Here is a 54832-nt window from a genome sequence, read left to right as displayed (position 1 = left end):
GGGCTTCGCCGTGCTGCAATTGCGCAAGCATCTTGCCGTCGCTGCCGTACAGGGCGGCGGCGCGCAGCGGGGTGTAGCTGTCGAGTTCCTTGAGCAGGGCCTTGGCGGCCTCCGGCGAATCGCTGGCCTGTTGCGCCAGTTGCGGGTTGGACACCAGCCGGCCAATGGTCTGCAGGGCCTGCGGGGCCATGCTCTCCTGGGAAATCCAGTAGGCGGCGCTGATAAAAGTCAGGTTGGCCACCAGCAGGATAGTGATCAGCAGCACCAGCAGGGCGGCCAGCAACTTCTGGCCGACCGGCAGGTTCTCCAGGCGTTCGCGCAAAGTCATGTGAAAGGCGTAGTCCCGGTCTGTAGGTGAAGGGGCAGGGTAGCGCCGTGCTCAGTCGCTGGGCAATCCGCGCGTGTTCAGGTGTTCGACCAGGCGCCGGTACAGCCGTTCCAGGTGCGGCAGCTGCCGGCCGTGGCGGCTGGCGGTGCGGCAGGCATGGCCGAGCAGGTAGTGGATTTCGGTGCGCCGGCCGTGGCGAACATCCTGGTACATGGAAGAGTAGTTGGCCGCCGTGGCATGGATCACCCGTTCCACTTCATCGACCAGGCCCTCGGCCGCTTGCGGCTGGCCGCAGTATTGCAGCAGCTCGGCAAGTTCGGCGCACAGGGTCGCGACTTCGCACTGATGCGCCTGCAGGCCGCCATTGCGACAGTCATGCAGCACGGTCAGCGGGTTGATCGCACAATTGAGCGCCAGTTTGCGCCACAGGCGGGTGAGGATGTCCGGGGTCCACTGGTGGGGAATGCCGGCGTCGTCCAGGTCATCGAGCCAGTCCGGGGCGCCGGGGTTGGCCGGATCGCCTAGCCAGTTGAAGCCGTGCCCGGCGAAATTCACCTGCCAGTCCTGCTCGCGGAACGCGCCTTCGGTGCTCGAGGCGGACACGCAGCGGGCGTGGGGTACGCGGTTGGCCACCGCTTCCTGGCTGCCCAGGCCGTTCTGCAGCAGGATCAGCTCGGCATCTTTAGCCAGGCGCGGCGCCAGTTGCGCCACCGCCTGTTCGGCGTCGTAGGCCTTGCAGGCCACCAGCAAGCGGTGGATCGGCGTGTGGTCGTCGGCCAGTTGTGCGGGGATCGCCTGTAACTGCGCCTTGCCCTGTTCAACCAGGGTCAGGCCGCCTGCGGCTTCATAGGCCTGCAGCCGCGCCTTGTCGCGCAGGATCAGCCGGACCGGTTTGCCGGCGCGGGCCAGCCGGCAGGCCCAGAGGCTGCCCAGACTGCCGGCGCCGAGAATATGCCAGGTGCTGCTCATCAGCGTTTCGCAACCGTTATAATGATCCGGTATTTTAACCGTCAAACCCTGCGCGCTCCATCGCGCTCTTTCAGCAGAGCCGCGAGGGTGCCTTTATTTTTTGGAGAAAAGGTATGCCGTCGTTCGACGTGGTATCGGAACTGGACAAGCACGAAGTCACCAACGCCGTGGAAAACGCGGTCAAGGACCTGGACCGTCGCTATGACCTCAAGGGCAAGGGCAGCTTCGAGTTCAAGGAAAAGGAACTGACCGTCAACCTGACCGCCGAGGCCGAGTTCCAGCTCGAAGCGATGATCGAGATCCTCAAGCTGGCCCTGGTCAAGCGCAAGATCGACGTGCAGTGCCTGGAAGTGAAGGACGCCTTCGCTTCGGGCAAGGTCATGAAGCAGGAAGCGGTGCTCAAAGAGGGTATCGATAAAGAACTGGCGAAGAAGATCGTCGCCCACATCAAGGACGCCAAGCTCAAGGTCCAGGCCGCCATCCAGGGCGAGCAGGTGCGCGTCACCGGCAAGAAGCGCGACGACCTGCAAGAAGCGATCGCCGCCCTGCGCGCCAAAGAGTTCGGCATGCCCCTGCAGTTCAACAATTTCCGCGACTGAAATCACGGCGCCCGGAACCTTGGCGCCTTTTTGGCGTCCGAGGGCCGAGGTGCCGCTGAAACGTTTGCGGCAGGTCTTTTTCAGCTCTTTGCCGCTCGGCATCAGGAGAACATACGATGGATTTCAACGCTGAGGTCGACCAGCTGGTCAAGGCTTCGCAAACCTGGCTTCCGCTGATCATGGAATACGGCAGCCGCCTGTTGCTGGCGCTGCTGACCCTGGCCATCGGCTGGTGGCTGATCAACAAAGTCACTTTCCGCCTGGGCAAACTGCTGGCCCTGCGCAATGCCGACCAGGCCCTGCAAGGCTTCATCAGCAGCCTGGCCAACATCATCCTGAAGATCCTGCTGATTGTCAGCGTGGCCTCGATGATCGGCATCGAAACCACCTCCTTCGTCGCCGCCATCGGTGCCGCAGGCCTGGCTATCGGCCTGGCGCTGCAGGGCAGCCTGGCCAACTTCGCCGGTGGCGTATTGATTTTGCTGTTCCGCCCGTTCCGCATCGGTGACTGGATCGAAGCCCAGGGGGTTGCGGGTACCGTCGACAGCATCCAGATCTTCCACACTGTGCTGCGCACCGGCGACAACAAGACCGTGATCCTGCCTAATGGCAGCCTGTCCAACGGCATCATCACCAACACCAACCGCCAGCCGACGCGCAAGGTGGTGTTCGATGTGGGCGTGGACTACGACGCCGACCTGCAAAAGGCCCGCAACGTGCTGCTGGAACTGGCCCAGGACCCGCGGGTGCACCAGGACCCGGCGCCACAGGCAGTGATTTCGACCCTGGGCGACAGCTCGATCACGGTATCGCTGCGCATCTGGGTCAACACCGCCGACTACTGGGACGTGCTGTTCATGCTCAACGAGCATGCCCGTGACCGCCTCAAGGCCGAAGGCATCGACATTCCCTTTCCGCAGCGGGTGATCCGCGTGGTGCAGGAAGCGGCGGTGCAGTAACGACCGAGGCCATCGCGGGGCAAGCCCGCTCCTGCACAATGCTGCAGGAGCGGGCTTGCCCCGCGATGCTTTCAGCAGTCATTACACTTGTTCACGTCTTCGCGCTACCTGCGCCCGGTGCTTTCTGGCATATAGGCTCGCTTACTTCTGTTTGCCCGGTCTTATCATGCTTACCCCCCTGATCAACATCACGCCGTTGCGGGCGTTTTGTTTCGCCATGACCCTGGCGCTGTTCGAACTGCTCACTTACCTCGCCAGTGACGTGGTAATGCCGGCGATGCCGGTGGTGGTCGGTGACCTGAACGCCAGCCCCGAATTCATTCCCCACGCTCTGAACCTCTACCTGCTTGGCGGCGTTGTCCTGCAATGGCTGATCGGCCCGCTGGCCGACCGTTACGGGCGGCGACCGCTGCTGCTGGGTGGCTGCGCGTTCTTCTGCCTGGCCTGCATCGCTACCTTCTGGGTGCAGGGCATCGAGTTGTTCAACCTGCTGCGCCTGCTGCAGGGCATCGGCCTGGGCTTTGTCGTGACCGTCAGCTACCCGGCGCTCAACGAGGCGTTCAGCGAGGCCGACGCGGTGCGGATGATGGCCTTGCTGGCCAATATTGCCTTGCTCTCGCCGCTGCTCGGGCCATTGGTCGGCACCCTGTTGCTGGAGTGGGTGTCCTGGCGCTGGCTGTTCGTGCTGTTCGGCGCGGCGGCGGTGCTGGCCTGGTTTGCCCTGTACCGGTTCATGCCGGAAACCCTTGGCGTCGAGCGCCGCGACGGCTCACGCCTGGCGTTCCAGCCGATCCACCTGCTGCCGTTGCTGGCAGGCTACGGGCAACTGCTGAGCAACCGCCGCTTTGTCGCCGGCAGCGCTGCCCTGGGTCTGGTCGGCCTGCCGCTGATCGGCTGGATCGGCCTGTCGCCGGTGCTGCTGATCCATGACGAGGGCCTGAGCACCCTGGATTACGCCCTGTGGCAATTGCCAGTGTTCGGCGGGTTGATCCTCGGCAACCTGATCATCAACCGCATCGCCGACCGCTACGCGCTGACTACCCTGGTACGGCGGGCGCTGTGGCCGTTCCTGATCGGTTTGCTGGGCATGATGCTCGGCACCTGGCTGCTGCCTTCGGTGCTGAGCCTGGTGGCCGGCCTGTCGGTGTACGCCCTGGGCCTGGGCATCGCCAACGCGGTGCTGTACCGCATGACGCTGTTTTCCAGCGAGCAGAGCAAGGGCCTGGTGTCGGCGATGCTGGGGATGATCACCATTGCCCTGCTGGGCCTTGGCGGGGCGTTGCTGGCGATGCTCGGCGCGGGTGCCAGCCTGGTGCACTTCGCCCTGGCGGCGGGCGCTGCGGGGATTCTTGCGCTATGGCCGCTGAGGGTCGTTCTGAGCGCTTCCAGCAACCTGCCAGAGGCTATCCCGGAGTAATCCCGGCGATAGCCTCAGCGCGGTTCAGGGGCGTTCTGCAACCTGGTGCTCGACCGGCTCTGGCTTGCCGCGCTCCTGGCGCCATTGCAGGGCGATCAGGATCAGGGTCGGCACGCCAAGCAGGGCGGTGATCAGGAAGAAGTCGTGGTAGCCGAACTTCTCGACCATGACCCCTGAATAGCCGCCGATCAGCCGCGGCAACAGCAGCATGATCGAGCTGAGCAGGGCGTACTGGGTCGCCGAGAACTTCAGGTTGGTCAGGCTCGACAGGTAGGCGACAAACGCCGAGGTGGCCAGGCCCGAGCTGAAGTTGTCCAGCGAGATGGTGACGATCAGCATCTGCAGGTTGGCGCCCATGTCGGCGAGCATCAGGAACAGGATGTTGGTCGCCGCCGACGCCACGCCGCCGATGAACAGGATCGGCAAGATGCCGAAGCGCACAATCAGCAGGCCGCCGAAACCGGCACCCACCAGGGTCATGATCAGGCCGAAGATCTTGCTGACGCTGGCGATCTGGTCCTTGGTGAAGCCCTGGTCGATATAGAACACGTTGGCCATCACGCCCATCACCGTGTCGGACATCCGGTAGGTGGCGATCAACCCGAGCAGCAGCAGGGCCTGCCAGCGATAGCGGGTGATGAAGTCGTTGACCGGCGTCAGCACCGGTGCCAGGCCGCGGCGGCCCATGGACGACAGGCACAGGGCGGTGAGGGTGATATAGAGGATTGCGCGCAGGAAGGCGCGGTCTTCGAGCAGCAAGTCGAGCAGGCTCACGCCTTCGAACAGCACGCTGGCGAAATCGGTGTTGTACAGCTGGGTGAAGGTAGCCGGTACCGATACCAGCAGGATGATCAGCACGAACACCGACACCAGCTGGTGGGCCAGGCCGTAGCGCGCCGCCGACAGCTGGGTGCGCAGTGGCACCGGCGGTTCGCGCATCAGCAGGGTGGTGATCAGCGCCGGCAGCATCATCACGCCGAACAGCACGTAGGTGCCGGTCCAGGCCTTGTGCAGGTAGCTGAAGCCGGTTGAGCCGAAGCCTTCGGCGAAAAACAAGGCACCGGCGGTAGCCAGCAGCGCGGCAACCCGGTAGCCGGCCATGTAGCTGGCGGCCAGCGCGGCCTGGCGCTGGTCATCGGCGATTTCCAGGCGGTAGGCGTCGACAGCAATGTCCTGGGTGGCCGAGGCAAAGGCCACCAGCACCGCCAGGGCAATCAGCCAGGACAGGTGCTTTTGCGGGTCGCAAAAGCCCATTCCGATCAGGCCGATAACCACCAGGATTTGCGACAGCACCAGCCAGGAGCGGCGGCGCCCGAGTTTGCCGAGCAACGGCAGGCGCCATTGGTCGAGCAGCGGCGACCACACCCATTTGAAGGCATAGGCCAGGCCGATCAGGCTGGCATAGCCGATGGTTTCACGGGCCACGCCGGCCTCGCGCAGCCATACCGACAGGGTCGAAAACACCAGCATGTAAGGCAGACCGGCGGCAAAGCCGAGCAACAACAGCACCAGTGTCGACGGGCTGGCATAGGCAGCGAGCGCAGCGCGCCAGGTTTTACGGGGCATGGGCCAACATCTGCCTCAAGTTTACGAAAACAAAGCGCGCACTCTAACCGCTGTGCTCCATCGGGCGCCAGCCATGGCGCAACATATCCACACGATTATTGTGCAAGGTGATGCCTTCTGCGCGCAGCCGGGCCCGCTGTTCATCGCCTGAAGGGGTGCCCAGGGCCAGGCTCAGGCGTCCGCCGGCGCCCAGCACCCGGTGCCAGGGCAACTGGGTATCGCTGGGCAACTGGCTGAGGGTACGCCCGACCCAGCGCGCCGCGCGGCCTAAACCTGCCAGTTGCGCCAGTTCGCCGTAGCTGATCACCTTGCCCGCGGGCACCTGGCCAAGCACCAGGTAGAGTGCCATTCGTCGGGCTTCGGCGCTTTCGGTCGGATCGCCGGGAATCCCGTTCATCGCGGGATTCGCTTATTGCGCGCTGCACGCGCAGGTTTGTTCGAGCAAATAAGAATTGAACTCATCGACATGGGGCAGGTCAGTCCTTGCTCTGATGGCGGGTATCTGGATAATGCCCGACTTTTTTCGCGAACCCGAGTCCGTTGCCGCTTATGTTTCCTAGAGCCTTGTTGTGCGTTGCCCTCGCTGCTGCCTGTTCCCCCGCCCTTGCCGACACCGTGTGGATGAAAAACGGTGACAAGCTGAGCGGCAAGATCAAGGTTTTCGATGGCGGCAAACTGTTGCTCGAAACGCCTTATGGCGGCTCCATCGCCCTGGACTGGAAGCAGGTGCAGACCCTGGAAAGCGACCAGGAGTTGCTGGTCAAGCAAGACGCCTACAGCGGCGAAAAAGCCAAGTCGCTGCAGGCTGCCGAAGACGGCAAGGTCGTTCTGGCCAACGGCGAGGCCCCCAAGACTGTCGAACTGGCCAGCATCCAGCAGATCATGAAGCCAAAGCCTGTGGTCGAGGACCTGTCGTGGAAGGGCAATGTCGACCTGGCCATGGACTATAAGCGCGCCGAAACCGACAGCGACGACTACGACATCGACTTCAAGACCACCGCCCGTCACGGCCGCTGGCGCCATCAGGCCGAAGGCGAATACAACCGCGAAAGCAAGGACGAGGTCACCACCACCAATAACTGGAGCGCCGAATACGCGCTGGACCGCTTCATCACCGAGAAGTGGTTCTGGCAGGGCCGTCTGGAATACAAGCGTGACCATATCGAAGACCTCGCCCGCCAGCGCACCGTGGGTACCGGCCCGGGCTACCAGTTCTGGGATGACGAACTGGGCGCGTTCTCGCTCGGTTCGCTGGTCAACCGTACCGACTATGAATACGCCGACGGCGGCAAGGACAACTTCTACTCGCTGGCCATGAAGTGGGACTACAACCGCTACCTGATTGGCAAGCGCGTCGAGTTCTTCACCAACGGCGAAGTCGGCAAACCGCTGGGCGGCGTCGCCGAGTACGCCCTGGATGCCGAGGTCGGCCTGCGCTACAAGGTTACCGAGTGGGCCTCGCTCAACCTCAAGGCCGAGAAAGACATCATCAGCGGCACCCGCGACAGCGACCTGGACAAGACCCGCTATACCGCAGGTTTCGGTGTGGCCTGGTAAGCACGCTGGCAACACCGAGCGATAATGATTATTTTGTCGGTTAACTAGCCTGGGCGTGCGCGCATGCACGCTCGGCATTACGACGATTATCGAGCGGGGAGTCATACAGTGAGCGCTAAAGCCGCAACACAGGCACGGGAGCTGCTGCTCAAAGAGTACCGCGGGGTGCTGTCGACCCATTCCAAATCGATGCCGGGCTTTCCGTTCGGATCGGTGGTGCCCTATTGCCTGGATGCCGACGGCAATCCGCTGATCCTGATCAGCCGCATTGCCCAGCACACCCACAACCTGCAAAAAGACCCCAAGTGCTCGTTGCTGGTGGGCGAGCGCGACGCCGAGGACGTCCAGGCGGTGGGCCGCCTGACCGTGCTGGCCGAGGCGCAACAGCTGGTCGAGGCCGAGGCGGTCGAAGCCGCTGCCGAGCGCTATTACCGTTACTTCCCCGAATCGGCCAACTACCATAAAGCCCACGATTTCGACTTCTGGGTGCTCAAACCGGTGCGCCATCGCTACATCGGCGGCTTCGGCGCAATCCACTGGATCGATCACCTGAACCTGGCCAACCCCTTTGCCGGCAAGGCCGAACAGAGCATGATCGAGCACATGAACAGCGATCACGCCAACGCCATCGAGCACTACGTCCAGCTCAGCGGCCTGCCCCAGGGCGCGGCGGCGCAGATGGTCGGCATCGACAGCGAGGGCATGCACCTGCGCATTGGCCAGGCCCTGCACTGGTTGCCGTTCGCAGCGCCTTGCAATACGCCGATACAAGTGCGCGAAGCCCTGGTTTTTCTGGCCCGCGCCGATCAATGGCCTCAACGGCAAGCCGCCGAGGCTTGAAATGGCGAGGGATCGCATCCATTAAAGGTCTACTGCAAGGACATCTTGCGCAGAGGAACCGTTGATGCGTGCTTTTCTATTGCTGTTTCTGATTTTTCCGGTGCTGGAGCTGTATGTGTTTTTCAAGGTCAGCACCGCGATCGGCTTCTTTCCCGCGCTGCTGCTGATCATCGCTGGCTCCGCCCTGGGCGTGCTGGTGGTGCGGGTGGCGGGCCTGGCCACCGCCCTGCGTGCCCGCGAGAGCCTGCAGCGCGGCGAGCTGCCGGCCGAGGACATGTTCCACGGCCTGATGCTGGCGCTCGGTGGCGGCCTGCTGCTGTTACCCGGCTTCATCAGTGACGTGATCGGCCTGGTCTGCCTGCTGCCGTTCACCCGTCGCTTGCTCGGGCGCAAGATGCGCGAGCGCGCCGAGGCCCAGGCCATGCGCCAGCGCGCCTTTGGCGATGATCCGTTCATGGCGCGGCCGGGCCAGCCCGGTGGCCACCAGCCAACGGTGATCGAAGGTGAAGTGGTCGGCCGTGAAGATCCTGCTCAGCCTAACCTGCGCAATCCACGGGACTTGTAAAGGTTACCTGTGCTTTGCCAACGGCCCCTATCGGGGCCGTTTTGCTTTGTGCAGCGCCGATCGCTAAAAATTTTCACAGCCAAGCCTTGTAATTGCTCTTGGCGACCTCATGTATGGGTCACCGCAAGGTTTCTGGTGATTTGCACCAGACATTACATGTGTGGTCCGCCCCGCGGGCTACGAGCGGCTACGCCGCAAGCATCAACCCGCCGGTGTCGATACCGGCCGATGAAAACCACAATTAGGAGAGATCGACAATGAAGCTTCGTCCTCTGCATGACCGCGTCGTTATCCGTCGCAGCGAAGAAGAATCGAAAACCGCTGGCGGTATCGTTCTGCCAGGTTCGGCCGCTGAAAAACCTAACCGTGGCGAAGTCGTCGCTGTAGGTACCGGTCGCATCCTGGACAACGGTGAAGTGCGTGCGCTGGCCGTGAAAGTGGGTGACAAGGTGGTTTTCGGCCCTTACTCGGGCAGCAACACTGTGAAAGTTGACGGCGAAGACCTGCTGGTGATGGCTGAGAACGAAATTCTCGCTGTCATCGAAGGCTGATTCCGCTGGTTTCCCGTTACTCCAAAGTATTCAAGGATTAAACGATCATGGCTGCTAAAGACGTAAAATTCGGCGACTCCGCCCGTAAGAAAATGCTCGTTGGTGTCAACGTTCTGGCTGACGCTGTAAAAGCCACCCTGGGCCCGAAAGGCCGTAACGTTGTTCTGGCCAAGAGCTTCGGCGCTCCAACCATCACCAAAGACGGTGTGTCGGTTGCCAAAGAAATCGAGCTCAAAGACGCCTTTGAAAACATGGGCGCCCAGCTGCTGAAAGACGTTGCCTCCAAGGCCAACGACGAAGCTGGTGACGGCACCACCACCGCTACCGTTCTGGCTCAGGCCATCGTCAGCGAAGGCCTGAAAGCCGTTGCTGCCGGCATGAACCCGATGGACCTCAAGCGGGGTATCGACAAAGCCACCATCGCCATCGTCAAAGAGCTGAAGTCCCTGTCCAAGCCATGCGCCGACTCCAAGGCCATCGCTCAGGTCGGCACCATCTCGGCCAACTCCGACAACTCCATCGGTGACATCATCGCCGAAGCCATGGAAAAAGTCGGTAAAGAAGGCGTGATTACCGTCGAAGAAGGCTCGGGCCTGGAAAACGAACTGTCGGTCGTAGAAGGCATGCAGTTCGACCGCGGCTACCTGTCCCCTTACTTCGTCAACAAGCCAGACACCATGGTCGCCGAGCTGGATGGCCCGCTGCTGCTGCTGGTTGACAAGAAAATCTCCAACATCCGCGAACTGCTGCCAGTTCTGGAAGCCGTTGCCAAGGCCGGCCGTCCGCTGCTGATCGTGGCTGAAGACGTCGAAGGCGAAGCGCTGGCCACCCTGGTGGTCAACAACATGCGCGGCATCGTCAAGGTTGCTGCGGTCAAGGCCCCTGGCTTCGGCGACCGCCGCAAGGCCATGCTGCAGGACATCGCCGTCCTGACCGGCGGTACCGTGATCTCCGAAGAAATCGGCCTGAGCCTGGAATCCGCTACCCTGGAGCACCTGGGTAACGCCAAGCGTGTGACCCTGTCCAAGGAAAACACCATCATCGTCGACGGCGCTGGTGTTCAAGGCGATATCGAAGCGCGCATCACCCAGATCCGCGCTCAGGTTGCCGAGACTTCCTCGGACTACGACCGTGAAAAACTGCAAGAGCGTCTGGCCAAGCTGGCTGGCGGTGTTGCCGTGATCAAGGTTGGTGCTGGCACCGAAGTCGAAATGAAAGAGAAGAAAGCCCGCGTTGAAGACGCCCTGCACGCTACCCGTGCAGCCGTCGAAGAAGGCGTGGTGCCTGGCGGTGGTGTTGCCCTGGTTCGCGCTCTGCAAGCCATCGAAGGCCTGAAAGGCGACAACGAAGAGCAGAACGTTGGTATCCAGCTGCTGCGTCGCGCTGTTGAAGCGCCGCTGCGCCAGATCGTTGCCAACGCCGGCGACGAGCCAAGCGTGGTTGTCGACAAGGTCAAGCAAGGTTCTGGCAACTTCGGTTACAACGCTGCGACCGGCGAGTACGGCGACATGATCGAAATGGGTATCCTCGATCCTGCCAAGGTTACCCGTTCGGCCCTGCAAGCTGCAGCTTCGATCGGTGGTCTGATGATCACTACCGAAGCCATGATTGCTGACGCTCCAGTTGAAGCTGGCGCTGGCGGCGGCATGCCGGACATGGGCGGCATGGGTGGTATGGGTGGCATGGGCGGCATGATGTAAGCCAGCCTTACCCGCTCGATAAAAAGCCCCGCCTTGTGCGGGGCTTTTTTATGCCTGCCTTTTTACTTTGCAGCAACCAGCGCGTCCTGCTTGACCTCAACCGGCCGGCGATACAGCACCCAGTAGTAACAGCCAAGGCTGATCAGCCAGCAAAACACTGCCGTCCATACGTTGTGCGAAAAGAAGTGCGCGCCCTGCAGCATGCGCCCCACCGAAAACAGCGTACCCAGGCCAAAGGCGAATACCAGCGCGGCCCTGGCCAGGCGCGGGCGCCGATCACGCAAAACAAAAAACAGTGCAAACAGGGTAAAGCCGGTTGCCGCATGGCCGCCTGGCCAGCAGCGTCCGGGCTTGTCGGTAGCCGGGCGCGGGCTGAGCAGCTCGCTGTAGGTTTCCTTGCCACCAAACTCGCTCAGGCTCCACGGGCACTGCACCGCAGTTACTGCCTTGACCGGGGTGACAAAGCTGGTCGACAAACCCATGGCCAGCACCAGGCAACCCAGTTCCCGCCGCCAGCTGAACAGCCGCGACCAGAAGAAACTCGCGGCGAAGGCCACAATCGCCAGCAAACCGAGGGCAATTACCGCCTGTTTGGCCCGGTCGTGCAGGATATCTTCGAGAAAATAGCTGTGCCGGCCGATGAACTGCCCGGCTACCGGATCGAACGCCAGCTTGGCCAGGTCCATGTCCAGCGAGGTCAGCTCCAGCAGGATCAATATGATTGCGGTAATGGCGGGAATGCCCAGGGCAATCCAGAAATTCAGCGGACGGGAGTAGGCGGGTAGTGACATGGCAAGTCCAGGCAGGTCAAAGGGGAGTCCGACCGGCAATTCTCGGGCAGCCGCCATCACCTGTCCGTGAAGGCTCGGTGAAAAAAACGTTAACCTGCAATAAAGTCGCGCCGACCTAGCCTGGCGCCGCTGATGGCCTTAAGCTGCGCCTGCCAAGCAGGCAAAAGCGTCGGACCGGAGACACCCCAATGCGAATTCTACTGGTTGAAGACAACCGCGATATCCTGGCCAACCTGGCCGACTACCTGGGCCTGAAGGGCTACACGGTGGACTGTGCCCAGGATGGCCTGTCCGGCCTGCACCTGGCCGCTACCGAGCATTACGACCTGATCGTGCTCGACATCATGCTGCCCGGCATCGACGGCTACACCCTGTGCAAGCGTCTGCGTGAAGATGCCCGGCGTGATACCCCGGTGATCATGCTCACCGCCCGTGACCAGCTCGATGACCGCTTGCAGGGTTTTCGTTCTGGCGCTGACGATTACCTGCTCAAGCCGTTCGCGCTGTCGGAGCTGGCCGCGCGCATCGAGGCAGTACTGCGCCGGGCCCAGGGCGGCGGTCGCCGGACCTTGCAGATCAGCGACCTGATCTACGACCTGGACACCCTCGAGGTGACCCGCGAAGGCAAGCTGCTCAAACTCAACCCGGTGGGCCTCAAGCTGCTGGCTGTGCTGATGCAGAAGAGCCCGCACGTACTGCGCCGCGAAGTGCTCGAAGAGGCGCTGTGGGGCGATGACTGCCCGGACAGCGACAGCCTGCGCAGCCATGTTCACCAGTTGCGCCAGGTGATCGACAAACCCTTCGAAAAGCCCCTGCTGCATACCGTCCACGGCGTCGGCTATCGTCTGGCCGAGGGCCGTGATGGAGTTTAGACAGAGCCTTGCCCAGCGCATCATCATTGCTTTTGCCCTGATGAGCGCACTGGTGGCCGGGGCGTTTGCCTTTGGCATTGTTGCTACCGTGCACCTGGTCGAAGAGCGGCTGATTTCCGCGGTACTGGGCGGCGATCTGCAGCGCTTGCTGCGCATGGACAGCGTCGGCGACTGGAGCCACCGGCCACGGCCGGACCAACTGTTCTATTTCAGCGGCGGGCGCGACGAATTCGAACTGCCCAAGGATTTGCGCCATCTCGAACGAGGCTTTCACGAAGTGTTTCGCGAAGACTTGTCCTACCACGCGATGGTCGAAATCGTTGATGGCCGGCGCTATGTCCTGCTCCAGGACCAGAGCGATTTCGAAGAACGCGAGCGGGTGCTGTTCGCCGTCGTGGTGGTCGGCTTCGTGTTGAGCCTGGCGCTGGCAGTGTTCCTCGGCTGGGTCCTGGCCCGCCGGGTTATGGCGCCGGTGATCCGCCTGGCGCGCCAGGTTCGTCACCGCGACCAGTTGCTCGGCCTGGCACCACCTTTGGCACCAGATTACGCCGCGGATGAAGTCGGCCAGCTGGCGGTGGCCTTCGACGACACCCTTGGGCGTCTGCGCGATGCCCTGACCCGTGAACGCCTGTTTACCAGCGACGTCAGCCACGAGCTGCGTACGCCGCTGATGGTGCTGGCCAGCTCCTGCGAGCTATTGCTGGTCAACCCCAACATGGAGCCCCGGGCGCGCTCCCAGGTCGAACGTATCGCCCGCGCCACTGAAGAGATGCAGGAACTGGTGAAAACCTTCCTGATGCTTGCCCGTGCCCAGCGCGACGAAGGCGCAGTGGCCTCGCAGGCAACCATGAAGGAAGTCGCCGATGACCTGATTGGCGTCTGGCGCGACACCATCGAGCAGAAAGGCCTGACCTTGCTGTACGACCCCAAGGCCGCAACCTCGACCTTGTACAACGCCACCTTTCTGCAGGCGGTGATGGGCAACCTGCTGCGCAACGCCGCGCACTACACCGACCAAGGCTTTATCCGCCTGACCCTGGAGCCTGCCGGGTTTCTGGTCGAGGACAGTGGCGTGGGGATTCCCGAAGAGCAGCGCGAAGCCATGTTCCGGCCGTTCGTGCGCGGCGACGAACGGCGTGGCGAAGGCCTGGGCCTGGGTTTGTCGCTGGTGCAGCGGATCTGTGACGATCAGGGCTGGTCGGTCAGCCTTAGCGCTATGGTGCCCCATGGCTGCCGCTTCCATGTCGACCTGAGCCTGGCACCCGAGCGGCCGCTCGAGGGGTAACAGGGCATTGGCCGGTGTGAAAGTTTGTAATTTGTTGAAACCTTTACCGTGAAAACTAACAAATTTTTCACACCAGCATGACCTGACGCCAACGCTTGCCTGCCTAAGGTGAGTGCATTGGAGTCAGGAGATGCACAATGCGTAGCCCTATCAAACTCGAGTTTTCGGAAAAGTACGACCAGCAGCACGCCCAGGAATACTTCCTCAAGCACCAGGATGGCCTGGCGCGGCGGATGTCCCACCAGCGTGACGAGCAACTGGCCCGTCGCGCCCTGGCGCTGGCTGGCGAGCCCGGGCTGGTCCTCGACCTGCCGTGCGGCGCCGGGCGTTTCTGGCCGTTGCTGGCAGAAAAACCCAACCGGGTGATCATCGGCGCCGACAACTCCGAAGCCATGCTCGAAACTGCACGCGCCTCGCAGCCGGCCCATGTGGTGGAACGGGTACGTACCTTGCAGACATCTGCCTTCGCCATCGATTTACCGGATAACTCGGTCGACAGTATTTTTTGCATGCGGCTGATGCATCACATCGGTGAAGCCGCCCATCGCAAGACATTACTCTCGGAATTTCAACGAGTTACCCGCGACAGCGTGATCGTTTCGCTGTGGGTGGATGGCAACTTCAAAGCCTGGCGGCGCAAAAAGCTCGAGCAACGGCGTTACGCCGAAAGCGGGCAGGGCAGTTACCAGAATCGTTTTGTGTTACCAGCTGCTACGGTTGAAGAAGAATTCGAAGCCGCAGGGTTCCGCATTCAGGAACGATTGGACTTCTTGCCGTTCTATGCCATGTGGCGAGTCTATCTATTGCGTAAGGGGTGAGCGGGGCATGGGGTTTGAGCGCACAGCAGCAACGACGAACAAGGATCAGTTCGATCATTTCTGGCAGCAGCAGGGTGAATGGGTCGAGGAGCCCAATCAGCGTCGCGGCGGCGAGAGTGGTGTACAACGCCTGAGCGACGACACGGGCCATACGTTCTATGCCAAGCGTCAGATCGGCCATATCTACCGCAGCCTTTTGCACCCCTTCGGCCGGCCCACCGTGCTCCGTGAGTACGAGGCCCTGAACAGTTTCGAGCAGCTTGGCGTGCGGGTGCCGCATATCGTCTATTGCGGCGTCGAGCGCGATGCCGAGCACCAGTGGCGCGCGTTGCTGGTCAGCGAGGCGCTGGAAGGTTTCGAGGACATCGACAGCTGGTTCGCTGCCGGCGCCCGTGAGCGCTATCACCCGGCATTGCACGAGCGGGTCCTGCTGGACCTGGCGCAGAACCTGGTGCGTATGCACCGTGGTCACTGGCAGCATGGTTGCCTGTATGGCAAGCACGTGTTCGTCAAGGTCGTCGGCGAGGGCGCCGAAGCCAGGGCCGAGGTGGCGTTGCTGGACCTGGAAAAATGCCGCCGGCGCATCAGTTGCCAGCGCGCTGCCGCCAATGACCTTAAACAATTGCGCCGCCATTCGTCTTTCACTGACGCAGAGTGGCAAAAACTGCTCTATTTTTACCAGATGGCGTTTGGCAGCGCTGTCAAAGGTTTAGAGTAATGAAACTAGAAATAGCTCGAGGTGTGTTCCTGCTGATGGCGCTGGGCGTGGCAACTGTCGCCGTGGCCGCGTGGGAAGAGCCACGCCCGCAAATAGTCAGCAAGGTCGACGCCGGTGCGCAATGTCTGTTGCCCCGGGTGGTCAAGCCCCAGGTCGATGCCAAACCCGATCACGATCTGCTGTTGTTGCTGTTCGGGTTGAGCCAGGGCGTACGCGCCAGCGGCTGAAACCTTGCAAGGCGTTCAGGCAAAGGCCTCGTCATCGACGAGGCCTTTTGCATTTCATACCGTTTGCGTGGCGGCTTGCGGCGCATCGGCCTTGGCCAGCAGGGTATAGATGCACGGCAGCACGAACAGGGTGAACAAGGTGCCCACCGACATGCCGGTGGCGATCACCGTGCCGATGTCGAAGCGGCTGACCGCGCCGGCGCCGGTGGCAAGGATCAGCGGCACCATGCCAAATACCATCGCCGCAGTGGTCATCAGCACCGGGCGCAGGCGGATGGCTGCGGCTTCTTCCACCGCTTCGCGGGCGCTCAGGCCTTTTTGCTGGCGCAACTGGTTGGCGAACTCGACGATCAGGATGCCGTGCTTGCTGATCAGCCCGATCAGGGTCACCAGGCCCACCTGGGTATAGATGTTCATGCTCGAGATCCCCAGGAACAGGGGAATCAACGCCCCGCAGATCGACAGCGGCACAGTCACCAGGATCACCAGCGGGTCGCGCAAGCTTTCGAATTGCGCCGCCAGTACCAGGAAGATGATCGCCAGCGCCAGGCCGAAGGTTACCCACAGGGCGCTGCCTTCCTGAACGAACTGACGCGCCGCGCCGCCATAGTCAAAGCCGTAGCCCTCCGGCGCTTCCTCACGGGCAATCGTGCGCACGGTATCCAGCGCCTCGCCCATGCTGACCATCGGGAAGCCCTGGATGATCGCCGAGTTCAGTTGCTGGAACTGGTTGAGCTGACGCGGGCGGGCGCGGTCGCTGATGCTGATCAGGGTCGACAGCGCCAGCATCTGCCCCTGCTGGTTCTTCACGTAGTAGTTGTTCAGCCAGTCGGGATTGTCGCGGTAGGGCCGCTCGACCTGGGCAATGACCTTGTAGCTGCGCCCGTCGATAGTGAAGCGGTTGATCTCGGCCTCGCCCAGCAGGGTCGCCAGGGTGCCGCCCAGGGCGTCCATGGACACGCCCATCTGCGCCGCCTTGGCGCGGTCGATATCGACCACCACCTCGGGCTTGTCGAAGGCCAGGTCGATGTCGAGGAAGGCGAACTTGCCCGACGCCTGGGCACGCGCCTTGACCCGTTCGGCCACCTCCAGCAACGAGGCGTAGTCGTTGGCGGTGTTGATCACGAAGGCGAACGGCAAGCCTTCACCGGTGCCCGGTAGCGAGGGCAGGTTGAAGCCGAAGATCTGCAGGCCGCTGATGCCTTCGAGCTTGGCCTGTACCAATGGCAGCAGCTGCATCTGGGTGCGCTCGCGTTCGTTCCACGGCTTGAGCAAAAAGCCGCCGATGCCCGATTGCACGCCGTTGAAGCCGTTGATCTGAAACGACGAATAGTACTCGGGGAAGTCCTTGAAGATCTTGATGAACTCGTCGGTGTAGCTGTTCAGGTAATCGAGGTTGGTTGGCTGCGGGGCGGTGGCCATCATGAAGATGATGCCCTGGTCTTCATCGGGCGCCAGCTCGTTCTTGGTGAACATCAGAAACACCGGAATCAGGCACAGCACGATCAGCGCGAACACCAGCACCACCGGCCGGGTGTTGAGGGTGCCATGGAGGGTTTTCTGGTAGCGCAGTTTGAGCCGTTCGAAGAGTACATCCAGACGGTGGGCCAGGCCGCTGGGGTTCTGCTCGTGCCGCAACAGCAGGGCGCACATCATCGGCGACAGGGTCAGGGCGACGATCCCGGAAATCACCACGGCGCCGGCCAGGGTCAGGGCGAACTCCTTGAACAGCGCGCCGGTGAGCCCCTGCAGAAAGCCGATAGGGGCGTACACCGCCGCCAGGGTGATGGTCATCGACACCACCGGCATGGCAATTTCGCGAGCGCCTTCCAGGGCCGCGTCGTAGGGCGATTTACCTTCTTCGATATGACGGTGGATGTTTTCCACCACGACGATAGCGTCATCGACTACCAGGCCGATGGCCAGGACCATGGCCAACAAGGTGAGCAAGTTCAGCGAATAGCCCATCAACTGCATGAAAAACAGCACGCCGATCATCGACAGCGGGATGGTAATGACCGGGATCAGCACCGAGCGCAAGGCGCCGAGGAACAGGAAGACCACGACGATGACGATCAGCACCGCTTCGACCAGGGTCTTGACCACTTCGTCGATCGAGGCCTGGATGAACAGCGTGGCGTCGTAGGCGATCGAGGATTTCAGGTTCGGCGGTAGCTGGCTTTCAAGCTCGGGCATGAGCTTGCGCACCTCCTTGATCACTTCCAGCGGGTTGGCCCCGGGGGTGGCCTTGATGCCGATGTACACCGACGGCGTGCCGTCGAAGGAGCTCACGGTGTCGTAGTTCTCGGCGCCCATTTCAACCCGCGCCACGTCGCCGAGCAGCACCCGGCTGTCGCCACTGGTCTTGAGCGGGATATTGGCGAAGGCTTCGGCGCTCTTGAGCTCGGTGGTGGCGTTGATACTGGTGACGATGTACTCGCCCTTGAGCTCGCCGGCCGCCGAAAGGAAGTTGTAGCCGCGCACCGCCTGGGTCACGTCGTTGGCGCTCAGGCCGTAGCCGGCAAGCTTTACCGGGTCGATCCACAGGCGCATGGCGAACAGCTGGTTGCCGAGGATCTCGGCTTCGGCCATGCCCGGCAGGGTCGCAAGCTTGGGCTGGATGACCCGCGACAGGTAATCGGTGATCTGCGGGTTGCTCAACTCGCTGCTGTAGAAGCTTACGTACATCAGCGCCGAGGCGTCGGCGGCCTCCTTGCTCAGCACCGGGTCTTCGGCGTCCTGGGGCAGCTTGTTCTTGACCTCGTTGGCCTTGGCCAGCAACTCGGTGAACAGCCGGTCGCTGTCCGAGCCGATGCGCGCATAGATCGAAATCACCGAGAAGTTCTGCCGGCTCACCGAGGTCATGTAGTCGATGCCTTCGGCGCTGGCCAGGCTTTGCTGCAGCGGCTGGGTGATGTAGCCCTGGATGGTTTCGGCGTTGGCCCCGGGGTAGGCGGTGGTCACCGTGATCAGGGCGTTTTCCATTTGCGGGTATTGGCGGATCGGCAACTTGCTCCAGGCCTGGAAGCCCAGCAGCACGATCAGCAGGCTGACCACGCTGGCCAGCACCGGGCGGCGGATGAACGGATCGGTAAAGGCCATGACGGTTCCTTGATCAGTTGCTGCGCGGCGGGCTGTCGGGGGCTTGCAGGGCTTTGTCCGGGCTGATGCTGATCGGCGCGCCCTGGGTGAGTTTCAACTGGCCGGCAGTAACCACCGTTTCGCCGGCCTTGAGCCCCTTGCTGATGATCACCAGGCCATCGCGGCGCTCGCCGGTCTCGACGAAGCGGCGTTCGGCAATCAGGGTTGGCTGGGCGTCGGCGTTGTCTGGCACTTTGCCGTCTTCAGGCTTTTTCGCCGTGGCGACATACACCGAGTTGCCATACAGGGTGTAGGTCACCGCGCTTTCCGGCACCACCACCTGTGGCTGCGGGTCGGGCAGCAAAACCTGCAGGCTGGTGAACATGCCGGGCAGCAGCTTGCCGTCGGGGTTGGCCAGGGTGGCGCGGACCTGCACGTTGCGGGTGCTGTCCTCGACCTTGGGGTTGATCGCGCTGATGCTGCCGGGGAAGTGCTCTTGCGGGTAGGCGGCGACGCTGACCAGCACTTGCTGGCCAATGCTCAGCTTGGGAATCGACTGTTCGGGGACGAAGAAATCGACGTAGAGGCTGCTCAGGTCTTGCAAGGTGGCGATCACCGTGCCGCTGGCCAGGTAGTCGCCAACGTCCACCTGGCGGATGCCGATGGTGCCGCTGAAGGGCGCATTGATGCTCTTTTTTGCCAGCGCCGCCTTGAGTTGATCGACCACTGCCTTGTTGCGCTTGAACTGGGCGCTCAAGCGATCGAACTCACCCTTGGAAATCGCCTGGCTGCCGACCAGCTGGCTGCCGCGGTTGTAGTCGACCTGGGCCAGGCCCAGGTCGGCGAGGGCGGTCCCCAGCAGCGCGGTTTCGACATCGCTGTCCAGTTGCAATAACAACTGGCCCTTGCTGACTTTCTGCCCGGACTCGAACTGCAAGGCCTTGACCGTGCCGGCGATCTCCAGGCTCAGGTCGACCCCTTGCAGCGCCTTGAGGCTGCCCACGGCCGGCAGGCGGTTCTGCCAGGCACGTTCGCTCGCCTCGGTCGCCGCCACGCTGATCGGCGGCTTGGGGGCCGAGAACATCTGGATCTGCTGATAGATGGCAAAGGCCTTGTAGCCCCCCAGGATCAGCACGAGCAGCAAGACAACACCCAACATGATCAGCATGCGGCGGCGCAGCATAGTCCAGTTCCTTGGAGACGAATTGTTGTTCGCTTGGCACGACGACGGGCGATCCTGCCCACGTGCGATGTAGCCGAATATTACTCTGTTGACCGGGCCTGGGAAGCCTGTGTTCCCGGCTATTTTCAGGCCAGGTGCAGGTGGTTGTCCCAGAGCCCGGACGGCAATTGCAGGGGTTGGCCGATCAGTTCGGGCTTGCGGCAATCGTACAGGCGGCAACGGCCTTGGCCTGAGGTCACGACAAAACCGTCGGCCACCGCGCCGACACCGGCGCAATCGGGCATCGGTGCATCAAGGCGTACCTGGGCGCTGTCCAGGTCCCAGATAAACAGCCGGTTGGCCCGTGGCGCGGTCAGGGCCACCAGGCGCAGCTCGTTGTGAATGGCGACGCTGGCGGTGTAGTGGGCCATGGACTGCAATTGCTGCTCGGGCACCGGGAAGGCTTCAAAGGCCTGGCCCGGGCGCTTGATCGCCAGCAGCTCGGCAGTCTCGTGGCTGGCGCCCATGAACTGCTGGCCGGCGACGATGGTGCCGTCGGCGGCAATCGCCAAATGGCGCACGCTGTTCATCTGCTGGCTGAGCACTTCTTTGCTCAGCAGCGTGCCGTCGCGCTGCATCAGCACCAGGCTCGGCTGCATGGCATCGAGGTTCATCTCCACCCGGCTTTCGGCCTCGGTGCGGATGCCGCCGTTGGCCACCACCAGGGTTTCGCCGTCGGGCATCCACGACACCTGGTGCGGGCCGATGCCGTGGGTCGAGATTTCGCCAGCATGGCTCAGGCGCTCGCCGTCGAAACGGTAGACACCGAGTACGCCACGGCCAGGGTCGGTGGTGTCGTTCTCGGTGGCGTAGAGCCATTCGCCGCTCTTGTGGATCACCGCATGGCCGTAGAAATGCCGGTTCGGCTGCGAGGTGATGGTCTGCAGCAAGCGGCCATCGCGCAGGTCGATCAGGTAGCTCTCGGTGCCGGGGCGGCGGGCGACGAACAGGGCAATTGGCTGTTCGGGATGGTTGATGATGTCATGGCAACGCTGGCCCACCTCGGTGGCGAACACCTGGGTGCCGTCCAGGCGGTAGCCGACGGCGTAGTGCTTGCCGTCGCCATCGTCACGCGCCGAGAGCAGCAGCGGCGTGCCGGCCTTGTTGCGAAACAGGGTCCAGCCGCCGAGGGTGAGGGCGCTGAGCACAACGCTACCGAGTTTGAGAGCCTGGCGTCGCAACATGATCAGTCACCGTCGTTGGCGTTGAATCCCAGCTGGATGCCCAGCGCCTTGGCCAGTTCGCCTTCGTGCAGGCGGTGGACGGCGTTGAGGCTGTCGTAAAGGGTGTTCAGCTGCTGGCGGCCGGCTTCGTCGTCGAGCAACTCGCCGAGGGTTTTCTGGTTGCCGGCCAGCAGCTTGGAGGCGTTGGCGTAGGCGGCGTCGATCTTGTCCGCCAAGGCTTGCTGGTCTTTGCCCAGCAGGCCGCGCAGGCCTTTGTTGTCGACCCCGACCCAGACGGTCTGGGCAGCATTGAGGCTGGCTTCCAGGCTTTTCAGCGAGGAGTGGCTGCGCCAGGCCTCAGCCTGCAGCGGCTGCGGGATACCCTTGCTCAGGCGGCCCATGGGCGCGCCGAGTTTCTTCTTCAGGGTATCCAGGGCGGTAACCTGGGCCCGCAGCAGGTCGGCGATGGCCTCGTGGGAATCGGCGTAGCGCTGGTTGGGGAACTTGGTCATCTGCGCGAGCATGCCGTCGGTGCTGTTCCAGCCTTTGAGGATTTCCTCGGCCAGGGCCTTCTGGTGCTCGCCGATGGCCACCAGCAGTGGGCAGTAGCGGGCTTTCTGTTCGGCGTTGGCGGCATCCGGCTTGCTGTCGAAGAGGATGTACTCGTAGGCCGACAGGCCGCGCACGACGACACTGGATTTGCCCAGGGTTTCGGCGTCGAGTGGCTTGTCACCGTTGACCAGTTGCTCGACCTGACGGCCGACCAGGTTCTTCTTGTCGGGCCAGAACTGCACCTGCCAGGCACGGTTGCCTTCGGCCAGCGGGCCGATCAACAGGGGCTGTAACTCGGCCCAGGCTTTTTGCGCATGGAGAAAATCGGCGCGGGCAGTGGCCAGGTCCGCCTTGCCTTCACAGAAGGCCAGGGCGCTGACGGCCAGTTGGCGGTCGGCTTCGACCCAGCGGCTGTAGGTCGGCAGGATCACCTGTTTGGCGATCGCCGCCGAAGTCACCGCTTGCGGGTCTTGCGGCGAGCAGGCGCCGAGGGCGAGGGCGGCAAGGCTGGTGAACAACAGTTTGGGACGGAACATGCCCGGCTCCTTTGCTTAAAGTGAATTCAGGAAAGCCAGCAACGCGGTGCGTTGCCCGGCGTTGAAGCTCAAGACGTACTGTTTGGCCGCTTCGGCTTCGCCACCGTGCCAGAGCACAGCTTCGAGCAGGTTGCGGGCGCGGCCATCGTGAAGAAACTGGGTGTGACCGCTGACGGTCTCGTTCAGGCCGATACCCCACAGCGGCGCGGTGCGCCAGTCCTGGCCGCTGGCGGCGAACTCGCTGCGGTTGTCGGCCAGGCCCGGGCCCATGTCATGCAGCAGCAGGTCGCTGTAGGGGCGGATCAGCTGGTTGGCCAGCTCCGGCTCGGCGGCGTCGCTGGCAGTGGTGAACTGTGGCGTGTGGCAGCCTTGGCAGCCGGCCTGGTGGAACAGGTTCTTGCCGGCCAGCACCTGGGGCGAATCGACGTCCTTGCGCACCGGCACCGCCAGGTTGCGGGTATAGAACAGCACCAGGCGCAGGATGTTGTCGCTGACTTCCTGCTCGCCGTTGGCACCGTTGCCGTTGGCGGCGTTGAGGCAGTCGGTCTGCGCCGGGGTGCAGTCGTCCATTGGCCGCAGGCTGGTGGTCAGGCCCATGTCACCGGAAAACGCGTGAACGTTCTGCTGGTTGAGGTTCGGCTGCCCGGCCTTCCAGCCGAAGCGGCCGACTACGGTCTTGCCCTGGGCATCGTCCCAGACCCGGTTGGCGCGGCCGCGGATGCCATCGCCGTTGCGGTCGTCGGGGTCGGCATTAGCCAGCAGCGCCGCCTCGGGGATGGCCTCGAGCAGACCCAGGCCGATCATCGGCGGGGCGACCCGGGCCGAGAAACGCGTATCGGGGTGCATCGGCCCGTAGCCCAGCTGGGTGATCTGCAGGCGCGGCTTGCGCAGTTCGACCTGGGTGCCGTCCTTGAAGGTGACCAGTTGCGGATCGTACTCGACCCGCACCTTGCCTTCGGGGGCGACGCCCGGCACCGCCATGTCCTGCAACTGACCGCCATACACCGGCTCCGGGACGATGCCCAGTTGCTCGATAACCTTGGTGTACTGCGGCTGATCGGGGATCGACAGGCGCACCAGCATCGACACCGCGTTGGCGGCGTTGGGCCCGGGCGGGTGGCCGCGGCCGTCCTTGATGTGGCAGTTCTGGCAGGCATTGGTATTGAACAGCGGGCCCAGGCCGTCGCGGGCGGTGGTGGTCGACGGGGCCATCACCCAGGGGCTGCGGAAAAAACTGTTGCCGACACTGAAGTCCAGGCGCCGGCTCGGCGGCAGGTTGGCCGAAGGCATGGAATAGGCGTTCTGGTCGCGCTTGTTCACCGTCGCCTTGCCACCGGCCAGCGCTTCACCGGGCTCGGCCTGGGTGAATCGCGGGGCGTCGTCGCAACCGGCCAGAACGGCGACCAGAAGCAGGGGGCTGAGGCGGGGAAGCAACGAGGACATCAATAATCCTGGGGCTTGGGCAAAAAACCGGCGTGCAAGCTTAGCAGGCTCAGGGTAATTGAATAAGAGGGATTTGCGTTTGCTCGATGAAATCTATCGCGGGGCAAGCCGGCTACTACAGTGGACCTGCCTGCACCAATCCTGTGGGAGCGGGCTTGACCCGCGATGATGCGCATAAAGAAGGCGACCCGAAGGTCGCCTCTATCAAGCCGCCGCTGAATCAGAACTCGTGATCAGCGGTGTCCGGTGCCAGGTTGGCGATGCCCAGTTTGCTTGCGGCCTGTTCGATCGCACCGGTCTGCTTGACCAGGGCGGCGATGGCGTCACGCACGATCTGGTTGCCGGCAGCGTTGTCGGCCGCGATCAGCTGGTCGTAGTGCTCGCCTTTGGCGGCATGGTCGACCATCACCTGGATCTTGGCTTCGGTTGCTTGCAGGTCGGCCTTGAGGGTGGTGTCGGTGGCGGCGTCGATCTTGGCCACCAGCGACGACAGGCTCGGGCCGCTCAGCTTGGTGCCGTCGGTGCGGGTGTACTCGCCCAGGTAGACGTTGCGGATGCCCTTGGCGTCATAGAAGTGCGAGTTGTGGGTGTTGTCGCTGAAGCAGTCCTGCTCGTCTTCAGGCGAATTGGCTTCCAGGGAAACCTTCATGCGCTCGCCAGCCAGTTCGCCCAGCGACAGGCTGCCCATGCCGAACAGCATCTTGCGCAGGCCGTCGGCCACTGGCTCGGCTTCGAGGGTGGCACGGTAGTTGGTGGCAACGTTCGGTGCCCAGTTGCCGACCATTTCCTCGAGGTCGTTGACCAGCAGTTGGGTCACGGCTTTGAGGTAGGCACGGCGGCGCTCGTTGTGGCCGCCGGTAGCGCCCTGGCCTTCCAGGTAGTCGGAGGCAGGACGGGCGCCGGCGCCCGGGCCGGTGCCGTTGAGGTCCTGGCCCCAGAGCAGGAATTCGATGGCGTGGTAACCGGTGGCAACGTTGGCTTCGGAGCCGCCCAGCTCGTTCAGGCTGGCGAGCTTCTCCGGGGTGATGTCCTTGACGTCAACCTTGTCTTCGCCGACCTGAACCTGGGTATTGGCGATGATGTTGGCGGTCGCGCCAGGGTTGCCCAGAGCATGCTCGTAGCTCTTGTCGACGTAGTCGATCAGGCCTTCGTCCAGCGGCCAGGCATTCACCTGGCCTTCCCAGTCGTCGATGATGGTGTTGCCGAAGCGGAACACTTCGCTCTGCAGGTATGGCACACGGGCAGCGACCCAGGCGGCTTTGGCGGCGTTCAGGGTTTCGTCGCTGGGCTTGGCAAGGAAGGCGTCGATCGCGGTTTGCAGGGTCTTGGCGGTGCTCAGCGAGTCGCTGTAGACGGCGTGGACCATGTCGGCGTAATGCTTGACCACGGCTTTGGCCGCTGCCTCGTCGACGGCGCCAGCGGCAGCAGGGGCGGTAGCCGAAGTGGTGGCCGGGGCTTGCGGTGCGGCGGCTTTGTCCTTGTCCTTGCTGTCGCCGCAACCGGCGAGAGAGATGGCAATGGCCAACAGACTGGCGGTGGCCAGAGGCATACGAATCATGGCGAATTCCTGCGTCGAGAGGTTGGACAGGCGTACCGGGGGCACGCAAAACTGCAACATAATGCGAAAGATTTGCATTTTGTGTAAAGGGGCAGTCACGTAAATATTCAAATGCGTGTTTCGGCCACTTCGGGCAATGCGTACAGGGGTTAGAGAATCGAAACCTGGTTGCGCTGAGCCTGTTTGAGGAATGCGGTCAGCTCTCGCGCTGGCAAGGGTTTGCTGTAGTGGTAGCCCTGGCCTTCATGACAACCTTGGGCAATGATGTAGGCCTCCTGTTCCGCCGTCTCGACCCCTTCGGCAATGACCTGCATGCCCAGGCTCTTGCCCAGCTGGATGATGGCGCGGACGATGGTGGCGTCGTCGTCGTCATCGAGCAGGTCCTGGACGAAGCTCTTGTCGATCTTGATCTTGTCCAGCGGCAGCGACTTCAGGTAGCTGAGCGACGAGTAGCCGGTGCCGAAGTCGTCAATGGCAATCAGCGCCCCGGAGCGGCGCAGGCTCAGCAGGTGCTGGGCAGCGGTGCTGATGTCTTCCATCAGGCCGGTCTCGGTGACTTCCAGCTCCAGGCTGCGCGGCGGCAGGCGGTAGATCTGCAGCAGGTTGTTGACCACTCGCGGCAACTCGTTGTGGTGCAGTTGCACGGTCGACAGGTTGACCGCCATGCGCAGTTCGCTGAAGCCCTGATCGTGCCAGTCGCGTAGTTGCCGGCAAGCCTGGTCGAGCACCCATTCGCCGATGCTGATGATGTTGCCGTTCTGCTCGGCCAGGGGGATGAACTGGTCCGGCGGGACCATGCCCAGTTCCGGATGCTGCCAGCGCAACAGCGCCTCGACACCGACCACGCGATGGTCGCGGTAGCTGATCTGTGGCTGGTAGACCAGGAACAGCTGGTTGCGCGGCAGCGCTTCGCGCAGGTCTTTTTCCAGCTCGCGGCGCCGGCGCATCTCGCTGTCGACACTGGCGATGTAGAACTGGTAGCGGTTGCGCGAGCGGGCCTTGGCCAGGGTCATGGTCTGCTCGGCCTTTTGCAGCAACTTCTCGGTGCTGTCGCCGTCTTCGGGGAACAGGGTGATGCCGATGGTCGCGCGCAGGCGGATTTCCTGATGGTCGAGGGCGAACGGCGCCTCGAGGTCATCGAGAATGCTCTGGGCCAGCTCCGCCGCTTCGTAGGGCTGCTCGATATCGGCCTGGACCAGGGCGAACTGGTCGCCGCCCAGGCGGGCCAGGGCACCGAGGCGGCCACTGTGGGCGCGCAGGCGGTCGGCCAGGGCCAGCAGCAACTGGTCGCCGGCCTGGTAGCTGAACTGCTCGTTGATGCCCTTGAAGTCGTCAAGGCCCACGCACAGTACCGCCACCCGGCGTTGCAGGCGCCCGGCGTCGACGAGGATCTTGTCCAGTTGCTGCTGCAGTTGCTGGCGGTTCGGCAGGCCGGTGAGAAAGTCGTACTGGGCCATGCGCAACAGGCTGTTCTCGGCTTCATGGCGCAGGTGGGTATTGCGCTCGATCGAGGCCAGCAACTGGTTGGCGGTATTGACCCACAGGCCCAGCTCGTTCTTTTCGTGGCCCTTGATCAGCGGCAACTGGTGCTGGCTGGGACGGTCGGGGTTGATCTGGGTGAGGTGCTCGATGATCTTCGACAGCGGCTTGGTCAGCATCCAGTGATAGACCAGGTACAGCACCAGGCCCATGGCCAGGGCGCGCAGCACGCCAGAAATGAAGATGATCACTGAACTGACCAGGAAGCCCTCGCCGTAGGAGGCGGTGTCGAGGGTGATGCTCAGGTCGCCGTAATATTCGCTATAGGGGCCACGGCCGACCAGCTGGGTGGTGAAGTTGCGCTCCTGGCCGAGAATCAGGTCGGTCAGCCAGCGGCTGGAAACCTCCTGCAGCGGGCGGGATTTTTCCGCCAGCATGGTCTCGTTGGGATGGCCGATGGAGGCCATGCGCACGGACTCGTCCTGGAACAAGCCCTCCATGACCTGCATGCCCATTTCCTTGTCCAGGCTGTACACCGCCTGGGTCGAAGGGTCGCGGAACATGTCGAGGATCCGTTGGGCGTCATTGGCGACGGCCTGGCGGGTCTTGTAGGCATCAAAGACGATCTGCGCACAACTGAGAACTACACCGACGACCAACGCCGAGAGCAGTACTACCCTGAGCAACTTGACCGATAAGCTGTTCTTGAGTTCCAGCTTCAATGGGGTTTCCTTAATCCATGCGCATGGCATCATTTTGCCATCAAACTTGGCAATCCACTATCGGCCGTCAACAGGACTTCTCCAGCTCCTTGACGGTGCATTTTGCACCAGGAGCAGGTTGGTTGGCTGCCGTCACTGTATCGGTTGCCCGGCCTCGCGACTTTAATCCGTGGCAACGAGTTTCCCAACGTTTGATGTTAGCGTGCTCTGCGTGCGCGGCAAGATGCACGGCGCCTGAATAGGATGAAAAATGTTGCAGCGCAGACGCGCATAAAAAAGCCCACCGCTAGGGTGGGCTTTTCGCGCGCTCAATACCTTGTGCAAGGTATTGCTCAGCAGCCGGCTCAGGCAGTGAAGGTTTTGCCTTCGAACTGCTCGGCGACGAACTTCCAGTTGACCAGGTTCCAGAACGCTTCGACGTACTTCGGACGCACGTTACGGTAGTCGATGTAGTAGGCGTGTTCCCAGACGTCGCAGGTCAGCAGCGGGGTGTCGCCGTTGGTCAGCGGGTTGCCGGCGCCGATGGTGCTGGCCAGGGCCAGGGAACCGTCGGATTTTTTCACCAGCCAGCCCCAACCGGAACCGAAGGTGCCGACCGAAGTCTTGGTGAACTCTTCCTTGAACTTGTCGAACGAACCGAACGCGGCGTTGATGGCTTCAGCCAGGGCGCCGGTTGGTTGGCCGCCGGCGTTTGGCGCCAGGCAGTTCCAGTAGAAGGTGTGGTTCCAGACCTGAGCGGCGTTGTTGAAGATACCGCCCGAGGAAGTCTTGACGATCTCTTCCAGGGTCTTGCCTTCGAACTCGGTGCCTGGCACCAGGTTGTTCAGGTTCACGACATAGGTGTTGTGGTGCTTGTCGTGGTGGTATTCCAGGGTTTCCTTGGAAATGTGCGGCTGCAGGGCGTCGTGGGCGTAAGGCAGCGGCGGCAATTCAAAAGCCATGGTGATTCTCCTAATCAGGTCTGTTGCGGTGAGCGCAAGGCCGATCACGGGCGGCCGGTGTGCGTCGGCGAGTTTGTACTCTTTGCGACGCAAGGGCTGGATCATAGCACCGGGCCCGGTGCATAACCACGCAACAAGTGTACGGGAAAGAGGTTCCAGAGCCTTTGCCGGTGCCGGACGAGCGGCACCTCAGGTAAAGATCAGCTGCGCCGCCACGGCAAACATCATCACCGCCACCATCAGGTCGAGCAGCCGCCAGGTGCCTGGGCGCGCCAGCCACGGGGCCAGCCAGGCGGCGCCCAGGGCGAGGGTGAAAAACCACAGCAGCGAGGCGCTGGCGGCGCCGGCCACGTAAGCGCCGGGCACGGTCTGCTGGGCGCCCAGCGAGCCGATCAGCAATACCGTGTCGAGGTACACATGGGGGTTGAGCAGGGTTACCGCCAGGGCGCTGAGCAGCACCGCCCGACGCGAACGCAAGCCCTGGCCTTCGCCCTGTTGCAGGCTTTGTTGCGAGCAGGCGCGCAGCAGCGCCTTGGCGCCGTACCAGATCAGAAACACCGCGCCACCCCAGCGCGCCACCGCCAGCAGGGTCGGGTTTTGCGCCAGCACCGTGGCCAGGCCAAACACGCCCGCGGCCACCAGGATCGCATCGCAGACCACACACAGCGCCGCCACCGGCAGGTGATGTTCGCGGCGCAGGCTCTGTGCCAGGACAAAGGCGTTTTGCGTGCCGATCGCCATGATCAGGCCGAAGGCGACCAACAGGCCGTTCAGGTAGCTTTGCCACATAAGGGGAACTCCACAAGACACCCGCAGGGCGCGGGCGCAAATACAAAGAAGATGCTGGCCATTGTGGGGATTTCCTCTGTATAAGAAAAACAAATAAAGCTGATCTGGCATTAGGAAAAATAATGTTCGATTACAAACTGCTGTCTGCCCTCGCCGCCGTGATTGAACAGGCCGGTTTCGAGCGCGCCGCCCAGGTGCTGGGCTTGTCGCAGTCGGCGATTTCCCAGCGCATCAAGTTGCTCGAGGCGCGCGTTGGCCAGCCGGTGCTGGTGCGCGCCAATCCGCCGAGCCCCACCGATGTCGGCCGGCGCCTGCTCAACCATGTGCAACAGGTGCGCCTGCTTGAGCGCGATCTGCAGAGCCAGGTGCCAGCGCTGGATGCAGAGGGCGTGCCCGAGCGCCTGCGCATCGCCCTCAATGCCGACAGCCTGGCGACCTGGTGGGCAGGCGCTGTGGGCGAATTCTGTGCCGATCAGCAGGTGTTGCTCGACCTGGTGGTCGAAGACCAGGAAGTCGGCCTCAAACGCATGCGCGCCGGCGAAGTGGCAGCCTGCCTGTGCGGCAGCGAGCGGCCGGTGGCCGGCGCACGCAGCCTGTTGCTCGGCGCCATGCGCTACCGGGCGCTGGCCAGCCCGGCGTTCATGGCCCGCTACTTTCCAGCCGGTTTCGCTGCCGCGCGGCTGTCGCGCACGCCGGCGCTGGTGTTCGGGCCGGATGACTTTCTTCAGCACCGTTACCTGGCCTCGTTAGGTATTCAGGACGGTTTCCTCCATCACCTGTGCCCGTCGTCCGAAGGCTTCTTGCGCATGACCGAAGCGGGCCTGGGCTGGGGCCTGGTGCCGGAACTGCAGGTGCGCGATCAGCTGGCCAGCGGGCGCCTGGTAGAAATATCCGCGGATAAACCCATCGACGTGCCCTTGTACTGGCATCATTGGCGCAATGGCGGGCAGTTGCTCGGCCAACTGACGGATCACCTGCGCCTGACGGCCGGGCAGTGGCTGGTGCCCTTGTAGGCATTGGCGGCGTCAGCAGTATCTGAAAAACCTGTTTTAGGCGGAGTGCTACATGCAAATTCTGGTCACCGGCGCGAGCGGCTTCATAGGCGGGCGCTTTGCGCGCTTTGCCCTGGAGCAGGGCTTTGACGTTCGGGTCAACGGCCGCCGCGCCGAAGGCGTCGAGCACCTGGTGCGACGCGGCGCGCAGTTCATCCCGGGTGACCTTGGCGATCCGGACCTGGCCCGACGCCTGTGCCAGGGCGTCGAGGCGGTGGTGCATTGCGCCGGTGCGGTGGGCAACTGGGGGCGTTACCAGGACTTTTACCAAGGCAACGTGGTGGTCACTGAAAACGTTGTCGAGGCTTGCCTGAAGGAGCATGTGCGGCGCTTGGTGCACCTGTCTTCGCCGTCGATCTATTTCAATGGCCGCTCGCAGTTGGGCATTACTGAAGACCAGGTGCCACGGCGCTTTCATGACCATTACGGGGCCACCAAGCACCTGGCCGAACAGAAGGTCTTCGGCGCCCAGGAGTTTGGCCTCGAAGTGCTGGCCCTGCGTCCGCGCTTTGTCACCGGCGCGGGTGATGTGAGCATCTTCCCGCGCTTGCTGCAGATGCAGCGCAAGCGGCGCCTGGCGATCATCGGCAATGGCCTGAACAAGGTCGACTTCACCAGCGTGCAGAACCTCAACGAAGCGCTGATCAGTGCCTTGCTCGCCGATAACGCGGCGCTTGGCCAGGCCTACAACATCAGCAACGGTCATCCCTTGCCGCTGTGGGATGTGGTCAATTATGTGATGCGGCAAATGCACCTGCCGCAAGTCACCCGCTACCGTTCCTACGGCCTGGCCTACAGCCTTGCAGCCTTGAACGAAGGCGCCTGCCTGCTCTGGCCGGGCCGCCCGCAGCCGACCCTGTCACGCTTGGGGATGCAGGTGATGAGCAAGGACTTCACCCTCGACATCAGCCGCGCCCGGCAGTTTCTTGATTACCGCCCCAGCGTCAGCCTGTGGTCGGCACTGGATGAGTTCTGCGGCTGGTGGAAAGCCCAGGACCTTGCGTCCGGCCAGCACTGAACCCGATCACGGCTTTGCGGTCGATCAGTGCGCAGATCAGGCTTTATACTAATGACCATTTGCTATCACCGTGGTTGAAGGGATCCCATGCGTAACAATGCCCCAGATGATTTCGATAACGTACCGACCTTGAGTGCCGGTAGCCGTGACGACGATGATGTTGTCCCGGTTGCCGGCGTGCGTCGTGGCGGTGCGGCGGCTGTGCATGCTCAGCCCAAGGCGGCCAGCAGCGGCCCGTTGTGGGCATTGCTCGGCGCCTCGTTCATTGCCCTGGCGGGCCTTGGCTGGTGGAGCTTTCAGCAGATTTCGCTGATGGAACAGCAACTGGTTGCCACCCAGGAAAGCTTTGCCCGCATCAGTGAAGAAGCGGCGGGGCGCCTGCAGGCAATCAGCGGCAAGGTGGCGGCCAGCGAGAGCAGTGTCAGCACCGACAGCGAAGCCCTGAAGCTGCAGATCAGGCAGTTGCAGGCGAGCCTGACCGAGCAGGGCAAGCAACAGCAGGGTGTAGCCGGGCAGACCGGTGACCTGGGTAAACGCCTGGAGCAAGTGCTGGCGCAGGCCAGCGAACAGCAAGCGGCCAATGCCAAATTGCAGGAGCAGTTGCAGGCCCAGCTCAAGCGTGTGAACGAGGAGCTGGCCGCATTGAAGACGGCCCAGGTGGATGGCGGCAAGCTTGAAGGTGAGCTCAAGAGCCTGAACGCTGATGTGGCAGCCTTGAAGAAGCAGGGCAACCCTTCAGCGGCGATTCAGCGCCTGGAGCAGGACCTGATCGTGCTCAAGAGCGAGCAGGAGAACCGCCCGGCGCCTGCGGCCAGCAGCGGTGCCTCGACGGCGGAGTTTGATGCGTTTCGTGGCCAGGTGACGCGCAATATCAATACCCTGCAAAGCCAGGTGCAGAACCTGCAACAGCAGATCAACGCCCGGCCTTGAGAGCCTCATCGCGTTCAGCACCTACAGCCGCGGATAATCGATGTAACCCACTGGCCCCTTGCCATAGAAGGTCTCCGGATGCGCTTCGTTCAGTGGCGCATCCGCCGCCAGCCGCGCCGGCAGGTCCGGGTTGGCAATGAACGGAATGCCGAAGGCCACCGCATCGGCTTTACCGCTGGCCAGCGCTGTGTTGGCGCTGGCCTTGGTGAAGCGCTCGTTGACGATATACGGGCCGCCAAAGGCTTCTTTGATCAGTGCGCCGATGCTGTCGTCGGCTTCCTTCTCCCGCGAGCAGATGAAGGCGATGCCGCGCTTGCCCAGTTCGCGCGCCACATAAGTGAAAGTCTCGGCGCGGTTGGCGTCGCCCATGTCATGGGAGTCGGCGCGCGGTGCCAGGTGTACACCCACCCGTTGCGCGCCCCAGACTTCGCTCACCGCGTCAGTCACTTCCAGCAACAGCCGAGCACGGTTTTCCAGCGAACCGCCGTACTGGTCATCGCGCTGGTTGGTGCTGCTCTGCAGGAACTGGTCGATCAGGTAGCCGTTGGCCGCGTGCACTTCAACGCCATCGAAACCGGCCGCCTTGGCATTCTCGGCGCCGGTACGGTAAGCCTCGACAATGTCGGCGATTTCTGCGGTTTCCAGTGCCCGCGGGGTCGGGTAATCGGCCAGTGGACGCACCAGGCTGACATGGCCTTTGGGCTGGATGGCGCTCGGCGCGACCGGGGTTTCACCATTGAGGTAGCTGGGGTGAGAGATCCGCCCTACGTGCCACAGCTGCAGGAAAATCCGCCCGCCGGCGCCATGCACGGCCTTGGTCACGTTGGTCCAGCCGCGCACCTGGTCGTTGGACCAGATGCCCGGGGTGTCCGGGTAGCCGACGCCCATGGGCGTCACCGAGGTCGCTTCGCTGAGGATCAGGCCGGCGCTGGCGCGCTGCACGTAGTACTCGGCCATCAGCGCGTTGGGCACCCGGCCTTCATCGGCGCGGCAGCGGGTCAGCGGGGCCATGATGATGCGGTTCGGCAGCACGAGGTCGCCGAGGGTGATCGGATCAAAAAGCGTCGTCATAAATACCTCAAGGCTTATCAGTGAGTGGCAGGTGCCAGTTCGGCTTTTTTGCCGCTCTGGCTGAAGGTGATCAGGGTGACGATCAGCGCCAGTACCGCCAGCGCTGCGGCGGCCAGGGGCACGCGGGTCAGGCCCAGGCCCTGGGCGATGACGGTGCCGCCGACCCAGGCGCCAAGGGCGTTGCCCAGGTTGAAGGCGCCGATGTTCAGGGTCGAGACCAGGTTCGGCGCGGCCTTGCCGAAGGTCACCACGTTGACTTGCAGGGCAGGCACGGCGGCAAAGGCGGCGGTGGCCCAGAGGAACAGGGTGATTTCGGCCGGAATCAGCGCGACGCTGGTCCAGCTCAGCACGGTGGAGACCACCGCCATGCTAGCGAATACGCCGACCAGGGTGGCGCCCAGGCGCTTGTCGGCCAGCTTGCCGCCGACGATATTGCCCAGGGTCAGGCCGACGCCGATCAGCAGCAGGGTCCAGGTCACGCCCCGTGGCGAAACGCCGGTGACGTCGCCAAGCAGCGGCGCGACGTAGGTGAACAAGGCGAACATCGAGGCTGAGAACAGTACAGTCATCGACAGCGACAGCCAGATGCCGGCGCCTTTGAGCGCAGCCAGTTCGGCGCGCATGTCGAGTTTTTCTTCGTCATGGCGAAACGGCAGGAAGCGGATCAGGCCGATCAAGGCAATCACGCCGATCACGGTTACCGCCCAGAAAGTCGAGCGCCAGCCGTATTCCTGACCCAGCGCGGTGCCCAGCGGCACACCCAGCACGTTCGCCAGAGTCAGGCCGGTGAACATCAGGGCCACGGCCGAGGCGCGGCGGTTGGCCGGCACCAGGCTGGCCGCGACCACCGAGCCGATTCCGAAGAAGGCACCGTGGCACAGGGCGGTCACCACCCGGGCGAACATCAGCAGGTTGTAGTCGCTGGCCACCGCACACAGCAGGTTGCCGACGATGAACACGCCCATCAGCGCAATCAGCGCCGCTTTACGCGGCAGGCGCGAGGTGGCCAGGGCCATGAACGGCGCACCGATGGCCACGCCCAGGGCGTAACCGGTGACCAGCCAGCCGGCACCGGGAATCGACACACCCAGGTCTGCCGCCACGTCGGGCAGCAGACCCATGATGACGAACTCGGTGGTACCGATGGCGAAGGCGCTGAGCGCCAGGATTATCAGCGAAAGGGGCATTGCAAGGTCCTTGTCAGAGCTCTTGGCTCATCTGCTGGAGGAAAGCCTGGATGGTTTCCTCGTTGCGTTTGAAAAAATGCCACTGGCCAATCTTCTGGCTGCTGATCAGGCCCGCGCGCTGCAGGGTCGCCAGGTGGGCAGAAACGGTCGACTGCGACAGGCCGCAGCGTTGATCGATCTGCCCGGCACACACACCGTGTTCGGTGCTGTGGTGCTGGTCGGGGAACTGCGCGTCGGGGTCCTTCAGCCAGTTGAGGATTTCTCGCCGTACTGGGTGGGCCAGGGCTTTTATTATTTCGTCGAGATCGAGAGGCATGGTTGGGCTCGTGGTTGTGTAGCGGTATATCGCGATGGGACGAAATATAAATCGGTATTTCGCGATATACAAATATGATGTGGTTCTGAGCTCAGCGTAAATCGCTATATCGGGTTATAACGATATAGGTGCCGGGGTGCTAGAATCCCAGTCCATGAACTACCTCGCACACCTTCACCTTGGCGGTCAGCAGCCCGAGCAATTGCTCGGCAGCCTCTATGGCGATTTCGTCAAAGGGCCGCTGCAGGGGCGCTTTGCCCCGTCGCTGGAAGCAGCGATTCGTTTGCACCGGCAGATCGACGTCTACACCGACAGCCATCCACTGGTGCTGGCGGCCCTGGCGCGTTTTCCGCGGCAGCGGCGGCGTTATGCCGGGATCATCCTCGATGTGTTTTTCGACCACTGCCTGGCCTTGCACTGGCAGGACTACGCTGAGCAGCCATTGGGTCAGTTCACCGACCGGGTCTACCAGGTCCTCGCCGCCGAGCCGGCCTTGCCTGGGCGCCTGGCGCAAATCGCGCCGTACATGGCCGCCGATGACTGGCTGGGGTCTTACCGCGAATTCGCGGCGCTCGAACAAGTGTTTCGCGGCATTGCCCGGCGCCTGTCACGGCCCGAAGGCATGGACGGTGCGATAGAGGAGGTGACGGCGCTGTACCAGCCATTGCTGAATGACTTTCGCAATTTCTACCCAGAGCTTCAGCGCTTTGCCCGGGCCAATACCTAGGCGGCCCTGGCCCGGCGTTGTGGCTGGGCAACCGGTTCGCTGCCGAACAGTGTCTGCTGGATTACCTGCTGCGCCTTGAACGCCAGGGCGGCGCGTTCTTCGCCGGCGCTGGCAATTGGCGCGAGCAGATGGATCTCGACCTCCGCGCAATCATTGGCAAACAGCCGGAACAGGTGCGAGAGCAAATCGTCATTACCGATAAACGGTGCGATCGCATCGCTCTGGCCGTTGCGCAGGTAGCGCAGGGCGACCGGCTGCAACGGGGTTTGCTTATCGATGGCACTGGCCAGCAGGCGCCCATGAAAGGTGCGCAGGCTGCGCCCGTCAGTGGTGGTGCCTTCGGGGAAAATCAACAATGCGCTGCCTTGTTGCAGGTGCTGGCTGATCTGCTGGCGCAGTAGCTGGCTGTCGTTACCACCGCGGCGGATAAATAGAGTGCCGGCCTTGAGCGCCAGCCAGCCGGCAATCGGCCAGGTGCGCACTTCGGCCTTGGACAGGAACGACAGCGGCGCAAGCATGCCCAGCAACGGGATGTCGGTCCAGGACACATGGTTGCTGACCCACAGCATCGGTTGCTGCGGCACCTGGCCCACCACCCGCACCTTGAACGGCAGGGCGTTGCTCAGCCTGGCCATGAACAGCTGCGACCAGCGCTGCCGGCGCTCGGTCGAGGCCGGTACGCGCAGGCGCTCGTAGAGGGTGAACAGCGCGGCCATGGCCAGGCCGAACAGCACCACCAGCAGCACCCGGACCACGCGCCCATAGACGCGCAGGCGCTGCATCAGACCGCCGCCTTGAAGTGCCGGGCATAGCGCGGGCACAGCTCGTCGCGCTTGAGCAGGATGAACACGTCGGCGACCTGGAAGTCTTCGTCCCAGCACGGCTCGCCGCAGATCTTCGCCCCCAGGCGCATATACGCCTTGAGCAGCGGCGGCATCTCGGCGATGACGTTACCCGGCAGGGCCAGGCTTGGCAGCGGATTTTTCGGTTCGGCGCGCAGGTGCTCGGTGCACAGGTAACGTTCGCGCAGGCGTTGCATGATCGCATGGGCCTGCACGCCGCCATCCTGCATGGGGATGCTGGCGCAACCCATCAGGTAGCTGTAGCGGCCCTCGTTGAGCACTTCGGCGAGTTCCGCCCAGAGCACGGCGATGGTGCCGCCGTTGCGGTAGGCCGGGTCGACGCAGGTGCGCCCCAGTTCGAGGATCGGCCCTTGCAGGTGGCCGAGGCCGTGCAGGCTGAATTCCTCTTCGCTGTAGAAGCGCCCCAGGCTGCTGGCAGCCTGATGGTCGAGCAGGCGGGTGGTGGCGACCAGGCGTCCGCTGGTCAAGTCGCGCACGCCGATGTGGCGGCAATGAATGTCGTAGTCATCCATGTCCAGGCCCAGTTCGGCGCCTTTGAGCTTGGCCTTGAATTCACCGCTGAATACGCTGAACCTCAGGGCCTGGGCTTCCTGCAGGGCTGCCGGGCCGACCAGGCGTTCGGCTTGCAGACGGCGTTCAGTGCTGTTGTCGCCAGAGCGAGCGATCCGAGTCATTGCGTGTCTCCATAAGCCAGCCATGGGGTTGCGGCCGGTCGACTTTGTTGTGCAAAGTCAGCCTAGGTAGATGCGGTGTCACCCCCGTGAACAATTGGTGATGCTTGTATGACAGCCCTCAAGGAGCGCTTCGATGGCCTGGCTGCAACGACTCAACGACCGACAGCGACACCCCCAGGCGGCCACGCTGGCCGATACCTATTCCACCTTGCTGGCACGCCTGGGCACGGTCAGCCCGTTCGAGCTGGCGGTGCTCGGTGCACGCGCCATGGCCACCCCGGGCCTGGCGTTTCTGCTCGGCTACCAGGCGGCCCTGCGGGTACTGTGGCCGAGCGCGCCGCCGAGCCTCGGCGCCCTGTGCGCCAGCGAGCGGCGCAGCGTGCGTCCGGCCGACATGCAGGTGCGCCTGGATGACCTGCGCCTGAGCGGCAGCAAGGACTTCGTCACCGCCGGGCTGGATGCCGAATGGCTGCTGGTGGCGGCGCGCTGCGAGCCACAAGGGCAGGCGCCTGAGCTGAGCCTGGCGGTGGTTTATGCCGGCGAGCCCGGGGTGCGCCTCGAACCGCTGCCGGCCTTGCCATTGATGCCGGAGGTCGGCCATGCCCGCCTGCACCTGCAAGGGGCGTTGTGCGAACGGCTGGCGGGCGATGGCTGGGATGCCTACGTCAAACCCTTCCGCTCCTTGGAAGACCTCTACGTGCTCAGTGCCCTGTGCGCCTGGCTGTATGGCGTCGGCCAGGAAACAGGCTGGGCGCAAAACCTGCAACTGCGCCTGATTGGCTTGCTCGGCGCCTGTGCCGAAAGCACCCGCCAATGCGCGGAGGCTTCAGCCAGCCATTTACTGCTGGGCGGCCTGTTCGCGCAGTTCAACGCCATGAAGGAGGAGATCAACCAGGCGCTGCTGGCCAGCCCTGGTGAATGGGCAAGCCTGTGGCAGCGCGACCAGGGCCTGCTGGAAATCGCCAGCGCTGCCCGGGCCAAGCGTTTGGCCAAGGCCTGGGCTGCCGCCGGACTGTCATGAAACGCTGGCAGGCTGGGCAAACCCTGGCCTTGAGTAAGCGGCATGAGCAACGTGGCGTGGTGGATGCTGGCGCTGTTGGCCTTGAGCAAGGCCGTGCCAGCGCAGGAGTTGTGGCCTGTACCTGACTGGACCGTTGCGCCCGCGGCCAACCGTAGCGCCTGGCAGGCGGTGGAGCGTTATGCCTTCGCCCCTCGCGATGATCAGCAGCGCCAGGGCGTACGCACCGACGCGCTGCTGGTGATCGCCGACGGGCGCATTGTCTATGAACGCTATGCCGCGCCCAGCAGCGCTGCAACCGCGCACCTGACCTGGTCGATCAGCAAGAGCGTGCTGGCGACCCTGCTCGGCGTCGCCCACGGCGAAGGCCGCTTTGACCTGCACGATCCGCTGGCGCGTTTCTACCCGCCGATGCGCGCCCATCCCCAGGTGCGCATCGAAGACCTGCTGCACTGGGCCAGCGGCCTGGACTGGCAGGAAGACTACGAGTACGCGCCGCTCAAGTCCTCGGTGGTGGCAATGCTCTACACCCGCGGGCGCGGCGACATGGCCGGCTACACCGCAGCCAGACCCGAAGCGGCCAGCGCCGGGCAGCGTTTTCTTTACTCCAGTGGCGACAGCAATGTGCTGGCGGCGGCCTTGCGCGGCATGCTCGGCGAAGCTGACTATGCGAATTATCCCTGGCACGCCTTGTTCGAGCCCCTGGGCATCAGCAGTGCGGTCTGGGAGCGTGACGCTAAAAACACCCTGGTGGGTTCCTCCTACCTGTACATGAGCGCCCGCGACCTGGCCCGTATCGGCCTGTTGATGCTGCGCGAAGGCCGCTGGCAGTCGCGCCAGCTACTGTCCAGCGACTGGGTGGCGTTCAATCGCCAGCCGTTCCTGCCGGCCACCGCCCAGCCGGGTGAAGCCAACCCGGGTGGGCACTGGTGGCTCAACCAGCCGCTGCCCGGCAGCCCGCGACCCTGGCCGGATGCGCCGGCCGATACCTACGCAGCCCTCGGGCACTGGGGGCAGGCGCTGTATGTGCTGCCGGCGCAGAAGCTGGTGATCGTGCGCTACGCCGATGATCGCGATGCCAGTTATGCCCACAACGAACTGCTCAAGCGGGTACTGGCTGCGGTCGATGAGGTGCGGCCATGAAGCGCGTGTTGCTGGTGCTGGTGCTGCTGGCAGGCGCCTGGGCCTGGTACGAACGCCAGGCGCTGGCAGACTTTCCCGGGATTCTCAGTGCCTATTCGGCCAAGGAGTACTGCTCGTGCCGTTATGTCATGGGTTTCGATCCACAGTACTGTCGCAGCTACGTGCAGCAGTACCTGCCGCTCAGCCGCCTGGACGAAGACGCGCAGCAGCGGCTGATCAGCGCTGCCGGCCTGGGGGTGGAGAATCATGCGCAGTGGCTGGGGCCGCGCGAGGGCTGTCGCTTGCTGCCGTGAAGGCAGCCGGGTAAGGTTGACGACCATTGTGTTACAGGATTTCACATGTTCAGTCTGCCGCGTCTTCTGCTTGCCCTGCTGGTCGTCTTGAGTCTCCCTGCCCAGGCCAACTGGCACCTGGACGGCGAATCGTCGCGCCTGTCGTTCGTCTCTAGCAAGAATGGCGACACCGCCGAGGTGCATCGCTTCCTCGTCCTGCATGGCAAGGTCGATCGCAAGGGCGCCGCCGAGCTGCTGATCGAGATGGACTCCAACAGCAGCAGTGTGCCGCTGCGTGACGAGCGCATGCGCAAGGAGCTGTTCGAGTTCAGCAAATTTCCCGAGGCCAAGGTCAACGCACAGATCGACCTGCGTCCGATCAACGACCTGGCCAATGGCGCCCAGGTCGAACTGCGCCTGCCGGTGACGGTCAGCCTGCATGGCAAGCAGCACAGCTACAGCGCCCTGTTGCTGGCGACCCGCCTGGATGAGCGGCGCTTTCAGGTGGTCACCCTGGAGCCGTTGATGCTGCGCGCCGATGATTTCGATCTGCTCCCAGGCCTTGCCACCCTGCGCAAGCTGGCCGGGCTCAAGTCCATCAGCCCGTCGGTGCCGGTGGCTGCGGTGCTGATCTTTACGGCGCGCTGAGATGGCCGGACCGGTCTTTCCCTGGCGCGATGGCAATCAGTTCGAGCTATTGATCGACGGTCCCGAGTTTTTCCCGCGCATGCTTACCGCAATCGTGCGCGCCGAGCACCAGGTGGACCTAGAGCTGTACCTGGTGGAGGCGGGCGCCTGCGCCGAAACCATGGTCCAGGCCCTGGTGCAGGCCGCCGAGCGCGGTGTGCAAGTGCGTTGCCTGTTCGATGACTACGGCTCGCTGGCTTTTACCCTGAGCCTGCGCCAGCGCTTGCTGGCCGCTGGCGTCGAGCTGCGCTGGTACAACCGCCTGCGCTGGCGCCGGGGCTTGCGCAACCTGTATCGCGACCACCGCAAGCTGCTGCTGGTCGACCAGCATTGGGCGGTGGTGGGTGGCACCGGCGTTACCGACCAGTTCTGGACCCCCAACGAAGACGTCAGCGAGTGGCACGAAGTGATGGTGCAGATGCAAGGCCCGCTGGTGGCCGACTGGCAGATGCTCTTCGACCGCCAGTGGCGGGCCAACCTACGCCGCACCGCCTGGCGGCCGCCAACCCACTTCGGCCTGCCGCGTTTGCCGCCGATCCCGCTCAGTGGCGCCGGCCTGGGCCGCGTGGCCTATGCCGACGCCCGCCAGCACCGGGACATTCTGCAGTCGCTGGTGCGCGCGCTGAACAGCGGCCAGCGGCGCATCTGGCTGGCCACGCCGTACTTCTTGCCGACCTGGAAAGTGCGCCGTTCCCTGCGCCGTGCTGCTTCCCGCGGCGTCGATGTGCGTTTGCTGCTGACCGGGCCGCGTACCGATCACCCGTCGGTGCGCTATGCCGGCCATCGCTATTACCCGCGGCTGCTGCGCGCCGGGGTGAAGATCTTCGAGTACCAGCCGTGCTTCCTGCACCTGAAGATGGTGCTGGTGGATGACTGGGTGAGCATCGGCTCGTGCAACTTCGACCACTGGAACCTGCGCTTCAACCTCGAAGCCAACGTCGAAGCCATCGACCCACCCCTGACCGCCGACGTGGCGGCGAGCTTTGAGCGCGACTTTGCCCAGAGCCTGGCCGTGGACCTTGCCCACTGGCATGCGCGACCGTTGTGGAAGCGGGTGCAGCAACGCTTGTGGGGCTGGCTCGACCGGCTGGTGGTCAACATGCTCGATCGGCGCGATTGAGCCTGAGGCCGGTTGGCGGTCAATGGTGTCCTTGTTCGTCAGCGATGAGGTCCGTACAGGCAACAAAAAAGCGGCAGGGGAATAATCCACCTGCCGCTTTCTTGTACCAGCAAACCTTGAGGCTTACTTCACTTCCACCGCCAGGCTTTCAGCGATCTTGTGCTGCCAGATCGCAGGGCCGGTGATGTGTACCGACTCGCCGTTGCTGTCGACCGCGACGGTGACCGGCATGTCCTTGACCTCGAACTCGTAGATCGCTTCCATGCCCAGTTCGGCAAAGGCCAGGACCTTGGACTTCTTGATCGCCTGGGCCACCAGGTAGGCAGCGCCGCCGACGGCCATCAGGTACACGGCCTTGTTGTCCTTGATCGCTTCGATGGCGGTCGGGCCGCGCTCGGATTTGCCGATCATGCCCAGCAAGCCGGTCTGCTCGAGGATCTGCCGGGTGAACTTGTCCATCCGCGTTGCGGTGGTCGGGCCGGCCGGGCCAACCACTTCGTCACCGACCGGATCAACCGGGCCGACGTAGTAGATGAAGCGACCCTTGAGGTCGACCGGCAGTTCTTCGCCCTTGTTGAGCATCTCGACCATGCGCTTGTGCGCAGCGTCGCGACCGGTGAGCATCTTGCCGTTGAGCAGGATGGTCTCGCCCGGCTTCCAGCTCTGCACGTCTTCCGGGGTCAGGGTGTCGAGGTTGACGCGGCGGGCCGATGGGCCGGCTTCCCAGACGATCTCCGGGTAGGCGTCCAGCGATGGCGCTTCCAGGTCGGCCGGGCCGGAACCGTCGAGCACGAAATGGGCGTGACGGGTGGCGGCGCAGTTGGGGATCATGCACACCGGCAACGAGGCGGCGTGGGTCGGGTAATCCATGATCTTGACGTCGAGCACGGTGGTCAGGCCGCCCAGGCCCTGGGCGCCGATGCCCAGCTGGTTGACCTTGTCGAACAGCTCCAGGCGGATCTCTTCGATGCGGTTCTGCGGGCCACGGGCCTTGAGCTCGTGGATGTCGATGGACTCCATCAAGACTTCCTTGGCCATCACCGCGGCTTTCTCGGCGGTACCGCCGATGCCGATACCGAGCATGCCCGGTGGGCACCAGCCGGCACCCATGGTCGGAACGGTCTTGAGTACCCAGTCGACAATCGAGTCGGACGGGTTGAGCATGGCCATCTTCGACTTGTTCTCGGAGCCGCCGCCCTTGGCCGCTACGTCCACTTCCACGGTGTTGCCCGGGACGATGGAGTAGTGGATGACCGCCGGGGTGTTGTCCTTGGTGTTCTTACGCGCGCCGGCCGGGTCGGCCAGGATGGATGCACGCAGGACGTTTTCCGGCAGGTTATAGGCGCGGCGCACGCCTTCGTTGATCATGTCGTCCAGGCTCATGGTCGCGCCGTCCCAGCGCACATCCATACCGACGCGCACGAACACGGTAACGATACCGGTGTCCTGGCAGATCGGCCGGTGGCCGGTGGCGCACATGCGCGAGTTGATCAGGATCTGGGCGATGGAATCGCGCGCAGCCGGCGACTCTTCACGCAGATAGGCCTCATGCATGGCCTGGATGAAATCAACGGGGTGGTAGTACGAAATGAACTGCAGGGCGTCGGCAACGCTCTGAATCAGGTCGTCTTGCTTGATCACGGTCATGCAGCGCGCTCCTCTTAAAGACGGGAACATTCATTAAGGTATTCCGACGCGGACTGGCCGAGGTGTCGAAACGACCTTCAACAGGCGCCAACGCAAGGCTGTCGGCGCAAAAAAGGCGCGGCAGTATAGCGCGCATCCGCGGTTGGCACACGTACCAAAGGTCCCCACCAAGGTCGGCAGTGGCCGGGCACTGTTCTTGCCTGAATGCCTGCCAGGGCCGATATGTGCAAACATGGCAATTATTCTTCACACACCCTAAAGTGGCGGTTGGCCATGCCTTATTCCTCTGCCCTGGCCAGAGCACGGTGAGCCACCTGTGACCGAAACAGCGCTGCAGAAGCTTCTCCTCAAACGTTTTCTCATGGCGGCCGGCACCTATCTGTTGGTGCTGGCGCTGGTCTGGGTTGCGCTGTTGAATGGCCATCTGCAAGCCTCCCTGGATGTCTTGTTGCTGGGCAGCGGCTTGTTGCTGATGAGCCAGTTGCTGCTCGGCTGGGTGTTTGCCAGTGGCCGCAACCTGCGCTTTGGCGACCCGAGCCTGACCGAATTCCAGGTGTTGCTGGCGATTGCCTGGCAAACCTGGCTGCTGGCCCAGCTTGACCAGGGCCGCGGTACTTTTCTGATGTTTTATCCGTTGATTCTGATGTTCGGCCTGTTTCACCTGAGGGGGCGGGTGTTCGTGCGCTGCGCGCTGCTGGTGCTGTGCAGCTTCTTCGGCCTGATTGCCTGGGAGGCCTGGCAGGTGCCGCATTTCGCCGGTTCGCTGCTGGCGTTGCAGGCCAGTGCCTTGCTGGTGGTGCTGTGCTGGTTGTGCCTGTATGCCCGCTATGTGCAGGCCGCTCGCCAGCGCATGCGCCAACGCCGCTATGCCTTGCAAGCCCATCAGGACACCTTGCGCGGCATGATGCGCCAGCTTGAAGACCTGGTGGCCACCGACGAACTGACCGGGCTGTTCAACCGTCGGCATTTTCTCAGCCTGGCCAGCCGCGAGCTTGCGCGCATGCGCGCAGACAGTAGCCACGGCCTGGCGTTGATCGACCTCGATCATTTCAAGCGAATCAACGATGTCTATGGGCATGCCGCCGGCGACCAGGTGCTGCAAGCCTTCGCCTCGATCGCCAGCGATTGCCTGGGCGACACTGCGGTGCTGGCCCGTTACGGTGGCGAAGAGTTCGTGCTGTTGCTGCCCGATTGCAGCGAAGCGCAGCTGTTCAGCTGTTGTGAACGCTTGCGCAAGGCCTTTGCCCTGGCCCAGCCGCCAGCGGTCGGCTTGCGCGTCGAACCGTTAAGCCTGTCGGCCGGGCTGACCCTGTTGGCGCCTGGCGATGATCTCGACGACGCCTTGCAACGTGCCGATCAGGCCTTGTACCGGGCCAAACACTGTGGGCGCAACCGCTGCCTGGCCGCCTGGGAGGCCGTCGATGCCTGAGTTGCGGGTCGCTGAGCGACAATGGCAGGTGGCCGCGGGCAGCAACCTGCTCGATGCCCTTAATGATGCCGGGCTGGCGGTGCCCTACAGTTGCCGTGCCGGCAGTTGCCACGCCTGCCTGGTGCGCTGCCTGCAAGGCCAGCCCGCAGATGCCCGGCCCGATGCCCTGGCGGCGGACAAACGCCAGCAAGGTTGGCGCCTGGCGTGCCAATGCAGTGTCGAAGAAGATTTGCAGGTGGCCTTGTTCGACCCGCTCGCAGATGGCCTGCCGGCCGAGGTCAGCGGCCTCGACTGGCTGAGCCCGACGGTGCTGCGCCTGCGGCTTGAGCCGCAAAGGGCACTACGCTACCAGGCCGGCCAGCACCTGGTGTTGTGGAGCCCGAACGGGGTCGCCCGGCCTTATTCGCTGGCGAGCCTGCCGGGGGAGGAGGGCTTTCTCGAGTTTCACCTCGATTGCCGGCAACCCGGTGCCTTCTGCGATGCCGCCCGGCAACTGACTATCGGTGCGACGTTGCGCTTGGGCGAGTTGCGCGGCGGCGCCTTGCATTACGATCCGGACTGGCAGGAGCGCCCGTTGTGGCTGCTGGCCGCCGGCACTGGCCTGGCGCCGTTATGGGGGATTGTGCGCGAAGCCTTGCGCCAGGAACACCACGGCCCGATTCGCCTGCTGCACCTGGCCCATGACCCGCAGGAACATTACCTGGCGCCCGCACTGACGGCGCTTGCCAGCCAGCATCCGCAACTGCAGGTCGAGCTGCTGACCCCGCAGCAGTTGCCCCAGGCTCTGGCGGCGCTACGCCTGCCGTCACGCCAGACCGTGACCCTGGCCTGTGGCTCGGCGGCCAGTGTCGAGCAGTTTGCCCGGCGCATGTTTCTCGCCGGCCTGCCGCGCAATCAGTTGCTTGCCGATGTTTTTATTGGCCACGCCTGATTCCGAGCAGGTAAAAAAAGGTTCTTCACAAAATCCCGGGTTGGGATGTTGAGGCTGCGAGTTTATCCATTCAGTGTGGGGCTGCTGCTGGCCCCTTCCGCCTTTACGGCGGCCTACTTTTCTCTTGGGAAGAAGTAGGCAAAACCGCTTGCTCCTGCATACGGCCCTACGCTGCGCTTCGGGTCCCCTCGCTACGGCACCTTCCGGGGCATCGCGGCCTACGACTTGCTTCGCAAGTCTACATCTCGCGTCTTCGGCTGCCGCCGAAGGTGCTGCGCACCGCCCCTACAGGCACCTACGCTCGGCCTCCTGAAGTCGCTTTTTGCGGCGCCTGGAAGTACGTGCATGAACATCAAGATCAAGATCAAGACCAAACAAGTTGGTGCTCGTTTTATCAGCGGGCTTGTCCCGCTCCTGCGTCAGCATGGCTTCGCCAACATCAGCTTTCGCAGATACATCAGTGCAGGCGCCGCCCGTACATGTGTCCACCACGTGTCCGGTCCGTACACCAAGAACAAAAGGGACCCGCCGTAAGGGCGGAAGGGGCCAGCAGCGGCGCCACACCGAATGGATAAGCCCGCAACAACCCAAGAATCACAGCCCCAGGGATTCCGTGAAGAATCAAAAAAAAGCCCCGCAGCACAGGCTACGGGGCTTTGTTCAGCAGGGCCTGAGCATCAGACCAGCGAATCACCGACGTGCAGGATCTTCATGCCGTTGGTACCACCGATGGTGTGGTAGCTGTCGCCTTTGGTCAGGATCGCCCAGTCACCTGGCTCGACCGCGCCGCGCTGCAGCAACTCGTCGACTGCCGCCTGGCTGACTTTCTCCGCCGGCAGGGCTGCCGGATCGAAAGCCACCGGGTACACGCCACGGAACATCGCAGCGCGAGCCAGGGTGGCGCGGTGCGGCGAGAACGCGTAGATCGGCACCGAGGAACGCAGGCGCGACATGATCAGCGGGGTGTAGCCACTTTCGGTGAGGGCGATGATCGCCTTGACGCCGGGGAAGTGGTTGGCGGTGTACATGGCCGCCAGGGCGATGCTTTCGTCGCAGCGCTCGAAGCGGGTGTGCAGACGGTGGCTGGACTTCTGGCTGGTCGGGTGCTTTTCCGCGCCCAGGCAGATGCGCGCCATGGCCTGTACTGCTTCGATCGGGTAGGCGCCGGCGGCGCTTTCGGCCGAGAGCATCACCGCATCGGTGTTGTCCAGCACGGCGTTGGCCACGTCGGACACTTCGGCGCGGGTCGGCATCGGGTTCTGGATCATCGACTCCATCATCTGGGTCGCCACGATCACCGCCTTGTTGTTGCGGCGGGCGTGCTGGATGATCTTCTTCTGGATCGCGATCAGCTCGGCATCGCCGATTTCCACGCCCAGGTCGCCACGGGCAACCATGACCGCGTCACTGGCGGCGATCAGGCCGTCGAGGGTCTCGTCATCGGCGACCGCTTCGGCGCGCTCGATCTTGGCCACCAGCCAGGCGCTACCGCCGGCTTCGTCGCGCAGGCGACGGGCGTATTCCATGTCGCAGGCGTCGCGCGGGAAGGAAACGGCCAGGTAGTCCAGGTCCATTTCGGCTGCCAGCTTGATGTCGGCCTTGTCCTTTTCGGTCAGCGCCGGAGCTGTCAGGCCGCCGCCGCGACGGTTGATGCCTTTATGGTCGGACAGCGGGCCGCCGATCAGCACTTCGCAGTGCAGGGCGTCGGCGGTGGCGCTGGTTACGCGCATGACCACGCGGCCGTCGTCGAGAAGCAGTTCGTCGCCGACGCCGCAGTCCTTGACCAGGTCCGGATAGTCGATGCCGACGATATCCTGGGTGCCTTCGGTCAGCGGATGGGCGGTGGAGAAGGTGAAGCGGTCACCGACCTTGAGTTCGATACGCTTGTTGCTGAACTTGGCGATACGGATCTTCGGCCCTTGCAGGTCACCGAGCAGCGCCACGTGGCGGCCCAGGCGGGCAGCGATATCGCGGATCAGGCGCGCGCGAGCCTTGTGCTCGTCAGGCGTGCCGTGGGAGAAGTTCAGGCGAGCGACATCCAGGCCGGCGAGGATCAGTTGCTCGATCACTTCCGGCGAGTTGCTGGCGGGGCCAAGGGTGGCGACGATTTTGGTACGGCGGATGGTCATGCACAGACTCCTATAGTGAAGCGCAGCGAAAGGCTACTCCGGAAAATCGCTGTAGTCATTGTTCCTTTGCACTACCTGGCGGTTAGCGCGGGTGGCATTTGAACGGCTACAGGGCCCGAGCGCCGCTGGTGTGGGAGCGGGCTTGACCCGCGATGAGGCCAGTGCAGCCAGCCATGTCTACAGATTTTCCGCACAAAGCCGATACACTGCTCAATACAGGAGATCCCCCATGCGAGCCTTGATCGTTTTAGCCCTGGCCACCAGCGTCGTCGGTTGCACCCGCTGGTCGATGGACCATCATTTGAACAACGCCTACCGCGCCTATGACCGGGGCAACTGCGAGAAGGTCATGCTCGAGCTGTCCCAGGTCGAGCGCACCAGCCGCGCCCGACCGTTCATCCAGCCGGAAGTGTCGCTGCTGCGTGGCCAGTGCCTGGAACGGCAGAAATTATTCGTCGATGCGGCGCAGACCTACCAGTTCATTCTTCAGCGCTACCCGCAGAGCGAGTACGCGTTCCGTGCCCGTGCCCGGCTGCAGACCCTCGAACAACTGGGCCACTACCGCAGCGGCGAAGCGGCGATTGCCCGCCCGGCAACCACCACGCCTTGGCGTTAATACTAAAGTCAGCAGGTCTGATTGTGACGCGCGGGTCAGGGTGCGCTAATCTTGTTGCTGAAATGAATGAAAAACAGCAGCCCTAGCGCGGCCCTGCTAAAAGGGTCTTCGACAGCGATCCCGACCATGTTTGACGAGCGCCGCATCGAGCGTCACCAGCTCCCTTATTTTCTCAAAGTCTTCAACCGCTTCACCGACCAGCCCATCGGCTACCTGGGAAATGTGTCCGAAGACGGCCTGATGCTGATCAGCCAGCTGCCGATGCTGGTCGGCCCGGATTTCGAGTTGCAGCTCAAAGTCCCGGGCCGCGATGGCGCAGTGCACCTGATCAACCTCACCGCCAGTTGCCTGTGGAGCCATGAAGACCAGACGCCCGGGCATTACGACTCGGGTTTCATGCTGCTGCAGGCGCCACGTGACTACGAGCAACTGGTGCGTGCCCTGCGTAACTATTTCAGCTTCCATCCGTTGAACGCTTCGGCCTGACGCTGGCCGTGACGGGCTGCTGGCCCTAGACTCTGGGCGACCTTCTGTTCAGGACGACCCCGTGAGCTCCAGCATTTTCTGGCACGACTACGAAACCACCGGTATCAACCCGCGCAACGACCGGCCCTTGCAGGTCGCCGGGGTGCGCACCGACCTTGACCTCAACGAGATCGAGGCGCCGATCAACTTCTATTGCCAGCCCAGCGCCGATATCCTGCCGCATCCCAAGGCTTGCCTGGTCACCGGCATCACTCCGCAGCAACTGGCCGCCAACGGCTTGAGCGAAGCCGAGTTCATGACCCGGGTGCATGCCGAACTGGCCCGCCCCGGCACCTGTGGCGCCGGCTACAACAGCTTGCGGTTCGACGACGAAGTCACCCGCTACAGCCTGTATCGCAACTTTTTTGATCCCTATGCCCGCGAGTGGCAGGGCGGCAACAGCCGCTGGGACTTGATCGACATCGTACGCACTGCTTATGCCCTGCGCCCGGACGGTATCGAGTGGCCACAACAGGACGGGCGCACCAGTTTGCGCCTGGAGTTGCTCACTGCCGCCAATGGCATCGACCATGGCCAGGCCCATGAAGCGTTGTCTGACGTGCGCGCCACCATTGCACTTGCGCGATTGATCCGACAGAAACAGCCCAAGCTTTATGACTGGTTGTTTCAACTGCGCAGCAAGCAGAAAGTCCTCGACCAGATTCGATTATTACAACCGATGGTGCATATCTCTGGCCGTTTCTCTGCGGCACGCAATTATCTGGGGGTGGTATTACCTCTGGCCTGGCACCCGCGCAATCGCAATGCCTTGATTGTCTGTGACCTGCACCTGGATGTTCAGCCCTTGATAGATGAGGATGCTGATTCACTGCGTCAGCGTTTATACACTCGTCGTGAGGAAATGCCTGACGGACAATTGCCGGTGCCGTTGAAATTAATCCATATCAATCGCTGCCCGGTGGTCGCCCCGTTGAGTGTATTGCGTGGCGAAGATCAGCAGCGTTTGCAACTGGATATGGCTGTTTATCAGGCGCGCGCGGCGAGTCTGATTGCCGCCGCCGGGCAATGGCAGGAGAAATTGCCGCTGGTTTATAGCGCCGAGGAGTTTGCTCCCAGCGAAGACCCGGAACAGCAGTTGTATGATGGCTTTCTTGGCGATCGTGATCGGCGTTTGTGCGAGCAAGTGCGCAGTGTCGATCCGCAGCAACTAGGGCAGGGGCAGTGGATGTTCGATGATGAACGTTTGCCAGAATTGTTGTTTCGTTATCGCGCACGCAATTTCAGCGAAACCTTGAATGCCGAGGAACGCCAGCGTTGGCAAACCTTCTGCCAGCAACGCCTGAGCGACCCGTTGATGGGCGCGCCCAATACCCTTGGGGATTTCGAGCGGGCCCTGCAGGAATGCTGGCTGGACGCCGACGCCCAGCAACAGCTGTTGCTCGGCCAGTGGCGTAACCATGTGCAGGCGCTTAAGTTGCAATTGGGAATGTAAGCAAACGTTGAAAATAAAAAACGCCAGCAAGGCTGGCGTTTTTAGCGAGTAACACAAGGTTACCAGCGGGCTTATTAACCCAGCAGGGTTGCCCAGCCTTCAACCACGTCACCACCCCATTTGGCTTTCCATTCTTTCAGGGTTTTGTGGTTGCCGCCTTTGGTTTCGATGACTTCACCGTTGTGCGGGTTTTTGTATTGCTTGACCTTGCGCGCACGTTTGGTGCCGGTGGTTTTAACCGCGCCGCGCGGGGCTTTGTTCAGTTTGGCTTCTGGATCCAGCAGCGCAATGATGTCACGCAGGGACTTCGAATATTCGCCCATCAGTGCACGCAGTTTGCCTTCGAATTCCAGCTCGGTTTGCAGCTTGTCGTCTTGCGACAGGTTCTGCAGACGCGCTTGCAGTTCTTTGATGGCTTCTTCGGTAGCGCGATATTCGTTGATCAGGGACATGAGGCGTTCCTTGGAAATGAAGGATTTTGGACAGACAGTGCGGCAATAATAATCAGACAGTACCCCCAAGTAAACATTTAAGCAGGCAATTAGCTCAATGAATGCTTAAACACCTTGAGGGATTAGGTTAAGAAAAATTTACAAACTAAGTGGTTTTTCCAATAGTTAACTTGATCGCCAGCCCGCAGCGCTACACGGCAGTGCCCTCTACCGCGCCACCCGGGCAGGCGACAGGGCGCGTGCAATGAGTACTGCAGTTTTGCCGGGCACTCGCTAGAATGTGCGCCTTTGCGAAAGTTTCTGGAGTCCATTTCATGCGCACCTACCGGCTGGTGATTGCCTGCCCCGACCGCGTTGGCATCGTCGCCAAAGTCAGTAATTTCCTGGCGTCCTATAACGGCTGGATCAACGAAGCCAACCACCACTCCGACGAGCAGAGCGGCTGGTTCTTCATGCGCCACGAAATCCGCGCCGAAACCCTGCCGTTCGGTATCGAGGAATTTCGTGAAGCCTTCGCACCGATCGCCGAAGAGTTCTCGATGGTCTGGCGCATCACCGATACCGACCAGAAGAAGCGCGTAGTATTGATGGCCAGCCGCGAGTCCCACTGCCTGGCCGACCTGCTGCACCGCTGGCATGCCAAGGAACTGGACTGCGACATTCCCTGTGTGATTTCCAACCACAACGACCTGCGCAGCATGGTCGAGTGGCACGGCATCCCGTTCTTCCATGTGCCGGTCGATCCGCAGAACAAGCAGCCGGCCTTTGCCGAAGTCTCGCGCCTGGTCAAGGAGCACGGTGCCGACGTGGTGGTACTGGCGCGCTACATGCAGATCCTGCCGCCGCAACTGTGCCAGGAATACGCCCAGCAGGTGATCAACATCCACCACAGCTTCCTGCCTTCGTTCGTCGGCGCCAAACCGTACCACCAGGCGTCGCTGCGCGGCGTCAAGCTGATCGGCGCGACCTGCCACTACGTCACCGAAGAACTCGATGCCGGCCCGATCATCGAGCAGGACGTGGTTCGCGTCAGCCATAGCGACAGCATCGAAGACATGGTGCGTTTCGGCCGTGACGTCGAGAAAATGGTCCTGGCCCGCGGCCTGCGTTATCACCTGGAAGACCGCGTGCTGGTCCACGGCAACAAGACCGTGGTGTTCAACTAAGCCTCAGTGCCGGAGGTTGGCCGATGGCCGATCCACTCGACAAGGCTACCTCCAAGGCCCCGCCGACCCTCGGCGAGGGCTGCCTGAGCCGCTACGACCCGGATGCGCTGGACAGCGAAGACGGCACCGATTTTCCCGGTGCCGCCGAGCTCTGGGAGCAGCTCAAGCCGGCTAGCGACGAACCCGCGCCTGACTGAGCCGCCAGCGCTCCAGCAGCGGCCGACCCAGCAGGCAGAGGAACACCGGGCCACCGGCGACCAGGTAGAAATAGTAGGTCACCAGCCGCCAGATCAGGATGGCCGCCGCCGCGGTCGATGTGCCCACCAAAGGCGAAAGCAATGCGGCCGAGGTCATTTCAGCCGCGCCTGCACCGCCCGGCAGCAGGCTGAATTGCCCGGCGCTGAGCGACAGCATCTGCACCAGGAAGCTCGGTATCCACTGCAGATCGACCCCAAGCCCGCGCAACGCCAGGTACAGCACGCTGTAGCGCAGCCCCCAGTGCACGCAGGTCAGGGCAAACACCAGCGCCAGGGTGCGTTTGGGTAGCCGCCAGGTTTCGCCCAGGGCGCGAAAGAAGTGCAGCAGCTTGCGCGTCCAGCGTCGGCGCCTGCGGGCGGACACCTTGAGCCTGTGCAGCAACCGGCCATTGAGGCGCAGTAGCGCGCGACGGTATCGCAGTAAGCCGAGCAGGGTGGCGAAGGCGGTGAACATCAACAGCGCGCTGCTGAGCAGCAGGCCCTCCAGGCTGCGGTTGAGACTGTGGAACAGCGCGTAGCCGGCGATCCCCAGCATGGCGCAGAAAAAGAACAGCAGATCATTGAGCTGGTCGGCAGCAAATACCGCGCTGCTGCGCGCCGGCCCGATGCGATCGCGGGCCAGCAAGGCCATCAGTGCCAGCAGCCCGCCGCTGCCGCCCGGCGTTGTACAGATGGCAAACTCGGTGGCCATGATCACCCCCAGGCTGCGCAAGCGCCCCAGCGCCGCGCCCTGGCTGCCGAGCAGCAGACGCAGGCGCATGGCGTTGATGATCCAGCACACTACAATCATGGCGAACAGGCCCAGCAGCAGGTGCGGGGCAAAACCACGCAGGCGCGGCAACAGCTCGCTGCCTCCGAGCAGGGCTGGCACCAGCAGCGCCACGATCAGCGCCATCAGCAGCCAGGGCAGGCGGTTCACCGAGGGTGCCTGCTGGCCAGCCAGGCGGATTTGGTCATCGGCTCGCGGCCCTGGCGCAGCAAGCGCTGGACCGTTTGCAGCCAGTAGCGGCGGGAAAAGCCATGGCGCATGTCCACCGGGTGCAGGCCCAGGCGGATCACCGGCGCTTGGCGCAGGCGCGCCTCACGTACGTCGCACAACACTTTCGACAGCCCGCGGCGCCAACGGCTGCGGGCGCTCCAGACCAGGCCGGGGGCCGCGATCGGGCTGAAGTCGGGCAATTGAAAGATGTGCTGCGGGTCGCTGGTGTAACGCAGCGGGAGTTGGCGCAAGGCCTGGCGGGTGCCGTCGCTCATCAGCCAGGCCGGGGCGACAAAACCCGCCAGGGGCCAGTCATAGCGGCGGAACAGGTCGATACCGGCTTCAAGGCGTTGCCGCGCCTGGGGCTGGTCGAGGCTGTAGAACTCGCCTTCCCAGGTATAGATGCGGCGCATGAAGTAGTCCCGCGGCGAGCGCGGCGGCGGGCTGTCATCGGCATGAAAGTAGCCATGCAGGGCCATTTCGTCGCCACGCTGCAAGCGCCGGTCGAGCATCAGGCGAAATCCGGGGGCCTGCTCCAGGGCATTGCGCTTGTGAAAGTCCGGCACCACCAGCCAGGTCATGGGAATGTTGCCCAGAGCGTCGATGGCTTCGACGAAGGGTTGGTAGTCCGGCCAGGTTTCCGGCGCGACATCATGCAGCACCAGCAGCAGGCTCGGGCGATCGGCAGGCTCAGGCATGAGCGCGTACCGGCATCGGGTGGCCGAGCACCGCCCGGTAATGCTCGAGCAGGCCATTGACTACGCTGTCCCATGCGTAGTGCTGCTCGACATGGGCGCGGGCCTGCAGGCCCATTTGCCGGGCACCGGCCTCGAACACCTCGCGCACCGTGCGGGCCATGGCCTGGCCATCGTTGGGCGGGCACAGGCGCCCGCAGTGCTCGTTGACGATTTCGCTGAAGGCCCCGGCGGCCACGGCAATGACCGGAATGGCACTGGCCATGGCTTCGAGAATCACCAGGCCGAAGGTCTCCTGGTCGCCTGCGTGCAGCAGGGCATCGGCGCTGGCCAGCAGGCGGGCGACTTCAGCGGCCGGGCAGAAGTGATCGATGACGCTGACGTTGGCCGGCACCGTGGCCGGCATGTGCGAGCCCACCAGCAGCAGGTGATAGTGCTTGCCCAGACGTTTCATGCAGTCGAGCAGCACCGGCAGGTTCTTCTCCCGCGAGCCGCGTCCGGCGAACACCAGCAGGCGCGTGGTATCGGCGAGACCCAGTTGCCGGCGCAGCGACAGGTCACGGTGCTGCGGGTGGAAGGTTGCCAGGTCGACGCCCAGGCGCTGCACATGGACATTGTCGATACCCAGGCCGCGCAACTTGTCGGCCATTACCTGACTCGGCGCCAGCACCCGGTCGAAATTGCCATAGAGTTTGCTGACATAGGCTTCGACGTTGGGCGTGAACCAGTTGCCCATGCGGTTGCTCACCAGCAACGGCAGGTCGGAGTGATAGAAGCCGATCACCGGCACATCCAGCTGGCGCCGGGCATCCAGCGCCGCCCAGGCGGTCAGATAGGGGTCACCGACCTCGATCAGGTCCGGCTGAAGATCGTGCAGGACATTGCGCCAAGGTGCCAGGCGCAGGGGGAAGCGATAGCCGTTGCCGAATGGCAGGGCCGGGGCCGGCACCTTGTAGATGCCGTTATCGTGGCTGGCGCTGGCGCCGGGAATCAACAGGCTGTGACGAACACCGGGGGTAAGGCCCAGGCGGCGGTGTTTGGCATCAAGATAGGTACGCACGCCGCCGCTGGCGGGCGCGTAGAACATGGTGATGTCAGCGATGTGCACGATCAGCATCCCTCCGAGATCGTCTCCAGAGTGTGTCACCAGGCGGCTTTTCGCCGCTGGAGACGCGCCCTAAGGTTGACCTCTATGAAGGATAGTTTGTTCGATTGGGTTCGGTAGCG

At 63.2% G+C, this 54832-nt stretch carries 55 protein-coding genes (1 of these 55 running past the window's edge); 30 read left to right on the top strand and 25 right to left on the bottom strand.

Annotation, left to right across the window (positions count from 1 at the left end; translation table 11 throughout):
* Positions 1-328 carry the start of an ATP-binding protein gene (locus LOY37_RS22145; RefSeq protein WP_258715731.1) on the bottom strand. The gene continues 1685 nt to the left of window position 1, outside the view, so the window shows 328 of its 2013 coding nt (coding positions 1-328); the start codon lies at positions 326-328; its stop codon lies off the left edge, out of view.
* A gap of 51 nt (positions 329-379) precedes the next feature.
* The gene (locus LOY37_RS22140) at positions 380-1297 is read right to left on the bottom strand and encodes a putative 2-dehydropantoate 2-reductase (RefSeq protein WP_258715730.1); all 918 of its coding nucleotides are present in this window, start codon (positions 1295-1297) and stop codon (positions 380-382) included.
* A 113-nt stretch (positions 1298-1410) separates the two neighbouring features.
* On the opposite strand from LOY37_RS22140, the gene LOY37_RS22135 reads away from it, so the two are divergent.
* From LOY37_RS22135 to LOY37_RS22125, 3 genes are all read left to right on the top strand, one after another.
* Positions 1411-1896: a YajQ family cyclic di-GMP-binding protein gene (locus tag LOY37_RS22135; protein ID WP_045197363.1), complete on the top strand. Its 486-nt coding sequence runs from the start codon at positions 1411-1413 to the stop codon at positions 1894-1896.
* Between the two features lie 116 nt (positions 1897-2012).
* Positions 2013-2855, top strand: a complete 843-nt coding sequence (locus LOY37_RS22130) for a mechanosensitive ion channel family protein (RefSeq protein ID WP_045197365.1) — start codon at positions 2013-2015, stop codon at positions 2853-2855.
* Between the two features lie 166 nt (positions 2856-3021).
* Positions 3022-4272, top strand: a complete 1251-nt coding sequence (locus LOY37_RS22125; protein ID WP_045197366.1) for an MFS transporter — start codon at positions 3022-3024, stop codon at positions 4270-4272.
* A 24-nt stretch (positions 4273-4296) separates the two neighbouring features.
* On the opposite strand, the gene LOY37_RS22120 is transcribed toward LOY37_RS22125, so the two are convergent.
* Together LOY37_RS22120 and LOY37_RS22115 are read right to left on the bottom strand one after the other, a co-directional pair.
* Complete coding sequence (locus tag LOY37_RS22120; protein ID WP_045197368.1) at positions 4297-5838, bottom strand: AmpG family muropeptide MFS transporter; 1542 nt, start codon at positions 5836-5838, stop codon at positions 4297-4299.
* Between the two features lie 43 nt (positions 5839-5881).
* The gene (locus tag LOY37_RS22115; RefSeq protein WP_045197370.1) at positions 5882-6235 is read right to left on the bottom strand and encodes an MGMT family protein; all 354 of its coding nucleotides are present in this window, start codon (positions 6233-6235) and stop codon (positions 5882-5884) included.
* A gap of 152 nt (positions 6236-6387) precedes the next feature.
* On the opposite strand from LOY37_RS22115, the gene LOY37_RS22110 reads away from it, so the two are divergent.
* From LOY37_RS22110 to groL, 5 genes are all read left to right on the top strand, one after another.
* The gene (locus tag LOY37_RS22110) at positions 6388-7395 is read left to right on the top strand and encodes a DUF481 domain-containing protein (protein ID WP_045197889.1); all 1008 of its coding nucleotides are present in this window, start codon (positions 6388-6390) and stop codon (positions 7393-7395) included.
* Positions 7396-7503: 108 nt separating this feature from the next.
* Entirely contained in the window at positions 7504-8235 is a 732-nt protein-coding gene (locus LOY37_RS22105; protein ID WP_123566440.1) for a HugZ family protein, read from the top strand.
* Positions 8236-8299: 64 nt separating this feature from the next.
* Positions 8300-8800, top strand: coding sequence for an FxsA family protein (locus LOY37_RS22100; RefSeq protein ID WP_045197374.1), 501 nt, complete (start codon positions 8300-8302; stop codon positions 8798-8800).
* A 257-nt stretch (positions 8801-9057) separates the two neighbouring features.
* Positions 9058-9351: a co-chaperone GroES gene (locus LOY37_RS22095; RefSeq protein ID WP_003260750.1), complete on the top strand. Its 294-nt coding sequence runs from the start codon at positions 9058-9060 to the stop codon at positions 9349-9351.
* A 47-nt stretch (positions 9352-9398) separates the two neighbouring features.
* A complete protein-coding gene (gene groL, locus LOY37_RS22090; protein WP_258715729.1) occupies positions 9399-11051 on the top strand; it encodes a chaperonin GroEL in 1653 nt (550 codons plus the stop codon).
* A 62-nt stretch (positions 11052-11113) separates the two neighbouring features.
* Here the strand turns inward: groL and LOY37_RS22085 are convergent, their stop codons facing one another.
* The gene (locus LOY37_RS22085) at positions 11114-11842 is read right to left on the bottom strand and encodes a phosphatase PAP2 family protein (RefSeq protein ID WP_258715728.1); all 729 of its coding nucleotides are present in this window, start codon (positions 11840-11842) and stop codon (positions 11114-11116) included.
* A gap of 188 nt (positions 11843-12030) precedes the next feature.
* Here LOY37_RS22085 and colR point away from each other — a divergent pair, with 188 nt between their 5' ends.
* The 5 genes from colR to LOY37_RS22060 all read left to right on the top strand — a co-directional run bounded on the left by colR (position 12031) and on the right by LOY37_RS22060 (position 15762).
* Positions 12031-12714: a two-component system response regulator ColR gene (colR, locus tag LOY37_RS22080; RefSeq protein WP_045197381.1), complete on the top strand. Its 684-nt coding sequence runs from the start codon at positions 12031-12033 to the stop codon at positions 12712-12714.
* On the top strand, positions 12704-13999 hold the full coding sequence (locus LOY37_RS22075; RefSeq protein WP_045197383.1) for a HAMP domain-containing sensor histidine kinase: 1296 nt from the start codon (positions 12704-12706) through the stop codon (positions 13997-13999). Before colR ends, LOY37_RS22075 begins: the two co-directional genes overlap by 11 nt.
* 137 nt (positions 14000-14136) lie before the next feature.
* Complete coding sequence (locus LOY37_RS22070; RefSeq protein ID WP_045197385.1) at positions 14137-14817, top strand: class I SAM-dependent methyltransferase; 681 nt, start codon at positions 14137-14139, stop codon at positions 14815-14817.
* A 7-nt stretch (positions 14818-14824) separates the two neighbouring features.
* Positions 14825-15535: a lipopolysaccharide kinase InaA family protein gene (locus tag LOY37_RS22065; protein ID WP_045197386.1), complete on the top strand. Its 711-nt coding sequence runs from the start codon at positions 14825-14827 to the stop codon at positions 15533-15535.
* Entirely contained in the window at positions 15535-15762 is a 228-nt protein-coding gene (locus tag LOY37_RS22060) for a hypothetical protein (RefSeq protein ID WP_258715727.1), read from the top strand. The genes LOY37_RS22065 and LOY37_RS22060 overlap by 1 nt, the downstream gene beginning before the upstream one ends.
* Positions 15763-15816: 54 nt before the next feature.
* Here the strand turns inward: LOY37_RS22060 and LOY37_RS22055 are convergent, their stop codons facing one another.
* The 9 genes from LOY37_RS22055 to LOY37_RS22015 all read right to left on the bottom strand — a co-directional run bounded on the left by LOY37_RS22055 (position 15817) and on the right by LOY37_RS22015 (position 29248).
* On the bottom strand, positions 15817-18864 hold the full coding sequence (locus LOY37_RS22055; RefSeq protein WP_093379860.1) for a multidrug efflux RND transporter permease subunit: 3048 nt from the start codon (positions 18862-18864) through the stop codon (positions 15817-15819).
* A gap of 13 nt (positions 18865-18877) precedes the next feature.
* Positions 18878-20026 (bottom strand): efflux RND transporter periplasmic adaptor subunit, encoded by a 1149-nt coding sequence (locus LOY37_RS22050; RefSeq protein ID WP_045197392.1) that lies wholly within the window; start codon positions 20024-20026, stop codon positions 18878-18880.
* Between the two features lie 125 nt (positions 20027-20151).
* Positions 20152-21249 carry a DUF1513 domain-containing protein gene (locus tag LOY37_RS22045; RefSeq protein ID WP_045197394.1) on the bottom strand — a complete coding sequence of 366 codons (1098 nt, stop codon included), beginning with the start codon at positions 21247-21249 and terminating at the stop codon, positions 20152-20154.
* Positions 21250-21251: 2 nt separating this feature from the next.
* On the bottom strand, positions 21252-22316 hold the full coding sequence (locus LOY37_RS22040; RefSeq protein ID WP_258715726.1) for an imelysin family protein: 1065 nt from the start codon (positions 22314-22316) through the stop codon (positions 21252-21254).
* Between the two features lie 15 nt (positions 22317-22331).
* The gene (locus tag LOY37_RS22035; RefSeq protein ID WP_258715725.1) at positions 22332-23759 is read right to left on the bottom strand and encodes a di-heme oxidoredictase family protein; all 1428 of its coding nucleotides are present in this window, start codon (positions 23757-23759) and stop codon (positions 22332-22334) included.
* A 220-nt stretch (positions 23760-23979) separates the two neighbouring features.
* Positions 23980-25317: an imelysin family protein gene (locus LOY37_RS22030; RefSeq protein ID WP_093387302.1), complete on the bottom strand. Its 1338-nt coding sequence runs from the start codon at positions 25315-25317 to the stop codon at positions 23980-23982.
* A gap of 149 nt (positions 25318-25466) precedes the next feature.
* On the bottom strand, positions 25467-27548 hold the full coding sequence (locus LOY37_RS22025) for a putative bifunctional diguanylate cyclase/phosphodiesterase (RefSeq protein ID WP_404944436.1): 2082 nt from the start codon (positions 27546-27548) through the stop codon (positions 25467-25469).
* 314 nt (positions 27549-27862) lie between these two features.
* Complete coding sequence (locus LOY37_RS22020; protein WP_045197403.1) at positions 27863-28459, bottom strand: superoxide dismutase; 597 nt, start codon at positions 28457-28459, stop codon at positions 27863-27865.
* 189 nt (positions 28460-28648) lie between these two features.
* Positions 28649-29248, bottom strand: a complete 600-nt coding sequence (locus tag LOY37_RS22015; RefSeq protein WP_045197405.1) for a LysE/ArgO family amino acid transporter — start codon at positions 29246-29248, stop codon at positions 28649-28651.
* Positions 29249-29370: 122 nt separating this feature from the next.
* On the opposite strand from LOY37_RS22015, the gene LOY37_RS22010 reads away from it, so the two are divergent.
* From LOY37_RS22010 to LOY37_RS22000, 3 genes are all read left to right on the top strand, one after another.
* Positions 29371-30261 (top strand): LysR family transcriptional regulator ArgP, encoded by an 891-nt coding sequence (locus tag LOY37_RS22010; protein ID WP_258715724.1) that lies wholly within the window; start codon positions 29371-29373, stop codon positions 30259-30261.
* A gap of 52 nt (positions 30262-30313) precedes the next feature.
* Positions 30314-31318, top strand: a complete 1005-nt coding sequence (locus tag LOY37_RS22005) for an NAD(P)-dependent oxidoreductase (RefSeq protein ID WP_045197409.1) — start codon at positions 30314-30316, stop codon at positions 31316-31318.
* A gap of 87 nt (positions 31319-31405) precedes the next feature.
* The gene (locus LOY37_RS22000) at positions 31406-32248 is read left to right on the top strand and encodes an ATPase (protein WP_258715723.1); all 843 of its coding nucleotides are present in this window, start codon (positions 31406-31408) and stop codon (positions 32246-32248) included.
* A gap of 21 nt (positions 32249-32269) precedes the next feature.
* Here LOY37_RS22000 and LOY37_RS21995 read toward each other — a convergent pair whose 3' ends face one another.
* Genes LOY37_RS21995 through LOY37_RS21985 form a run of 3 tightly spaced genes read right to left on the bottom strand, consistent with a single transcriptional unit; the run spans position 32270 to position 34822 of the window.
* Entirely contained in the window at positions 32270-33319 is a 1050-nt protein-coding gene (locus LOY37_RS21995; protein ID WP_093379878.1) for an alkene reductase, read from the bottom strand.
* A gap of 17 nt (positions 33320-33336) precedes the next feature.
* A complete protein-coding gene (locus tag LOY37_RS21990; protein ID WP_093379882.1) occupies positions 33337-34506 on the bottom strand; it encodes an MFS transporter in 1170 nt (389 codons plus the stop codon).
* 13 nt (positions 34507-34519) lie between these two features.
* A complete protein-coding gene (locus LOY37_RS21985; protein ID WP_038998919.1) occupies positions 34520-34822 on the bottom strand; it encodes a helix-turn-helix transcriptional regulator in 303 nt (100 codons plus the stop codon).
* Positions 34823-34976: 154 nt separating this feature from the next.
* Here LOY37_RS21985 and LOY37_RS21980 point away from each other — a divergent pair, with 154 nt between their 5' ends.
* On the top strand, positions 34977-35549 hold the full coding sequence (locus tag LOY37_RS21980) for an ACP phosphodiesterase (protein ID WP_258715722.1): 573 nt from the start codon (positions 34977-34979) through the stop codon (positions 35547-35549).
* Here LOY37_RS21980 and LOY37_RS21975 read toward each other — a convergent pair.
* Complete coding sequence (locus LOY37_RS21975; protein ID WP_258715721.1) at positions 35546-36331, bottom strand: 1-acyl-sn-glycerol-3-phosphate acyltransferase; 786 nt, start codon at positions 36329-36331, stop codon at positions 35546-35548. The genes LOY37_RS21980 and LOY37_RS21975 overlap by 4 nt on opposite strands.
* A complete protein-coding gene (gene olsB, locus LOY37_RS21970) occupies positions 36331-37086 on the bottom strand; it encodes an L-ornithine N(alpha)-acyltransferase (RefSeq protein ID WP_093379894.1) in 756 nt (251 codons plus the stop codon). Before olsB ends, LOY37_RS21975 begins: the two co-directional genes overlap by 1 nt.
* 133 nt (positions 37087-37219) lie before the next feature.
* Between olsB and LOY37_RS21965 the strand changes: the two genes are divergently transcribed.
* From LOY37_RS21965 to LOY37_RS21945, 5 genes are all read left to right on the top strand, one after another.
* Entirely contained in the window at positions 37220-38107 is an 888-nt protein-coding gene (locus tag LOY37_RS21965; RefSeq protein ID WP_258607942.1) for an acyl-CoA dehydrogenase family protein, read from the top strand.
* 63 nt (positions 38108-38170) lie between these two features.
* Positions 38171-39247 (top strand): serine hydrolase domain-containing protein, encoded by a 1077-nt coding sequence (locus LOY37_RS21960; protein WP_408980733.1) that lies wholly within the window; start codon positions 38171-38173, stop codon positions 39245-39247.
* On the top strand, positions 39244-39540 hold the full coding sequence (locus LOY37_RS21955; protein ID WP_258715719.1) for an amidase: 297 nt from the start codon (positions 39244-39246) through the stop codon (positions 39538-39540). The genes LOY37_RS21960 and LOY37_RS21955 overlap by 4 nt, the downstream gene beginning before the upstream one ends.
* Positions 39541-39585: 45 nt before the next feature.
* Entirely contained in the window at positions 39586-40167 is a 582-nt protein-coding gene (locus tag LOY37_RS21950; RefSeq protein WP_045197427.1) for a YceI family protein, read from the top strand.
* A 1-nt stretch (position 40168) separates the two neighbouring features.
* Complete coding sequence (locus tag LOY37_RS21945; protein WP_258715718.1) at positions 40169-41326, top strand: phosphatidylserine/phosphatidylglycerophosphate/cardiolipin synthase family protein; 1158 nt, start codon at positions 40169-40171, stop codon at positions 41324-41326.
* A 123-nt stretch (positions 41327-41449) separates the two neighbouring features.
* On the opposite strand, the gene LOY37_RS21940 is transcribed toward LOY37_RS21945, so the two are convergent.
* A complete protein-coding gene (locus LOY37_RS21940) occupies positions 41450-42973 on the bottom strand; it encodes a fumarate hydratase (protein ID WP_045197431.1) in 1524 nt (507 codons plus the stop codon).
* 316 nt (positions 42974-43289) lie between these two features.
* Between LOY37_RS21940 and LOY37_RS21935 the strand changes: the two genes are divergently transcribed.
* From LOY37_RS21935 to LOY37_RS21925, 3 genes are all read left to right on the top strand, one after another.
* Positions 43290-44402: a diguanylate cyclase gene (locus tag LOY37_RS21935; RefSeq protein WP_258715717.1), complete on the top strand. Its 1113-nt coding sequence runs from the start codon at positions 43290-43292 to the stop codon at positions 44400-44402.
* Entirely contained in the window at positions 44395-45333 is a 939-nt protein-coding gene (locus LOY37_RS21930) for an iron-sulfur-binding ferredoxin reductase (RefSeq protein WP_045197436.1), read from the top strand. The genes LOY37_RS21935 and LOY37_RS21930 overlap by 8 nt, the downstream gene beginning before the upstream one ends.
* A 345-nt stretch (positions 45334-45678) precedes the next feature.
* Positions 45679-45867: a hypothetical protein gene (locus LOY37_RS21925; protein ID WP_258715716.1), complete on the top strand. Its 189-nt coding sequence runs from the start codon at positions 45679-45681 to the stop codon at positions 45865-45867.
* 143 nt (positions 45868-46010) lie between these two features.
* On the opposite strand, the gene pyk is transcribed toward LOY37_RS21925, so the two are convergent.
* The gene (gene pyk, locus LOY37_RS21920; protein ID WP_045197438.1) at positions 46011-47462 is read right to left on the bottom strand and encodes a pyruvate kinase; all 1452 of its coding nucleotides are present in this window, start codon (positions 47460-47462) and stop codon (positions 46011-46013) included.
* A 229-nt stretch (positions 47463-47691) separates the two neighbouring features.
* Between pyk and LOY37_RS21915 the strand changes: the two genes are divergently transcribed.
* The 3 genes from LOY37_RS21915 to sbcB all read left to right on the top strand — a co-directional run bounded on the left by LOY37_RS21915 (position 47692) and on the right by sbcB (position 50056).
* Positions 47692-48078 carry a tol-pal system YbgF family protein gene (locus LOY37_RS21915; protein WP_045197440.1) on the top strand — a complete coding sequence of 129 codons (387 nt, stop codon included), beginning with the start codon at positions 47692-47694 and terminating at the stop codon, positions 48076-48078.
* A gap of 126 nt (positions 48079-48204) precedes the next feature.
* The gene (locus LOY37_RS21910) at positions 48205-48564 is read left to right on the top strand and encodes a PilZ domain-containing protein (protein WP_045197442.1); all 360 of its coding nucleotides are present in this window, start codon (positions 48205-48207) and stop codon (positions 48562-48564) included.
* A 61-nt stretch (positions 48565-48625) separates the two neighbouring features.
* Entirely contained in the window at positions 48626-50056 is a 1431-nt protein-coding gene (gene sbcB, locus LOY37_RS21905; protein WP_045197445.1) for an exodeoxyribonuclease I, read from the top strand.
* A 74-nt stretch (positions 50057-50130) separates the two neighbouring features.
* Here sbcB and mvaT read toward each other — a convergent pair whose 3' ends face one another.
* On the bottom strand, positions 50131-50508 hold the full coding sequence (mvaT, locus tag LOY37_RS21900; protein WP_045197447.1) for a histone-like nucleoid-structuring protein MvaT: 378 nt from the start codon (positions 50506-50508) through the stop codon (positions 50131-50133).
* Positions 50509-50822: 314 nt separating this feature from the next.
* On the opposite strand from mvaT, the gene purU reads away from it, so the two are divergent.
* Positions 50823-51674 carry a formyltetrahydrofolate deformylase gene (purU, locus tag LOY37_RS21895; RefSeq protein ID WP_045197450.1) on the top strand — a complete coding sequence of 284 codons (852 nt, stop codon included), beginning with the start codon at positions 50823-50825 and terminating at the stop codon, positions 51672-51674.
* 23 nt (positions 51675-51697) lie between these two features.
* On the top strand, positions 51698-51871 hold the full coding sequence (locus LOY37_RS21890; RefSeq protein WP_176794221.1) for a hypothetical protein: 174 nt from the start codon (positions 51698-51700) through the stop codon (positions 51869-51871).
* Here the strand turns inward: LOY37_RS21890 and LOY37_RS21885 are convergent.
* The 3 genes from LOY37_RS21885 to LOY37_RS21875 are packed head-to-tail and all read right to left on the bottom strand — an operon-like array spanning position 51846 to position 54722.
* Complete coding sequence (locus LOY37_RS21885) at positions 51846-52850, bottom strand: lysylphosphatidylglycerol synthase transmembrane domain-containing protein (RefSeq protein WP_258715715.1); 1005 nt, start codon at positions 52848-52850, stop codon at positions 51846-51848. The genes LOY37_RS21890 and LOY37_RS21885 overlap by 26 nt on opposite strands.
* Positions 52847-53608, bottom strand: coding sequence for a DUF2334 domain-containing protein (locus tag LOY37_RS21880; RefSeq protein ID WP_045197453.1), 762 nt, complete (start codon positions 53606-53608; stop codon positions 52847-52849). Before LOY37_RS21880 ends, LOY37_RS21885 begins: the two co-directional genes overlap by 4 nt.
* On the bottom strand, positions 53601-54722 hold the full coding sequence (locus tag LOY37_RS21875) for a glycosyltransferase family 1 protein (RefSeq protein WP_258715714.1): 1122 nt from the start codon (positions 54720-54722) through the stop codon (positions 53601-53603). Before LOY37_RS21875 ends, LOY37_RS21880 begins: the two co-directional genes overlap by 8 nt.
* Between the last annotated feature and the right edge of the window lie 110 nt (positions 54723-54832).

This window comes from Pseudomonas sp. B21-012 (genome assembly GCF_024749305.1).
Classification (GTDB): domain Bacteria; phylum Pseudomonadota; class Gammaproteobacteria; order Pseudomonadales; family Pseudomonadaceae; genus Aquipseudomonas.
Note: the sequence above shows the minus strand (reverse complement) of the source record. Positions and strands in the feature narration are given on the sequence as shown.

What these genes read in the sequence shown, in the direction of transcription:
- LOY37_RS22140 (WP_258715730.1), bottom strand. Translation starts at nt 1,297, where the DNA reads ATGAGCAGCACCTGGCATATTCTCGGCGCCGGCAGTCTGGGCAGCCTC.
- LOY37_RS22135 (WP_045197363.1), top strand. Translation starts at nt 1,411, where the DNA reads ATGCCGTCGTTCGACGTGGTATCGGAACTGGACAAGCACGAAGTCACC.
- LOY37_RS22130 (WP_045197365.1), top strand. Translation starts at nt 2,013, where the DNA reads ATGGATTTCAACGCTGAGGTCGACCAGCTGGTCAAGGCTTCGCAAACC.
- LOY37_RS22125 (WP_045197366.1), top strand. Translation starts at nt 3,022, where the DNA reads ATGCTTACCCCCCTGATCAACATCACGCCGTTGCGGGCGTTTTGTTTC.
- LOY37_RS22120 (WP_045197368.1), bottom strand. Translation starts at nt 5,838, where the DNA reads ATGCCCCGTAAAACCTGGCGCGCTGCGCTCGCTGCCTATGCCAGCCCG.
- LOY37_RS22115 (WP_045197370.1), bottom strand. Translation starts at nt 6,235, where the DNA reads ATGAACGGGATTCCCGGCGATCCGACCGAAAGCGCCGAAGCCCGACGA.
- LOY37_RS22110 (WP_045197889.1), top strand. Translation starts at nt 6,388, where the DNA reads ATGTTTCCTAGAGCCTTGTTGTGCGTTGCCCTCGCTGCTGCCTGTTCC.
- LOY37_RS22100 (WP_045197374.1), top strand. Translation starts at nt 8,300, where the DNA reads ATGCGTGCTTTTCTATTGCTGTTTCTGATTTTTCCGGTGCTGGAGCTG.
- LOY37_RS22095 (WP_003260750.1), top strand. Translation starts at nt 9,058, where the DNA reads ATGAAGCTTCGTCCTCTGCATGACCGCGTCGTTATCCGTCGCAGCGAA.
- groL (WP_258715729.1), top strand. Translation starts at nt 9,399, where the DNA reads ATGGCTGCTAAAGACGTAAAATTCGGCGACTCCGCCCGTAAGAAAATG.
- LOY37_RS22085 (WP_258715728.1), bottom strand. Translation starts at nt 11,842, where the DNA reads ATGTCACTACCCGCCTACTCCCGTCCGCTGAATTTCTGGATTGCCCTG.
- colR (WP_045197381.1), top strand. Translation starts at nt 12,031, where the DNA reads ATGCGAATTCTACTGGTTGAAGACAACCGCGATATCCTGGCCAACCTG.
- LOY37_RS22075 (WP_045197383.1), top strand. Translation starts at nt 12,704, where the DNA reads ATGGAGTTTAGACAGAGCCTTGCCCAGCGCATCATCATTGCTTTTGCC.
- LOY37_RS22070 (WP_045197385.1), top strand. Translation starts at nt 14,137, where the DNA reads ATGCGTAGCCCTATCAAACTCGAGTTTTCGGAAAAGTACGACCAGCAG.
- LOY37_RS22065 (WP_045197386.1), top strand. Translation starts at nt 14,825, where the DNA reads ATGGGGTTTGAGCGCACAGCAGCAACGACGAACAAGGATCAGTTCGAT.
- LOY37_RS22060 (WP_258715727.1), top strand. Translation starts at nt 15,535, where the DNA reads ATGAAACTAGAAATAGCTCGAGGTGTGTTCCTGCTGATGGCGCTGGGC.
- LOY37_RS22055 (WP_093379860.1), bottom strand. Translation starts at nt 18,864, where the DNA reads ATGGCCTTTACCGATCCGTTCATCCGCCGCCCGGTGCTGGCCAGCGTG.
- LOY37_RS22050 (WP_045197392.1), bottom strand. Translation starts at nt 20,026, where the DNA reads ATGCTGCGCCGCCGCATGCTGATCATGTTGGGTGTTGTCTTGCTGCTC.
- LOY37_RS22045 (WP_045197394.1), bottom strand. Translation starts at nt 21,249, where the DNA reads ATGTTGCGACGCCAGGCTCTCAAACTCGGTAGCGTTGTGCTCAGCGCC.
- LOY37_RS22040 (WP_258715726.1), bottom strand. Translation starts at nt 22,316, where the DNA reads ATGTTCCGTCCCAAACTGTTGTTCACCAGCCTTGCCGCCCTCGCCCTC.
- LOY37_RS22035 (WP_258715725.1), bottom strand. Translation starts at nt 23,759, where the DNA reads ATGTCCTCGTTGCTTCCCCGCCTCAGCCCCCTGCTTCTGGTCGCCGTT.
- LOY37_RS22030 (WP_093387302.1), bottom strand. Translation starts at nt 25,317, where the DNA reads ATGATTCGTATGCCTCTGGCCACCGCCAGTCTGTTGGCCATTGCCATC.
- LOY37_RS22025 (WP_404944436.1), bottom strand. Translation starts at nt 27,548, where the DNA reads ATGCCATGCGCATGGATTAAGGAAACCCCATTGAAGCTGGAACTCAAG.
- LOY37_RS22020 (WP_045197403.1), bottom strand. Translation starts at nt 28,459, where the DNA reads ATGGCTTTTGAATTGCCGCCGCTGCCTTACGCCCACGACGCCCTGCAG.
- LOY37_RS22015 (WP_045197405.1), bottom strand. Translation starts at nt 29,248, where the DNA reads ATGTGGCAAAGCTACCTGAACGGCCTGTTGGTCGCCTTCGGCCTGATC.
- LOY37_RS22010 (WP_258715724.1), top strand. Translation starts at nt 29,371, where the DNA reads ATGTTCGATTACAAACTGCTGTCTGCCCTCGCCGCCGTGATTGAACAG.
- LOY37_RS22005 (WP_045197409.1), top strand. Translation starts at nt 30,314, where the DNA reads ATGCAAATTCTGGTCACCGGCGCGAGCGGCTTCATAGGCGGGCGCTTT.
- LOY37_RS22000 (WP_258715723.1), top strand. Translation starts at nt 31,406, where the DNA reads ATGCGTAACAATGCCCCAGATGATTTCGATAACGTACCGACCTTGAGT.
- LOY37_RS21995 (WP_093379878.1), bottom strand. Translation starts at nt 33,319, where the DNA reads ATGACGACGCTTTTTGATCCGATCACCCTCGGCGACCTCGTGCTGCCG.
- LOY37_RS21990 (WP_093379882.1), bottom strand. Translation starts at nt 34,506, where the DNA reads ATGCCCCTTTCGCTGATAATCCTGGCGCTCAGCGCCTTCGCCATCGGT.
- LOY37_RS21985 (WP_038998919.1), bottom strand. Translation starts at nt 34,822, where the DNA reads ATGCCTCTCGATCTCGACGAAATAATAAAAGCCCTGGCCCACCCAGTA.
- LOY37_RS21980 (WP_258715722.1), top strand. Translation starts at nt 34,977, where the DNA reads ATGAACTACCTCGCACACCTTCACCTTGGCGGTCAGCAGCCCGAGCAA.
- LOY37_RS21975 (WP_258715721.1), bottom strand. Translation starts at nt 36,331, where the DNA reads ATGCAGCGCCTGCGCGTCTATGGGCGCGTGGTCCGGGTGCTGCTGGTG.
- olsB (WP_093379894.1), bottom strand. Translation starts at nt 37,086, where the DNA reads ATGACTCGGATCGCTCGCTCTGGCGACAACAGCACTGAACGCCGTCTG.
- LOY37_RS21965 (WP_258607942.1), top strand. Translation starts at nt 37,220, where the DNA reads ATGGCCTGGCTGCAACGACTCAACGACCGACAGCGACACCCCCAGGCG.
- LOY37_RS21960 (WP_408980733.1), top strand. Translation starts at nt 38,171, where the DNA reads ATGCTGGCGCTGTTGGCCTTGAGCAAGGCCGTGCCAGCGCAGGAGTTG.
- LOY37_RS21955 (WP_258715719.1), top strand. Translation starts at nt 39,244, where the DNA reads ATGAAGCGCGTGTTGCTGGTGCTGGTGCTGCTGGCAGGCGCCTGGGCC.
- LOY37_RS21950 (WP_045197427.1), top strand. Translation starts at nt 39,586, where the DNA reads ATGTTCAGTCTGCCGCGTCTTCTGCTTGCCCTGCTGGTCGTCTTGAGT.
- LOY37_RS21945 (WP_258715718.1), top strand. Translation starts at nt 40,169, where the DNA reads ATGGCCGGACCGGTCTTTCCCTGGCGCGATGGCAATCAGTTCGAGCTA.
- LOY37_RS21940 (WP_045197431.1), bottom strand. Translation starts at nt 42,973, where the DNA reads ATGACCGTGATCAAGCAAGACGACCTGATTCAGAGCGTTGCCGACGCC.
- LOY37_RS21930 (WP_045197436.1), top strand. Translation starts at nt 44,395, where the DNA reads ATGCCTGAGTTGCGGGTCGCTGAGCGACAATGGCAGGTGGCCGCGGGC.
- LOY37_RS21925 (WP_258715716.1), top strand. Translation starts at nt 45,679, where the DNA reads ATGAACATCAAGATCAAGATCAAGACCAAACAAGTTGGTGCTCGTTTT.
- pyk (WP_045197438.1), bottom strand. Translation starts at nt 47,462, where the DNA reads ATGACCATCCGCCGTACCAAAATCGTCGCCACCCTTGGCCCCGCCAGC.
- LOY37_RS21915 (WP_045197440.1), top strand. Translation starts at nt 47,692, where the DNA reads ATGCGAGCCTTGATCGTTTTAGCCCTGGCCACCAGCGTCGTCGGTTGC.
- LOY37_RS21910 (WP_045197442.1), top strand. Translation starts at nt 48,205, where the DNA reads ATGTTTGACGAGCGCCGCATCGAGCGTCACCAGCTCCCTTATTTTCTC.
- mvaT (WP_045197447.1), bottom strand. Translation starts at nt 50,508, where the DNA reads ATGTCCCTGATCAACGAATATCGCGCTACCGAAGAAGCCATCAAAGAA.
- purU (WP_045197450.1), top strand. Translation starts at nt 50,823, where the DNA reads ATGCGCACCTACCGGCTGGTGATTGCCTGCCCCGACCGCGTTGGCATC.
- LOY37_RS21890 (WP_176794221.1), top strand. Translation starts at nt 51,698, where the DNA reads ATGGCCGATCCACTCGACAAGGCTACCTCCAAGGCCCCGCCGACCCTC.
- LOY37_RS21880 (WP_045197453.1), bottom strand. Translation starts at nt 53,608, where the DNA reads ATGCCTGAGCCTGCCGATCGCCCGAGCCTGCTGCTGGTGCTGCATGAT.
- LOY37_RS21875 (WP_258715714.1), bottom strand. Translation starts at nt 54,722, where the DNA reads ATGCTGATCGTGCACATCGCTGACATCACCATGTTCTACGCGCCCGCC.